The sequence below is a fragment of the uncultured Chloroflexus sp. genome (assembly GCF_938091255.1).
In the GTDB taxonomy this organism is placed as follows: Bacteria; Chloroflexota; Chloroflexia; order Chloroflexales; family Chloroflexaceae; genus Chloroflexus.
Genome location: NZ_CALLJH010000008.1, coordinates 1 through 56792, shown reverse-complemented (window position 1 = coordinate 56792; position 56792 = coordinate 1). Strand labels below are relative to the sequence as shown.

Annotated in this window: 54 protein-coding genes, 3 tRNA genes and 1 pseudogene (1 of these 58 running past the window's edge); 19 read left to right on the top strand and 39 right to left on the bottom strand. The window is 59.3% G+C overall.

Features of this window, described 5'->3' with window-relative positions; genetic code table 11:
* The 3 genes from Q1A00_RS04310 to Q1A00_RS04300 all read right to left on the bottom strand — a co-directional run.
* Positions 1-682, bottom strand: the 5' portion of a protein-coding gene (locus tag Q1A00_RS04310) for a helix-hairpin-helix domain-containing protein (protein ID WP_298402222.1). 101 nt of this gene lie to the left of the window's left edge; the window shows 682 of its 783 coding nt (coding positions 1-682); it begins with the start codon at positions 680-682; its stop codon lies off the left edge, out of view.
* A gap of 125 nt (positions 683-807) precedes the next feature.
* On the bottom strand, positions 808-1668 hold the full coding sequence (locus Q1A00_RS04305; protein WP_298402220.1) for a deoxyribonuclease IV: 861 nt from the start codon (positions 1666-1668) through the stop codon (positions 808-810).
* Positions 1669-1826: 158 nt separating this feature from the next.
* On the bottom strand, positions 1827-2024 hold the full coding sequence (locus tag Q1A00_RS04300; protein WP_298402218.1) for a DUF2256 domain-containing protein: 198 nt from the start codon (positions 2022-2024) through the stop codon (positions 1827-1829).
* Positions 2025-2162: 138 nt separating this feature from the next.
* Here Q1A00_RS04300 and Q1A00_RS04295 point away from each other — a divergent pair, with 138 nt between their 5' ends.
* Both Q1A00_RS04295 and Q1A00_RS04290 read left to right on the top strand, forming a co-directional pair.
* Positions 2163-2798 (top strand): ComF family protein, encoded by a 636-nt coding sequence (locus Q1A00_RS04295; RefSeq protein WP_298402216.1) that lies wholly within the window; start codon positions 2163-2165, stop codon positions 2796-2798.
* Between the two features lie 126 nt (positions 2799-2924).
* The gene (locus Q1A00_RS04290) at positions 2925-4619 is read left to right on the top strand and encodes a methylmalonyl-CoA mutase family protein (protein ID WP_298402214.1); all 1695 of its coding nucleotides are present in this window, start codon (positions 2925-2927) and stop codon (positions 4617-4619) included.
* A 72-nt stretch (positions 4620-4691) separates the two neighbouring features.
* Here Q1A00_RS04290 and Q1A00_RS04285 read toward each other — a convergent pair whose 3' ends face one another.
* The 8 genes from Q1A00_RS04285 to Q1A00_RS04250 all read right to left on the bottom strand — a co-directional run bounded on the left by Q1A00_RS04285 (position 4692) and on the right by Q1A00_RS04250 (position 14617).
* Positions 4692-5432, bottom strand: coding sequence for a heme exporter protein CcmB (locus tag Q1A00_RS04285; protein ID WP_298402212.1), 741 nt, complete (start codon positions 5430-5432; stop codon positions 4692-4694).
* Positions 5433-5441: 9 nt separating this feature from the next.
* Positions 5442-6089 (bottom strand): ABC transporter ATP-binding protein, encoded by a 648-nt coding sequence (locus Q1A00_RS04280; RefSeq protein WP_298402210.1) that lies wholly within the window; start codon positions 6087-6089, stop codon positions 5442-5444.
* Positions 6090-6431: 342 nt separating this feature from the next.
* On the bottom strand, positions 6432-7388 hold the full coding sequence (locus Q1A00_RS04275; protein WP_299643322.1) for an alpha/beta hydrolase: 957 nt from the start codon (positions 7386-7388) through the stop codon (positions 6432-6434).
* On the bottom strand, positions 7385-8032 hold the full coding sequence (locus Q1A00_RS04270) for a hypothetical protein (RefSeq protein WP_298402206.1): 648 nt from the start codon (positions 8030-8032) through the stop codon (positions 7385-7387). The genes Q1A00_RS04275 and Q1A00_RS04270 overlap by 4 nt, the downstream gene beginning before the upstream one ends.
* Positions 8033-8089: 57 nt before the next feature.
* On the bottom strand, positions 8090-8953 hold the full coding sequence (gene prmC, locus Q1A00_RS04265; protein WP_299755416.1) for a peptide chain release factor N(5)-glutamine methyltransferase: 864 nt from the start codon (positions 8951-8953) through the stop codon (positions 8090-8092).
* Complete coding sequence (locus Q1A00_RS04260) at positions 8950-11283, bottom strand: SpoVR family protein (RefSeq protein WP_298402202.1); 2334 nt, start codon at positions 11281-11283, stop codon at positions 8950-8952. The genes prmC and Q1A00_RS04260 overlap by 4 nt, the downstream gene beginning before the upstream one ends.
* Before the next feature lie 24 nt (positions 11284-11307).
* Positions 11308-12417, bottom strand: a complete 1110-nt coding sequence (locus tag Q1A00_RS04255) for a DUF444 family protein (RefSeq protein WP_366144846.1) — start codon at positions 12415-12417, stop codon at positions 11308-11310.
* A gap of 115 nt (positions 12418-12532) precedes the next feature.
* Positions 12533-14617: a serine protein kinase gene (locus tag Q1A00_RS04250; RefSeq protein WP_366144843.1), complete on the bottom strand. Its 2085-nt coding sequence runs from the start codon at positions 14615-14617 to the stop codon at positions 12533-12535.
* A 301-nt stretch (positions 14618-14918) separates the two neighbouring features.
* Here Q1A00_RS04250 and Q1A00_RS04245 point away from each other — a divergent pair, with 301 nt between their 5' ends.
* Positions 14919-15434: a CvpA family protein gene (locus tag Q1A00_RS04245; RefSeq protein WP_298402198.1), complete on the top strand. Its 516-nt coding sequence runs from the start codon at positions 14919-14921 to the stop codon at positions 15432-15434.
* Between the two features lie 156 nt (positions 15435-15590).
* On the opposite strand, the gene Q1A00_RS04240 is transcribed toward Q1A00_RS04245, so the two are convergent.
* The 5 genes from Q1A00_RS04240 to Q1A00_RS04220 form a co-directional block, all read right to left on the bottom strand.
* A complete protein-coding gene (locus Q1A00_RS04240; protein WP_298482628.1) occupies positions 15591-16883 on the bottom strand; it encodes a glycosyltransferase family 4 protein in 1293 nt (430 codons plus the stop codon).
* Between the two features lie 178 nt (positions 16884-17061).
* Positions 17062-18828 (bottom strand): dynamin family protein, encoded by a 1767-nt coding sequence (locus tag Q1A00_RS04235; RefSeq protein WP_298402194.1) that lies wholly within the window; start codon positions 18826-18828, stop codon positions 17062-17064.
* A gap of 34 nt (positions 18829-18862) precedes the next feature.
* Positions 18863-19210: a hypothetical protein gene (locus Q1A00_RS04230; RefSeq protein WP_298402192.1), complete on the bottom strand. Its 348-nt coding sequence runs from the start codon at positions 19208-19210 to the stop codon at positions 18863-18865.
* Between the two features lie 75 nt (positions 19211-19285).
* Positions 19286-19663 carry a response regulator gene (locus Q1A00_RS04225; protein WP_066783877.1) on the bottom strand — a complete coding sequence of 126 codons (378 nt, stop codon included), beginning with the start codon at positions 19661-19663 and terminating at the stop codon, positions 19286-19288.
* Positions 19664-19951: 288 nt separating this feature from the next.
* Positions 19952-21367 (bottom strand): ATP-binding protein, encoded by a 1416-nt coding sequence (locus Q1A00_RS04220; protein ID WP_298402189.1) that lies wholly within the window; start codon positions 21365-21367, stop codon positions 19952-19954.
* 123 nt (positions 21368-21490) lie between these two features.
* Between Q1A00_RS04220 and Q1A00_RS04215 the strand changes: the two genes are divergently transcribed.
* The 7 genes from Q1A00_RS04215 (at position 21491) to Q1A00_RS04185 (ending at position 26136) form a co-directional block, all read left to right on the top strand.
* Positions 21491-22318 (top strand): response regulator transcription factor, encoded by an 828-nt coding sequence (locus Q1A00_RS04215; RefSeq protein ID WP_298402187.1) that lies wholly within the window; start codon positions 21491-21493, stop codon positions 22316-22318.
* A 144-nt stretch (positions 22319-22462) separates the two neighbouring features.
* Positions 22463-23017: a hypothetical protein gene (locus tag Q1A00_RS04210; protein WP_298482630.1), complete on the top strand. Its 555-nt coding sequence runs from the start codon at positions 22463-22465 to the stop codon at positions 23015-23017.
* Positions 22924-23286, top strand: a complete 363-nt coding sequence (locus Q1A00_RS04205; protein ID WP_299755407.1) for a hypothetical protein — start codon at positions 22924-22926, stop codon at positions 23284-23286. The genes Q1A00_RS04210 and Q1A00_RS04205 overlap by 94 nt, the downstream gene beginning before the upstream one ends.
* A 105-nt stretch (positions 23287-23391) precedes the next feature.
* Positions 23392-24396, top strand: coding sequence for a hypothetical protein (locus tag Q1A00_RS04200; RefSeq protein WP_299755404.1), 1005 nt, complete (start codon positions 23392-23394; stop codon positions 24394-24396).
* Between the two features lie 16 nt (positions 24397-24412).
* Positions 24413-25219 (top strand): hypothetical protein, encoded by an 807-nt coding sequence (locus Q1A00_RS04195; protein WP_299755401.1) that lies wholly within the window; start codon positions 24413-24415, stop codon positions 25217-25219.
* 83 nt (positions 25220-25302) lie between these two features.
* Positions 25303-25527 (top strand): hypothetical protein, encoded by a 225-nt coding sequence (locus Q1A00_RS04190; protein ID WP_298402177.1) that lies wholly within the window; start codon positions 25303-25305, stop codon positions 25525-25527.
* A 153-nt stretch (positions 25528-25680) separates the two neighbouring features.
* Entirely contained in the window at positions 25681-26136 is a 456-nt protein-coding gene (locus tag Q1A00_RS04185; RefSeq protein WP_298402175.1) for a SufE family protein, read from the top strand.
* On the opposite strand, the gene Q1A00_RS04180 is transcribed toward Q1A00_RS04185, so the two are convergent.
* A complete protein-coding gene (locus tag Q1A00_RS04180; RefSeq protein ID WP_299755397.1) occupies positions 26133-26333 on the bottom strand; it encodes a hypothetical protein in 201 nt (66 codons plus the stop codon). The genes Q1A00_RS04185 and Q1A00_RS04180 overlap by 4 nt on opposite strands.
* A gap of 244 nt (positions 26334-26577) precedes the next feature.
* Here Q1A00_RS04180 and Q1A00_RS04175 point away from each other — a divergent pair, with 244 nt between their 5' ends.
* Positions 26578-28047 carry an aldehyde dehydrogenase family protein gene (locus Q1A00_RS04175; protein ID WP_298402171.1) on the top strand — a complete coding sequence of 490 codons (1470 nt, stop codon included), beginning with the start codon at positions 26578-26580 and terminating at the stop codon, positions 28045-28047.
* A gap of 401 nt (positions 28048-28448) precedes the next feature.
* Positions 28449-29366 carry an MBL fold metallo-hydrolase gene (locus Q1A00_RS04170; protein WP_298402169.1) on the top strand — a complete coding sequence of 306 codons (918 nt, stop codon included), beginning with the start codon at positions 28449-28451 and terminating at the stop codon, positions 29364-29366.
* A 104-nt stretch (positions 29367-29470) separates the two neighbouring features.
* Here Q1A00_RS04170 and Q1A00_RS04165 read toward each other — a convergent pair whose 3' ends face one another.
* From Q1A00_RS04165 to Q1A00_RS04140, 6 genes are all read right to left on the bottom strand, one after another.
* Positions 29471-30661 (bottom strand): M20 family metallopeptidase, encoded by a 1191-nt coding sequence (locus Q1A00_RS04165; RefSeq protein ID WP_298402167.1) that lies wholly within the window; start codon positions 30659-30661, stop codon positions 29471-29473.
* 107 nt (positions 30662-30768) lie between these two features.
* On the bottom strand, positions 30769-32298 hold the full coding sequence (locus tag Q1A00_RS04160) for a PAS domain S-box protein (RefSeq protein ID WP_298402166.1): 1530 nt from the start codon (positions 32296-32298) through the stop codon (positions 30769-30771).
* Positions 32299-32577: 279 nt separating this feature from the next.
* A complete protein-coding gene (locus tag Q1A00_RS04155; protein ID WP_298402165.1) occupies positions 32578-33330 on the bottom strand; it encodes an anti-sigma factor in 753 nt (250 codons plus the stop codon).
* 29 nt (positions 33331-33359) lie between these two features.
* Positions 33360-33971: a sigma-70 family RNA polymerase sigma factor gene (locus Q1A00_RS04150; protein ID WP_298402163.1), complete on the bottom strand. Its 612-nt coding sequence runs from the start codon at positions 33969-33971 to the stop codon at positions 33360-33362.
* Between the two features lie 35 nt (positions 33972-34006).
* Positions 34007-34855, bottom strand: coding sequence for a dihydrofolate reductase family protein (locus Q1A00_RS04145; protein WP_298402161.1), 849 nt, complete (start codon positions 34853-34855; stop codon positions 34007-34009).
* Between the two features lie 10 nt (positions 34856-34865).
* Complete coding sequence (locus tag Q1A00_RS04140) at positions 34866-35534, bottom strand: phosphatidylserine decarboxylase (RefSeq protein WP_298402159.1); 669 nt, start codon at positions 35532-35534, stop codon at positions 34866-34868.
* A 212-nt stretch (positions 35535-35746) separates the two neighbouring features.
* Here Q1A00_RS04140 and Q1A00_RS04135 point away from each other — a divergent pair, with 212 nt between their 5' ends.
* Positions 35747-36148 (top strand): CBS domain-containing protein, encoded by a 402-nt coding sequence (locus tag Q1A00_RS04135; RefSeq protein WP_298402158.1) that lies wholly within the window; start codon positions 35747-35749, stop codon positions 36146-36148.
* A 299-nt stretch (positions 36149-36447) separates the two neighbouring features.
* Here Q1A00_RS04135 and Q1A00_RS04130 read toward each other — a convergent pair whose 3' ends face one another.
* The 5 genes from Q1A00_RS04130 to Q1A00_RS04110 all read right to left on the bottom strand — a co-directional run bounded on the left by Q1A00_RS04130 (position 36448) and on the right by Q1A00_RS04110 (position 41616).
* On the bottom strand, positions 36448-38433 hold the full coding sequence (locus tag Q1A00_RS04130) for a hypothetical protein (protein ID WP_299755389.1): 1986 nt from the start codon (positions 38431-38433) through the stop codon (positions 36448-36450).
* On the bottom strand, positions 38430-38810 hold the full coding sequence (locus Q1A00_RS04125; RefSeq protein ID WP_298402156.1) for an EamA family transporter: 381 nt from the start codon (positions 38808-38810) through the stop codon (positions 38430-38432). Before Q1A00_RS04125 ends, Q1A00_RS04130 begins: the two co-directional genes overlap by 4 nt.
* A gap of 41 nt (positions 38811-38851) precedes the next feature.
* The gene (locus tag Q1A00_RS04120; RefSeq protein WP_298402154.1) at positions 38852-39466 is read right to left on the bottom strand and encodes a class I SAM-dependent methyltransferase; all 615 of its coding nucleotides are present in this window, start codon (positions 39464-39466) and stop codon (positions 38852-38854) included.
* Positions 39467-39650: 184 nt separating this feature from the next.
* Positions 39651-40364 (bottom strand): class I SAM-dependent methyltransferase, encoded by a 714-nt coding sequence (locus tag Q1A00_RS04115; RefSeq protein ID WP_298402152.1) that lies wholly within the window; start codon positions 40362-40364, stop codon positions 39651-39653.
* A 247-nt stretch (positions 40365-40611) separates the two neighbouring features.
* Positions 40612-41616 (bottom strand): fumarylacetoacetate hydrolase family protein, encoded by a 1005-nt coding sequence (locus Q1A00_RS04110; protein WP_298402150.1) that lies wholly within the window; start codon positions 41614-41616, stop codon positions 40612-40614.
* 604 nt (positions 41617-42220) lie between these two features.
* On the opposite strand from Q1A00_RS04110, the gene Q1A00_RS04105 reads away from it, so the two are divergent.
* Positions 42221-42874 (top strand): hypothetical protein, encoded by a 654-nt coding sequence (locus Q1A00_RS04105; RefSeq protein ID WP_298402148.1) that lies wholly within the window; start codon positions 42221-42223, stop codon positions 42872-42874.
* Between the two features lie 102 nt (positions 42875-42976).
* Here Q1A00_RS04105 and Q1A00_RS04100 read toward each other — a convergent pair whose 3' ends face one another.
* The 3 genes from Q1A00_RS04100 to Q1A00_RS04090 form a co-directional block, all read right to left on the bottom strand.
* Entirely contained in the window at positions 42977-43741 is a 765-nt protein-coding gene (locus Q1A00_RS04100; protein WP_299755383.1) for an FHA domain-containing protein, read from the bottom strand.
* Between the two features lie 104 nt (positions 43742-43845).
* Positions 43846-44871 carry an STAS domain-containing protein gene (locus Q1A00_RS04095; protein ID WP_366917412.1) on the bottom strand — a complete coding sequence of 342 codons (1026 nt, stop codon included), beginning with the start codon at positions 44869-44871 and terminating at the stop codon, positions 43846-43848.
* Positions 44872-45072: 201 nt separating this feature from the next.
* Entirely contained in the window at positions 45073-45996 is a 924-nt protein-coding gene (locus tag Q1A00_RS04090; RefSeq protein ID WP_298406496.1) for a formyltransferase family protein, read from the bottom strand.
* Between the two features lie 65 nt (positions 45997-46061).
* On the opposite strand from Q1A00_RS04090, the gene Q1A00_RS04085 reads away from it, so the two are divergent.
* The gene (locus Q1A00_RS04085) at positions 46062-46364 is read left to right on the top strand and encodes an oxidative damage protection protein (protein ID WP_298406494.1); all 303 of its coding nucleotides are present in this window, start codon (positions 46062-46064) and stop codon (positions 46362-46364) included.
* A gap of 36 nt (positions 46365-46400) precedes the next feature.
* On the opposite strand, the gene Q1A00_RS04080 is transcribed toward Q1A00_RS04085, so the two are convergent.
* The 4 genes from Q1A00_RS04080 to Q1A00_RS04065 all read right to left on the bottom strand — a co-directional run bounded on the left by Q1A00_RS04080 (position 46401) and on the right by Q1A00_RS04065 (position 50481).
* Positions 46401-47639, bottom strand: a complete 1239-nt coding sequence (locus Q1A00_RS04080) for an ATP-grasp domain-containing protein (RefSeq protein WP_298406492.1) — start codon at positions 47637-47639, stop codon at positions 46401-46403.
* Between the two features lie 11 nt (positions 47640-47650).
* On the bottom strand, positions 47651-49036 hold the full coding sequence (locus Q1A00_RS04075) for a CUAEP/CCAEP-tail radical SAM (seleno)protein (RefSeq protein WP_298406490.1): 1386 nt from the start codon (positions 49034-49036) through the stop codon (positions 47651-47653).
* A gap of 97 nt (positions 49037-49133) precedes the next feature.
* Positions 49134-49358, bottom strand: a complete 225-nt coding sequence (locus tag Q1A00_RS04070) for a hypothetical protein (protein ID WP_298490234.1) — start codon at positions 49356-49358, stop codon at positions 49134-49136.
* Positions 49359-49596: 238 nt separating this feature from the next.
* Positions 49597-50481, bottom strand: coding sequence for an acyl-CoA desaturase (locus Q1A00_RS04065; RefSeq protein ID WP_299645324.1), 885 nt, complete (start codon positions 50479-50481; stop codon positions 49597-49599).
* A 241-nt stretch (positions 50482-50722) separates the two neighbouring features.
* On the opposite strand from Q1A00_RS04065, the gene Q1A00_RS04060 reads away from it, so the two are divergent.
* Both Q1A00_RS04060 and Q1A00_RS04055 read left to right on the top strand, forming a co-directional pair.
* Positions 50723-50799 (top strand) — tRNA-Glu (locus tag Q1A00_RS04060).
* A gap of 2 nt (positions 50800-50801) precedes the next feature.
* A tRNA-Asp gene (locus tag Q1A00_RS04055) sits at positions 50802-50877 on the top strand.
* 385 nt (positions 50878-51262) lie between these two features.
* Here the strand turns inward: Q1A00_RS04055 and Q1A00_RS04050 are convergent.
* From Q1A00_RS04050 to Q1A00_RS04040, 3 genes are read right to left on the bottom strand one after another with little or no spacing between them, the layout of a single operon-like run.
* Complete coding sequence (locus Q1A00_RS04050; protein WP_298404754.1) at positions 51263-52528, bottom strand: S41 family peptidase; 1266 nt, start codon at positions 52526-52528, stop codon at positions 51263-51265.
* Between the two features lie 6 nt (positions 52529-52534).
* Positions 52535-53611: a M42 family metallopeptidase gene (locus tag Q1A00_RS04045; RefSeq protein WP_366917411.1), complete on the bottom strand. Its 1077-nt coding sequence runs from the start codon at positions 53609-53611 to the stop codon at positions 52535-52537.
* A gap of 15 nt (positions 53612-53626) precedes the next feature.
* Positions 53627-54895: a CCA tRNA nucleotidyltransferase gene (locus Q1A00_RS04040; RefSeq protein WP_299755376.1), complete on the bottom strand. Its 1269-nt coding sequence runs from the start codon at positions 54893-54895 to the stop codon at positions 53627-53629.
* Between the two features lie 364 nt (positions 54896-55259).
* Here Q1A00_RS04040 and Q1A00_RS04035 point away from each other — a divergent pair.
* Positions 55260-55336: transfer RNA gene (locus tag Q1A00_RS04035), tRNA-Val, on the top strand.
* Between the two features lie 20 nt (positions 55337-55356).
* Complete coding sequence (locus tag Q1A00_RS04030) at positions 55357-56364, top strand: lamin tail domain-containing protein (RefSeq protein ID WP_298404759.1); 1008 nt, start codon at positions 55357-55359, stop codon at positions 56362-56364.
* Positions 56365-56558: 194 nt separating this feature from the next.
* Here the strand turns inward: Q1A00_RS04030 and Q1A00_RS04025 are convergent.
* A pseudogene (locus Q1A00_RS04025) lies at positions 56559-56792 on the bottom strand (hypothetical protein); the annotation flags it as partial.

Here is a 56792-nt window from a genome sequence, read left to right as displayed (position 1 = left end):
GCGCTTCGCGGTAGGCAATGATCCGGTCGGCCAGTACCGACCCAATGCCGGGCAGCGCGATCAACGCCTCGCGGTCGGCGCGATTGATATCGATCGGCTCGATGCCGGTTGTCTCGGTGGTTGCCAGCGCAGCAGCAACCGACTCTTCCTCGTGGCTCGGCTCTGGCGCGGTGGCGACCGGTGTTTCGGGTGTAGCCGGCGCCGGCTCTGGGGCAGTCACCGCCGGAGTCGTCACGTCTTGAGTGATGGCAAGCGTGGCGTCCGTTGCCGCGACTGGTTCGGATGATGCTGCCTCAACCGGCTGGGGTGCGACCGTCTCACTTGCACCATTACGTGCAGTAGCCGTGAGTTCAACGGCTGCGGGACTGCGTCGCTCTGGCGGCGCTCCCCGATGGACGCGGGTAGCAACCGGGCGTGGCGCACTAGGCGTATCGCCGCTCGCAGGTGCGCTGGCCGGCGCAGTTTTGGGCGGCGCTCCCCGATGCACACGGGTAGCAACTGGGCGTGGCCCTGCACTAGGCGCCGGAGACGCGGCTGATGGGGGCATTACCGGCGCAGGCGGCGGGCTCGCTGGAGGGGTAAGCGGTAACGTGATTACCGTCTCGCTGCTGCTCTGCATCCGTCGCCAAATGAGGTACCCGATCCCGACAAGGAGAACGACCAACAGCAACTTACGCCACATAGCAGTCTGCCCCCCGTTTCGTATGCGCGGATCCAATCATTCTGTGTCGCAATGCTTGCGTGTGAGCTAGTGAAGTGCTCATTATGACAGGGCGCAAATAGCTTTCTTTAGAGTTGTGTCTATGACTATGCTGTGCTGATCTGTACGAGCGACCGCAGCAGGGCGAGATTCATCCGATCTTCGGCCATATCTTCGCCCTTGGGCGTCTCAATGATCATCGGTAGACCAGCGAAGCGTCGGTCGTTTACCAGCATACGAAAGGCTTCGACGCCGATGCAGCCTTGGCCGATATGCGCATGGCGATCGACTCGGCTGCCCACGTCCTTCTGCGAGTCGTTAAGATGAAAACACTTGACCCGTTCCAACCCAACCAGCCGGTCAAGTTCAGCAAAGGTGGCTTGATAGCTCGCTTCGTCGCGAATGTCGTACCCAGCGGCGAAGATGTGGCAGGTATCAACGCATACCCCTAACCGGTCGTGGTAAGGGATCAACTCAAACAGGCGGGCCAAATGCTCGAAGCGATAGCCGAGCGCCGTGCCCTGCCCGGCGGTCGTCTCAAGCAAGATCATCGTTGTGCCGCCGATCCCTTCCGTCAACAGACGATTAATCGCATCGGCGACGCGGGCCAAGCCGGCCTCTTCGCCAATCCCGGTATGCGCGCCGGGGTGGGTGACGAGGTAAGGGATGTTGAGCTGCGCGCAGCGTTCCAACTCGTCGGCAAAAGCGGCGATCGACTTTTCGCGCAGTTCGTCGGCGGGGGCGGCGAGGTTGATGAGGTACGAGTCATGAACGACGACCGGGTGAATGCCGGTGCGCTCCTGTTCAGCCCGAAATGCTGCCGCTTCTTCCGCTGGGATGGGTTTGGCTGTCCACTGCCGTTCGTTTTTGGCGAAGATTTGCATCGCTTCCAACCCCACTGATTCCCCGCGAGCAAATGATTTCGAGACGCCACCCGAAATAGACATGTGTGCGCCGAATCGCGGCATGGGTATCATCCTCATACATTTCCGCCGGCGAGTACCGGATATTGCAATTATATCACGGCTTGCCGGCAGTGTTTTTGCCTACCGTAGGAACCATTGTGGACACTGGTTTCGGCATGTTTATTTGGCATACCGCAGCGCCTGCGGAGGTCGCGGGGACTTTACCCTCTGCGGTGTATAAGGTTGCGTCGCCCGCTCTGCCGGCAGCGATCCGAGCAGTAGCGCACCTCTTCCCAGCAGCGCGCCCACTTTTTGCGCCATTCAAACGGTCTCCCGCACGCGGCGCAGATCTTGGCCGGCAGTTGGCCTTTGCGTTTGGGAGTGTTGGCTGTCGCGTTGGTGAGTTTGGCGCGGGCCATAGCGAATCCTTTGCCGATCTGTAACGGTTTCATATATAGAGCATGTATAGTGCGGGCCGTCCAGCGCTGCGCACTGTGAGCACGTGTATATGTGTGCCTCTGTTCATCGTCGTACAGATTTATCGCGGTGTCAACCCTATGCTTGAACGAATCCTCAACTGGCTCTTTCCCGACCGTTGCGCTGGTTGCCGGCGGCTGACCGGTGACCTCTTCTGCGCGGTATGCCGGGCGCAGTTACGGCCCTATCCGCCCTTCCCGCCGCCAGTCGGCCTTGACGCGGCGTGGGTGGCGTTTCGCTATGAGGGCGGCTTAGTTTCAGCTATTCACCAGCTCAAGTACGGTCGTCGCCGGCGGGTTGCGCACGTGCTCGGTGATCTGCTGGCCGCTGTCGCCGGCCCGCTCGCTGCCGATGCCCTGATTGCGGTGCCGCTGCACTCCGATCGGCTGCGCGAACGCGGCTTTAATCAGGCCGCCGAGCTGGCTGCGCGCTTGCAACGGCCCGGCAACCCGCCGCTGATCGACGGCTTAGTTCGGGTGCGCGCAACCAACCGGCAGGCCCGGCTCGCCGCCCATGACCGCACAGCTAATGTCAACGGCGCGTTTGTCTGGGTTGGCCACGCGCCGCCGCCGCCCCGTCTCATCCTAATCGATGATGTGCTGACCACTGGCGCGACCCTCGCCGCCGGCGCTGCCGCCTTGCGCGCCGCCGGCGCGCAATCGGTGACGGCGCTTGCCCTCGCCCGCTCGGTGATTGCCAAAACCGGTGTACAATAGAGGTGTCCGCGCATAATCTGCTGTCGTTTGCGAGCTGGCCTCGCCGGGCCGGCTCGATCAGGTGTACAATAGGTATTGTTGTGCATCTAGTTGCGGCTATCCACCATTCGTCTGTCAGGAGGGACGATGATGTCTGACATCGAGCAGCTTTCTGCCGCCCACCAACAATGGGAACAGCACTGTCTCTGGCCGGCCCTCAAGCGCGCCCCTGAACGCACTGGCCCGTTCATGACCACCAGCAGCGCGCCGATCGAACGGCTTTACACCCCGCTCGATCTGGCCCGCAATGGTATGACACCCACCGAACATTTTCTGCGCAACGTCAGCTACCCCGGCCAGTATCCCTTCACCCGCGGTATTCATCCCACCGGCTACCGCGGCAAATTGTGGACGATGCGCATGTTTGCTGGGTTTGGCAGTGCCGAAGAGACCAATGCCCGCTTTAAGTTTTTGCTCGAACAAGGCCAGACTGGGTTGTCGATCGCGTTTGATATGCCCACCCTGTACGGGCGCGATACCGATCACCCGCTGGTCGAGGGTGAGTTCGGTAAGTGTGGCGTGGCGGTCTCGTCGCTGGCCGATATGGAGATTCTGCTCGATGGGTTGCCGCTCGATCAGGTAAGCACCTCAATGACGATCAATTCGCCGGCGGCGATGATTTGGGCGATGTATCTGGTGGTGGCCGAGAAGCGCGGCATTCCGTGGACGCAGTTGCGCGGCACAATCCAGAACGACATCCTCAAAGAGTATATTGCCCAGAACGAGTATATCTTCCCGCCTGAGCCGAGCATGCGCTTGGTGGTCGATACCATTGAGTTCGCTTCGCGCCACGTGCCACAGTGGAACCCGATCAGCGTTAGCGGCTACCACATCCGTGAAGCTGGCAGCACCGCCGTGCAAGAGCTGGCCTTTACCTTGGCCGATGGCTTTGCTTACGTCGAAGCAGCTCTTGAGCGCGGCCTAGACATTGATGAGTTTGCGCCACGGATCAGCTTCTTCTTTAACGCCCACAACGACTTCTTCGAGGAGATTGCCAAATACCGGGCGGCGCGCCGGATTTGGGCGCGGGCGATGCGCGAACGGTACGGCGCAAAGAACGAGCGCTCGTGGTGGCTGCGCTTCCATACTCAAACTGCCGGTTGTTCGCTCACTGCGCAGCAACCCGAAATCAACATAGTCCGCACCGCGATTCAAGCGCTGGCTGCGGTGCTCGGCGGCACGCAGAGCTTGCACACCAATTCAATGGACGAGGCGCTGGCGTTGCCGTCGGAAAAGGCGGTCACGATAGCGCTGCGCACGCAGCAGATTATTGCTTACGAGAGCGGTGTAGCCAACACCGTCGATCCACTGGGCGGCAGCTATTTCGTCGAGGCGTTGACTGACCGTATGGAGCGCGAGGCGCAGGCGATCTTCGACGCGATCAATGCCCAAGGCGGGGTGATTGCCGCCATCCGCAACGGCTACTTCCACCGCGAGATTGCCGATGCCGCCTACCGGTATCAGCAAGAGATCGACCACGGCGAGCGGATTATCGTTGGCGTCAACGCTTTCCAAGATGACGAGCCGTTGGAGATTCCGATCTTGCAGATGGATCCCGAAGGCGAAAAGCGGCATCTCGAACGGCTTAACCGCGTCCGTCGTGAGCGCGATCAAGAGTTGGTCGCTCGTCGGTTGGCCGAACTCCGCGCCGCCGCGCAGGGCAACGAGAACATGATGCCAGCCATTCTCAATTGCGTGCGAGCATATTGCACTCTCGGCGAGATGTGCGATGTGCTGCGTGAGGTATTCGGCGTCTACCAGCAAGATACTGTGATTGTGTAAGCCAGTGATGGCCGAGCGGTCTGTGGAGAGCGTGCAGCAAGATAACTGTTGCACGCTCTGTTTCTCCTCACCTTATGAGTCCCAGACAAACGGAAACAACATCAACGATGCAGTGAACGTCACTACTACATACGCTAGCAAAAAGCGGATCGGCCCAACCACCACATCAACCGCCACATTTTCAAGCGCCTGCGCCGTACCTTGAATGGCAATAATCAGCGGCGCTACCAGCAACGGGAAGGCCAGCACGGCAAAGAGTGCGCCTTTGAAGCTGGCGCGGGCAATGATTGCGGCAATAATCGTGGTGGCTGAAGTGAGGGCCAACCCGCCGGCGGCCAGCATCACACTAAACGCGAGTGGGCTGCCGACCTTCACCCGTAGCAAGACGATAAAGAGCAGGGTAGTGATGGCGCTCAGCACCATCACCAGCGTCAGGTTGAACCAAAACTTGCCCAGAAACACCGCCGTGGGTGAAGCCGATAAGCGTAAGGCTGCCATCGTCCGCGCCTCTTCTTCGTAGACAAAGCTGCGCGAGAGGCCGTTGAGTGCAGCGAACAGCAACGCAATCCACAGCAGCGCCGATTGAATCAGCAGCGCCTCTTCAGTGCGTCGCATGCCAAGGAAGCCAACGCCAAGGCTGACCGCAGTGGCGGCGCTGACCGCAAAGAGCAGCAGGGTGTTGATGGCGTAGCGCGTGCGTAGTTCGCAGGCGATGTCTTTACGGAAGATCGCCCACGCGGCGCGGAGCGTCGCGCTGATCCCGCTCGGCGGCGGCGCAGGGATGTCGGTAAGAGTGGTTTCTTGTTCGATCACGGTTATGTCTCAATCGGGGTGCCGTATGCCTCGCTCGCCCTGACTACCCCCTAGTCGTAGGATGAGATCAGCGTAGCGCAGCTCGCGCGGGTCGTTGGTCGCGATTACCGTGAGGCCATGCCGACGTTGATCGGCGATGATCTGATCAACCACCGCCGCCCCCTGCTCATCGAGCGTCACCGTCGGCTCGTCAAGCAAGAGCACCGGCGGGCGGTGGAGCAGGGCAAAGGCATAGCGTAGGCGTTGCGCCATCCCTGACGAATACGCCGCCAACCGGTCATCGCCGCGTTTGCCCAAGCCAACCCGTGTGAGCAGCTCGTACAGCGCAGCGTCAGAAATGGCCAATCCGCGCACGCGGGCAAAAAAGCGCAGATTCTCGATCCCGCTCAATTCACGGTAGAGCGCCAAATCAGGTGCGACCCACCCGATCAAATGGCGCGCGTCACGCGGATCGAACCGGGTGCCGCCGGCTTCGTAGTAGGCTACACCAGACGTTGGCGCCTGCAAACCGGCCAATATCCGTAACACGGTGCTTTTGCCGCTGCCGTTGGGTCCGCTAACCACCAACACCTCGCCCCGGTGAAGGGTAAAGCTAATATCGCGCACAATCGTGCGCGCGCCATACCCTGCGCTGAGTTGCGAAACATGAAGCTGCATACAGTGTCCGGTCGTGTTGCGTGGCTGCTCGGCCCGCGCCGTATGCAGATTATACCAATTCTTGGCCGGTTGCTGTGTGTAAGGTGGGGGGGATGCATACCACACTGTCATTGCGAGCCGCGCTATGTGCGGGGCATAGCACTGTGTGTCATTGCAAGCTGCTGGAGGCGGCGAAGCCATCTCCTGCTCTTGCGAGATAATCCCCCACAGCAGGAGGTGATGGCTGCGGGGGCTGTGCCCCTTCGCGATGACAACATAGCGGGCGGCGCGGCCCCCGCAGCACATCGAACAAGCCGGCATTCCCGCGTGAGAGATGCCGGCCTGAGAGCGAGCTGTGCGCTGCTACATTCTTCCCGGTGGCAGGGCAGAATGTGGCGCTGGTGGCGTCGGTCGCGGTGGTGGCGGTGCTTCGCTACCGTCGATGGAGTTGCTGCGTTCAGTCACTGGCGGCGCCGGTGGTTCGACCCGTGGCAGCGTAGCGCTGGTTGATTGCTTTGGATCTAGTTTGGGCGCGGTGGTGATCAGATCAGGCTGTTGCAAGAACCTCAACAAAATCTCATGGAAGCGATCGGCTTCATCTACAAACGGGAAGTGGCGGCTCTGCTCCATGCGCACCACCTGCGCCATTGGCACATAGGTAAAGAGTTGGAGTTGGTTGGGGTTGACAATATCGTCGCGCGCGCCATGCACTACCAGCGCCGGCACGCGCAACTTGTCGAGCATCGGGGTCAAATCGGTTCGCCACATCGAATGGATCGCGCCGCGGATGGTGTCGGCAGTGGATTTGGTGCTGTCTTCGAGCACCTCATCCACTTCGGGGTCGAGCGAGTCGCCGAAGAAGAAGCGAAAGAGGGAGCGGCGCAGCCATGGTCGGCGGGCGAAGAACTCGGCGAAGAATGGCCGGTCAACGAGCTTCAGCATCCACGAGAGTGCGTCGCCGTTGATCGGCGCGCCAACGGTGACTACGCGAGTGATTCGTTCGGGGTGTTCGATCGCTGTCTTCATCGCAACCATGCCGCCCATGGAGTGACCAACTAGCGCCGCCCGCTCGATTCCCATTGCATCGAGGAAGCGGATGACCTGATTGGAATAGCCTTGGATCGTCGGCATTTCGTTGGTGCGCGACTCGCCGAAACCCCAAAAGTCAAATGAGTAGGTGCGGAAATGGTGCGAAATAACCTCCATTGAGGTGTACCAATAGCGCCAACTGCCAAGCCAGCCATGGAGGAAGACGACTGGCCTCCCGCGTCCGAACACTTCATAATGCACCCGCTGATTGTCAATGACGATGATGCTCATGCTGGCCTCGCCGTTGAGGAAGAATTCACTGCGCGGGCGCGCAACTGGGCGACGCTCGTTTCGCGTTCGTGCAGCGACCGGCGCAGCCGCCATTGCAAGGTGGCAATATCTTCAGAGATGCTACGCAGGTGCGCCATCTCTTGCTCGAGCTCTTCCAATAACGCACGTGCTTGCAAGCCGGCGGAAACCGCCGTGCGTTCGGTTGAAAGGTGAGCGATTCGCTCTTGAATGGCAGCCAAGAGGCTGAGCAAGTTGGCCCACGCTTCGTTATCATTGACTTCGTGCTGGCGTTGCTGCTGGCCACGCGCTTCAATCCAGCGTTGAATTTGCTGTTGCAGCGCCGTGATCCGCTCTTCCAACTGGCGCACCGCCGTCATATCTATCTCGCCGCCGGCCCGTTGTGGCGGGGTTGCCGTGAGTTGGGTGAGTTGTTGTTGCAAATTGGTCATCGCCGCGCTGAGCTGTGATTGTCGTTGCATTACTGCTTCCTGCTCGTTGAGCATATCGAGCAGCATGAGGCGCAGTTGCGACGATTCTTGTTCGCTCCGCGCCGCCTGTTGCTGCAGCAGATGCGGCACATACCAGAGTAGGATAAAAAGCAGCGTGATGATGGCAATACCGAGCGCGACAAAGAGTGCAGTCATAGCAATCCTCCTGATCTCCGCTCGTAGTATACCGTTATCTGGCAATGATGAGCTAGATCAGCGGATGACATCTCGATTACGCGCCCATACCACTCGCTCTCGTCCGGCAAGATCACGCTGAATGCCGATCTCGGCCTGCGGCATGGCTTGATGAAGTAAGTGTACCACAGCTTCAGACTGCCATGCGCCGATCTCTAATAGTATAGCTCCCTGCGGTTTGAGGTATGCCGGCGCGGCAGCGATTAACCGGCGGTAGCAGTCAAGCCCATCTGGGCCGCCATCGAGGGCGAGGTGCGGTTCGTAGCGGTAGACGCCTTCTTCGATCTCGTTGAGAATCGTGTAGGGGGGATTGCTGACGATCAGATCAACCGGGCCGGGTAGCGGTTCCAGCAGATCACCTTCGAGCAGCGTCAGGCGATCTTGCAGGTGGTAGCGCGCGATATTGGCGGCAGCGACCTCTAGTGCGCTAGCGCTCAGATCGACCCCATAGAGGATCGCATGCGGCAGATGCATGGCTAGCGCAATCGCGATCGCGCCGCTGCCGACGCCAACATCGGCGATTGTCAGCGGTGCATTGCCGTACCGTCGCGCCTCAGCAAGCACCATCTCAACCAACACTTCAGTTTCAGGACGGGGAATGAGCACGCGCCGGTCAACCAGCAGGTCAATGCCAAAGAATTCGCGGTGGCCGGTCAGATAGGCTACCGGTTCGTGCGCGGCGCGACGGGCTACTAACGCGGCAAAGATCGCCTGCTGTTCAGGGGTAAGCGCGTAGTCGCGCTCGGCGACCACTTTCGCTCGCGACCATCCCAACGTATGAGCAAGGAGCAGCTCAGCATCGAGGCGGGCCGTCGTGCTGACGGCCCGCAACTGTTCAGCGGCAGTGCGTAGCGCGTGTTGGATCGTGACTGTGTCGCTCAATCTAATCGCCGTTCGCTAAAATCACGCCCGTCGAACGACAGCAAGCGACGTTTCTCGTCAATGACCGTCTCAAGATGAACGGGGCGCGTCCAAATCTTGAAGAGGTTGCGCATCGTCTCGCGGGCGTAATCTATCTTCAGATCAACGCCTTCGTGGCGGTGGCGCAAGTACAGTTCGCCGCGATTGCCGTAGTTGCCGTCTTCGACGAGGATTACCGGCTGGCCGAAGTTGGTGAGCCGGAAGAGCAGCTTCTCTTTGACCTCTTTAAACTCGCGGGAAGCGATTTCGTAGAGGTCAGTGTCTCGATTATAGCGGAAGGTGAAGAGCTTCTGTTCCATCACGAATTCCGGCGTGAGGAATTCGTCGATAAAGGTGACATCGTTATAGAGCCGGCGCACCTCGAAGATCTTTTGGCGGCCAAGGCCGAGCTGCTTATCCCACGAGCGTTTGAGCCGGATATCGTCACACTCTTCGTACTCTTTCCCAAACTTGCCCTTATTCCAGCGATCTTCGATATCACGCAGCAATTCCAAGCCTAATTTGTACGGATTGAGTCGCCCACCGCTGGTCGCCACCACTCCCGAATGGAGATCGGCGAACGAGATGATTTCAGCCGCCGACGCGACGCGCTGGGTCATGATTGTGCTGTGCCAGTAGCTATTGTGGTTGATGAACCCTTGGGCAACGTAGCGATGGGTTTCGGTAACTGAGATGTCGTAGACATCGGCGGTGCCGTGCTCGATAGCGACGACCTCATCGGCCCATGCCGTTGGCGCAGCGGGGGTGGTGAAAGCTTGTTCCAGCGCAGCAGCGTCCGCAATGTGCAGGATCGCGCCGTTGCGTTGCGCCATCACGCCAAGGTTTAGCAGCAGCAACTGCCCGGTTGCGGCTTGTTCAGCATCGGCGCAGGTTATCAGCAATTGCTTGCCATCTAATTGGCCGGCGTTAGCGCAGAAGGCGCGCAGGAAGGCAACCACCTGCGGGCGCGGCGAGCGGCAGATTGCAGCGAGCGCGCGCCGGTCGGGGCGAGTGGCGCAATGCGCGCCAAGCTGGGCAGCCAACGGCTCATCAACCACGGTCGCTGGTGCGCACCGGTAGCCGTGGCGACGGGCTGGGTAGGCATCGGTGTGCGCCATTGCCGGTACACGCGCCATTGCGGCAACCCGCTTGAGCAGCGAGCGGCGGCGGAGGGTGGCCGGCGCGGTAGCCCACAGCTCGGTACCGCCAGCGATCCGCACCTGATCGCCAATGTGCAGCGCATCGAGCCGCCGCCATTCGCCATTGGCGAGCAGAATGCGATGGTTGTGCGAACCAGAAAGCGTCAAGCCGGCGCGGGTGCGGATAGTGACCGTTGGGTAGGCGGTAAAGACATTCCAGTCGTAGATCGTCTGCGCGCTTTCGCCATCGCTGATGCGGGCGCGGTGGCGCTGCTCCACTACGTCACGTATCGGGATCAGGCCGCGGTCAGTAATGATCAAACTCTCGCCGGTCAGGCAGGCCCAACCCTCATTGAGAATCTTGGTCATGCCCTGTGGCGCGAAGTAATAGGCCTCATCACGGATAATCTCCAGCACCGTATGCTGCCAGCTCTCGAGCGGAGCAAAATTCATCAAGAACAGCAGCACATCGCGCTGCGGATTTTCGGGGAAGCGGCGCTGGCGGGCGCGCTCCTCTTCGAGTTTGCGCCGCTGCCGTTCCAGAAACTCTGGCGGGTTAATGTAATCGCGCATATACTCGCGCTCGACCGGCAAGCCCTCGACCACCGGCGGCTCTTCGTCGTTAACGATCGGGCGCGGCGTGACGGCTTCGGGGCGGCGGATGTAGGGCGCATGGTAGTCGATCAGATTTTCCAGCGATAAGCAGGTATCAATAAACTCTTCCACCTGATCGTAGCCGATCCGGTCAATGATACGCTGGATGCGGGCGGCGTGGTTTGCCATGGTATCAAGCATCTTACGATTGGTGTGGGCAAACCACATATTGTTCTTGAAGAAATCGACGTGGCCGGTCACGTGAGCCATCACCATCTTCTGGGTCACATCTTCGTTGCCTTCGAGCAGATAGGCATACGCAGGATTATTGTTAATGACCATTTCATAAATGGTGCTACCGGCCCAGATATGGCCCTTCAGCAACTGATCGTACTCCATGCCGAAGCGCCAATGCGGATAGCGGGTCGGGAAGCCGCCGAACGCCGCCGTCTCATAGAGCGTGCGGTAATCGAGCACTTCGTAAATGATGGGGAAGAAATCGAGGCCGTATTCACGGGCAATCTGCTCGATCTCTTGGCGCGCCTGTTCGAGATGAGCGGGAAGGCGGGTACTCTTCATACGCACACCAGAGCAATAGAGCGATCAGCGGCCTTTGCCGAGGAAGGCGCGGATCGCGTCGTAGATATCGTCACGATCGGCAATTTCAGCGATAACCACTCGGTCGTCGCCGCGCAAATACTCTTCAAGATCGTGGGCAAAGCGACCTGAACCGTAGAGCGAGCGGACCTGACCGTAGCAGAACAGATTCACCTTGGGCAATAGCTCGCGCTTAAGCAGCTCAACGCACTCACGGGTATCACCGCCGCCCCAGTTATCGCCATCAGAAAAATGGAACGGATAGATATTCCATTCAGTAGCCGGGTATCGCTCGTCGATCAAGCGATTACAGAGCTTATAGGCCGACGAAATCTTGGTGCCGCCGCCTTCACGAATATGGTAGAAGGTTTGCTGATCGACCTCCTTAGCAGCGGCATCATGCACAATATAGCGAATCTCGATCGACTTATACTGCGAGCGCAGCCACGTCTCGATCCAAAACGCCGTCATGCGCACCAACTCTTTTTGTTCGGCCCCCATCGACCCCGACACGTCCATCATATAAATAATGACGGCGTTGCTTTCGGGCATCAAAGTCTCTTTCCACGAGCGATAGCGCATATCCTCGGGAATAGGCACCACGACCGGATCGTCGAGGTTATACTCACCGGCAGCAATTTGGCGGCGGAGCGCCTCGCGATAGGTGCGTTTAAAGTGACGCAGCGAGTTGGGGCCGGTGCGGCGAATGCCGCTGTATTTATCCTTCTCGCTGATCAGATTCTTCTTGCCTTTAGGCTGAATATTGGGCAGTTGCAGCTCTTCGCCGAGTATCTGGGCCAGCTCCTCGATGGTGATATCAACTTCGAGGATATGCTGGCCGGGTTCAGCGCCGGCCTGCCCCGTGCCTTGTTGACCATCACCTTGCGCGATCGGATCGCCGACGTCGCCATCACCCTGCCCGACGCCGCCACTCTGTTTCGCGCCATAGCGGAATTGGGGGATGTCGATCTGCGGTATGGGAATGCTGACGTAGCGTTTGCCCTGCCGCCCGATCAACTCTCCCTGCGACATATACTTGCGCAGGTCTTTTTTGATGCGACCGCGCACAATCTCGCGAAAGCGGCTCAGGTCGCGTTCAGCGCGTTTCATTGACATCGACATAGACGGCACCCTGCGATGAGTTGAGAGCACTACATCCTACGTAGCAACGATAGGTCGCTGCGAGGAACAAGGCATGCCTTGCCCCTAGCAGCGTGGTATAGCCTTGCCCTTACCGGCGTGTATCGCCGCGGGCGAAGATCGAGGCCACGTAGTTGAGCACATCGGTCGCCGACTGCTCGTTGTAGCCGAAGTCGCGGATCAGGCGCGCCTTGACCACATCGATCTTCTCTTGGGTATCTTTATCAATCACCCGCGAGACGAGTGAGGTGAGCTTGATGCTGTCCTTCTGATCCTCGAACAGCTTCAGCTCGAGCGCTTTGTGCAGCCGCTCGTTGGTGCGGTAATCGAAGGTCTTGCCTTCGATTGCCAGCGCGCCGATGTAATTCATGATCTCGCGGCGGAAGTCATCTTTGCGCGACTCGGGAATATCGATCTTCTCTTCGATGCTGCGCATCAAGCGCTCATCGGGTTCTTCGTACTGGCCGGTGTAGCGATTACGCACCTTCTCGCGTTGGGTGTAGGCTTTGATGTTGTCGATGTAGTTGGCGCACAGGCGCTTAATCGCTTCTTCGTCAGCCGAAATTGCGCGTTGCACTTCGTTTTTCACAATCTCGGTATACTCCTCGCGCACGACGGCTAGCAGGTCGCGGTAGCGTTTGCGCTGCTCTTCGTCGGTGATAAGTGCATGGTTCTTGAGACCGCTCTCTAGCTCATTCAGCACCATAAAGGGATTGATATAACCCTCTTCCTGATTGCTGACCAGCGCATTCGAGATCTTGTCTTGGATGTAGCGCGGCGAGATGCCCTCCATCCCCTCGCGCACCGCCTCTTTACGCAGCTCCTTGATGTTATCCTCGGTGAAGCCGGGCAACGTCTTGCCGTTGTAGAGCTTCAGTTTCTGCAACAGGGTCAGATTGGGCTTCTTCGGCTCTTCGAGACGGGTGAGCACAGCCCACATCGCCGCCATCTCGAGCGTATGCGGTGCAATATGGACGCGCACCTTCTTGCGATTGAAGTCGCGCTCGTAGATGCGCACCTCGTCGCGCAAGCGAGTGACGTAAGGAATGTCGATCCGCACGGTGCGGTCTTTCAACGCCTCCATGAACTCGTTATTCTCGAGGCGGCGGTATTCCGGCTCGTTAGTATGGCCGATGATCACCTCATCAATGTCGGTTTGCGCAAACTTCTTCGACTTGATACGATGCTCTTGCGACGCGCCGAGCAAGTCGTAGAGGAAGGCGACATCGAGCTTGAGCATCTCGACAAACTCGATGATGCCGCGGTTGGCGATATTAAACTCGCCGTCGAAGTTAAAGGCGCGCGGGTCAGAGTCCGAGCCGTAAATCGCGATCTTGCGATAATTAATATCGCCGGTCAACTCGGTGCTATCTTGGTTCTTCTCGTCTTTGGGCTGGAAGGTGCCGATCCCGACCCGATCCTGCTCGCTAAAGACCAGCCGGCGGACGCGCACATGGTTCATGACCTTGAGCCAATCGCCGTCGTAGCGCTGCATCAGCTCGCGGAAGTGGAAGCGGCAGACCGGGCAAAGGTCGCCTTCGATCCGGATCTGGCGATCAGGGTCGAGATTCTCGTTCAGCCGCTCGATAAAGCTGGCGCGTAGATCGCGCGGGATCAGGTGTAGCGGCTCTTCGTGCATCGGGCACTTTTCCCATTCCGATTCGGGTACCTGTCGCCAATCGAACGTGTCATGGTTTTCGATCACGCCGGGGTACCAGTCGTAGGTGTATAATGCGCCATCTTCGGTGCGTGAATAGTGCTCAAGACCACGCTTAAGCCGGCGCACGATGGTTGACTTCGATGAGCCAACTGGGCCGTGCAAGAGCAAGACGCGCTTTTCGGTGCCGTAGCCGCGGGCAGCGCCTTTGAAGAAGTTAACCAACCGCATGAGCGGAATCTCAAGCCCGAAAACGGCATCATCGCCGTCAAACGACTCGTCAGAGAAGAATTTGTAGCGGATGAGCCGCTTCTTGGCGTCAATAAACTCTTCGGTGCCATACGACATAATCATGTCGTAGACCCGTTGAAAGGCGTTGCGAGCAACTTGCGGCTTGCGGGCGACAATGTCGAGATACTCGGCAAAGGTACCGCGCCAGTTGAGCTGCTGAAATTGGCGGCGATCCTGCTGCTCGCCAATCATCTTCATCAGCTCGAAACCGGATAGGGTCATGTTCATACGTCCTCCTGCTGAGGAATGTCCCCGCCGGCGTTCCGGCGGAGCGTTTGATGGGTCGCGGACAACCATCATCTGCGTGGTGATGCAAGGCCACAACCGGGATGCCAACGTGCAGGGTGCGAACTGGCAGAAACGCGGCGGTGATGCCGCATGCCAGTGAGCTCGCGCGCCGTATGTGACAGCTTTGCGTGCTCTGGGAAGCGGAACGAGGAATCTTTCAGGTGAAGGTATTATAGCAAGGTGTCTATTGTCCGTCAAGGACTTTATGTCGTGTTGATCATTTGTTCAAGGAGGCGCATCAATGACGAATGTTGATATTGCGATTTTTGTGGCGCTAGGATTATTTACGATTCTAGGTCTGTATTGGGGTCTGATCCGGCAGGTGCTGGCCGTGGTGGGGGTCGTGGTCGGGTTTATGCTGGCCGGCCAATATGGGACGGAGGTGGCGGTGTGGCTGGGCTCGGTCATTACCGATCCGAATCTGGCGCAGGCGTTAGGCTTTATTGCGGTGTTGTTGCTGGTCAGCAACGTTGCCAGCCTGATTGCGTCGCTCTTGCATTCGATGGCCGGTTTGATGTTTCTCGGCTGGCTCGACCATTTGTTGGGGGCGGTGCTGGGGTTGGTGCAGGGGGTGATCACGGTAACGGCAGTGTTAATCGTGTTGGTGGTGTTTCCGGTTGATCCGTGGAGCGGGTGGTTGCGCAGTTCACTGCTAGCAGGTTGGCTGTTGCGGCTAGGGGAGCCGCTGACGCTGTTGCTGCCGGAGCTGTTTGCGGCGGCGGTGCGTACCTTCAACGAGTTTGGCATCTTGCCCTAAAGAAGGGCAACATGACGAACGTCAAGACGCAGAGGAGATAAAGACGCAAAGGAGATCCCCGCAAAGGCGCAAAGAGATGTTGTGTACGTAGAGTGCAGCGGGCCATGAGTCATTCTTATCAGGCCGCTCACGCTATGTCTACATATTCTCACATCTTCATCGCTTTGTATCGACTCCGCTGCGTCTTTGCGCGAGCTTAGCGTACAACGCCTCGTAGCGCGGCAGCAGGCGATCGGCAGCGAATCGTTCGCGGGCGGCGGCGCGGGCGGCAGCGCCGATCCGCTGGCGGGTGACGGGGTCGTTGAGCAAGCGGACGATCCATTCCACCATTGCCGGCAGGGTCGGAGCGAGGATGCCGGTTTCGCCATGCGTGATGATATCTGGCGTGCCACCGGTCGGCATCGCCACAATCGGCGCGCCCAGCGCCGCCGCTTCGATCAATGCCCGCGCCAACGGCTCGCCCCAGTTCGAGGGGAAGATCAGCAGATCACAACGGGCCGTGAGCCGGAGCAGTTCGTCGTGTTCAACCCATGCCAGCACCCGTCCGGGCAGGCCGCTGGCTTTCAGCGCCGCATCAATCGCTGGACGCAGCGCGCCATCCCCGGCGATCAACAGGGTCAGCGGCGGCAACTCGGCCCGGCGGGCGGTCAGCGCCGCAATCAGCTCGATCAGCAAGCCAGCGCCTTTGTTGGCTTCCAACTTGCCGGCAAACAGCACCAGCGCCCCCTCCCACGTGATCTGGGGCGCAGGAGCGGCGATTGCATCACTGGCGGTGATGTCAACCATGTTGGGCAGCACGTGGATGTGGGCTGGGTCAACCATGCTGGCCAGCCGGCGGGCGATGTAATGGCTCGGCGCGATCACTGCATCTGCCTGTGCAAGCAGGGCTGTGCGCGCCGCGACATGCGATTGCATATAAGGTATGGCGAGCATGGCCAGCGTACCGCGCAGCGGGCCGAGGCGGGCGACCAGATCGGTGGCGAGCGCCGTCCACGAGCCACCCGGATGCGGAATGCGGTTGCCGTGCAATCCGGTGGCGAAATAGTCCCACGGCCAATGATCGCGCACCGTTACCACCACCGGCGCCTTGAGCGTGGTGCGGGCGAGGACAGCGGCGGCGGCGGCTTGGGTGTGCTGGGCATGGATGACCTCAACCCCACCGATCTCGTGGCCAGTGGCGATGATGGCTTGCGCCAGCCGCGGCCAGAACCGTTCGTGGCGAAAGTAGTTTTGTACAAAGGGCAGCGACGGCGCGTAGTATGGCACGCGCCGGACGGGCAAGCCATCAACCCAATCGACCAATGGCCGCCGGCAAGGGTGGCGGCAGGGCACGATGAGCTGCACTTGATGACCACGAGCGTGCAATCCGGTGGCAAGGGCGTGCGTGCTCCACGCCGCGCCGCCGCGCCCGTCGGGCGGGAAGACATCGGATGGCATGAGAATGCGCATTCTAGTACACTTCAGCATCTATTCGTGAGCGACTGCTTCCCGCACTCGTTGGGGTTGTTTCGCACCGCACCCGATGACAACGATCTAGGGGTTCGCCAGAGGCCCGCGCTCTCTGGCAGTCCATCGCTCGTCGCGAACAGGAAAGCTTATCGGGGGTACGAGCGCAACACGGCTCCACCTAGCCCGCCTGCTTGCTCAACTTCTCAACTGCGACGGCAAGATCGGAAAACGCGCGTTGCAGCTCGATCAACTGCTCTTGCTGAGCGCGCACAAAGCGGATAAACGGCGCATTGCGCTCGCGAATCTGCAAGATAGTGCGCTCGCTCTCGCGCTCGATCTGCTCGCGCAGCTCGGTGCGCAACTGGTTGCGCACCTCGTCGATCTTCTTGCGGATCGTCTCTTTGGCTTGGCGACGTTTGGCCGGCAAGATCGCCAACCCCAGTCCGGCAACGGTCAGCGCCGCCAGAATGCCGGTCATATCGAGCAAGACGGTATGGAAGAGGGCGACAAGGGTTGCGCCCAACCCCAACGCACCTACACCGGTGATCGCAGTCGCCGCGACCGAAGACTGCACTTCAGTGGCAAGTTGGTGCGCTTCGGCCTGCCGGTTATAGCCGGCCATCGCCGTCTGCGCCGCTTGGCCGATGCTCTCAAGCAGGGCTTGCCGGTTGTAGGCAAAACTGCCGCCGACGCTGCCGAGCATCCGATCGCGATGAGCCTGCGCGCGCTGTTGGATAAACTCATCAACGCTCTGTTGCAAGCGCAGATTCTTTTCCATCAACCAGTCGATCAGTTGTTGGATGCGCTGGTCGAGTTGTTGGTAGGCATCGCCGATCACTTCTTGCTCGAACGCGGTGCGCAACCGGTTGCCGTCGATGAGTTCGCGGATGCGGCTGAGCCGGATCGTCTCGTCGCAGAAACGATCGCCACGCTCTTGAATTGTGGTCAGCACGCGATCGATCTCGGTGAGATGATACTCGGCGTCTTGTTTCAATTCATCGCCAAAGAGAGCTAGTTGGCGGTCGATCTGGTCAATTGCCTGAATATCATCACGCAGGGTGACGAGGCGCGCTTCGGTGGCTTCGAGATACTTGGTCGTAATCCGACGGGCTACGCCGAGTGGCGAGAGCACCTTGAGGCGAAAGCGGGTCTCTTCATCGAGCGTATCAACCACGAAATGTTCGATGGCCGCCATCCCGCTGGCTTGCCACTGCTCGACCGCGGTTTCGCCAGCTTGTTGGCGGGCCTGCAAAGCGCGGCGAGCCGAGACCATAAACAACTCGGGTGATTGTTCGAGCACCCGGTTGACATGCTCACGGACAAACTGGGCCACTTGGTCTTGTTCGGCGGGAGTGAGGATGTCGGCTTTGTTGATCACCACGACCACCTTCTTCCCCCACTCTTTGATCAACTCAAGAAACGCGCGTTCGCTCTCGGTAAACGGGCGATCAGCCGATGTCAGAAAAATGACCAGATCGGCGCGCGGGATATATTCACGGGTCAACCGCTCGTGTTGGCGGATGACGGCATTGGTGCCGGGGGTGTCAACCACGGTCAATTGGCGCAGCATCTCGGCGGGATAATGGTGCAGACGCAAACCGGGTTCGATCAGTTCATCGAACGGTTCATCGCCATACTTGAGTAACGTAATCGCATCGGTAGTAGGGGTAACGCCTTCGGGCAGCACCTGCGCACCGAGCAGCGCGTTGAGAAAGGTCGATTTACCGGAATTAAACTCGCCAGCGACCACAATCAGAAACAGCTCGCGCAAGCTGGCGCGACTGCCGGCAAGCGCATTACGGTCAGAGGTCTCAACATCAGAGCCGAACCGGTCGAGCGCCTCCTCGATCCGTTGCAAGAGCGCATCGAGTTCATTCAGCAGCGCATCTTGCTGTTCGGTCGTCAAGCGGCGGCGGCGAAAGAGACCGAAGGGCAGAGTAATCACGTTGCTCCTCACAAGGGTATTTAACCGGCGCGCCTTAGACGCCGAGGTTGCGGGCCACAACTGCCAGCGCCGCTAGCGCCAAGGCAAGCCCGACGACGCCGTACAACAAGCCGGGCGCAAGATTAGCCCGATCCCAGAGTGCATTGCGGCGAGGTGGGCCGCTAGTCTCGATCCGGCGGCCACGCCAATAGGTCACACGGGTGGGTGTCCGACCGCCGGGCAATGAGATGCCAAGCGTCCGCGCTGCCTGATAGAGCAGCCAGCCAGCGGGCAAAGCTAACGCCAGCGCCGTAAGCGGCCACGGCAGGCTGCGGGTATTAGCAAGCACAATGATAATAGCAAACAATGCGATCCAGCGCCAATCGAAGCGGAGGGCAGGCATAAGCTTCTCCTTTCCCGATATGGCGCATGATAACACATGTAGAGACGCACCCGCGAAGAGCGTTGTGACTGAGGATCACACGACCTGATGTAGCGCCTGTGAAACTAACGGCGCTAGCTCGCGCAGCTCAATAGGTTTGGCTGCGTACAGCTCAACACCGAGCGCCTGCATTCGCGCGCGCAAGCCGGGAGTGTCATAGGCAGTGAGCGCAAGGATTGGCAGGTAGGGCCGATAGGTACGCACTGCCCGGATCAAGGCGGCGGCTGCGCCATACGGGCTAGGATCGACAATCAGCAGATCAACGTTGCCGTTGGCGCATGCGAGCCATGCTTCGTTGGCGTTGGTTGTCGCCTGCACAATCACCTCATCGCCAAGCAATGCCTGCAAGCCACGCTGGGTGACGAGTGCTGCGGTTGGATCGTCGTCGTATATCTGAATGCGATAAGCCGCCATGGTACCAGCTTCCAGATTGTGGAGTGTATTGGTAGTAGCAGAAGGCCATACTCTGACCTTAATGCTACTCGGTTGCTGCGCGATCGGCGAGACCTGAGGCAACAACGTGCAGTAGTGAAGCGATAACAAAGGCGGTTATCACTTTGTGATATTTTTCATTAACCCTAGATAAGCAGAATAAGCCTCTGAGATTGGATCGGCCATCGCTAGTAGGGGCAGTTGATTGACCGGTGCCGGCCTCGGTACGTTGGCATGCAGCTCTGCCGCATGCCAACTGAGCCTATCCGATCAGCTTGCCGTGAGTGGCGGTTCCAACGGCAGCAGAATGGTAAAGGTTGTGCCCACGCCGGGCTGGCTGTCAACCGTAATCCGTCCGCCGTGTTGGGTAACGATGTGGGCGCTGATCGCGAGACCAAGGCCAGTGCCGTGCGGTTTGGTGGTATAGAACGGCTCGAACAAATGGGGAATATGTTCTGGGGCAATACCCACGCCGGTATCGGTAATCGAAATAGCGAGCGTGGCGGGTGCGCCGGCACGGGCAGCAATTAGCTCGCTGCTAACGGTCAATTCACCGCCGCTCGGCATCGCATCGCAAGCGTTCAAGATCACGTTCAGAAAGACTTGGCGCAGTTGATCGGCGTGGGCCACAATCGGAGGCAGGTCGTTGGCCAAGCGTGTATGCACAGTGACGTGATTATGGCGCAGATGGGTCGTCACCAATTCGAGCGTCTCGCGCAGCAGGGCATTGATATTAGCACTGGTCAACTCGCCACGTGATGGGCGATAGAAATCGCGCATGCGGGTGATGATGCGCGCAATCCGGCCTAACTCTTGTTGGGCAATGGCGAGAAAGGTGCGTTGCGGTGCGTCGGGGGGCAGGTCTTGTTCCACCAGATACAGACTATTCCGCGCGGCATAGAGCGGGTTGTTAATCTCGTGGGCGACCGAGGCTGACAATTCGCCGACGGCGGCGAGCTTAGCGCTTTGCAAAAGTTGCGCTTGGGCGGCGTTGAGACGGGCTTCGGCTTCGGCGCGCAGCGATTGGGTATGCACCAGATCGCGCTGTAAGGCAGCGGCGCGTTGGCGCTGTTGCACCTCGTCGATCGCGATCACGGTCAGATCAGCCAATGCCTGTACGAAGGGCAGATCGCGCGGGTGATACAGATGCGAGAGCTGCTCGCCGCAGATGACAAGGGCGCCGAGCCGCTGTTGCTCGATGCGCAATGGCGCCAGCAAGACGCTTTGCGGCCAGAGGCAATCCTCGATCGATAGCGGATGCGCAGTATTCTGTTGGTGGATGATATATTCAAGCTCTGGCCCGCTCAGTAAGAGCGCGCGCGGCGCTTTGGCCGCCATTTCAGCCAAGACCGAGAATGCTGGCGCTGGCGCACGTTCAGGCGCAGAGGCGCGTAAACGTAAGCGGCTGTCTTGATCATTGTCTATCAAGTAGATATGAGCGGTCGCAGTGCCCGGGAAGAGCTCGACGGCCTGTTGGACGACGAGCTTGATGATGGCTTCAATGTCGTGGCTAATCAAAAGCGCCGCCGAAACTGATAACAAGGCTGCTAGTCGTCGGTCAAGGTCGCGGGTGTAGCGTGCGTGCAACTCCGCTTCTCGTTCCAATGCGGCAATCCGGCTCTGCGCCGCCTGCAAGTCTCGTTCCAATTTGGCAATGTATGCGACCGCATCATCGCGCTCGATCATACCTGTCCGCTCCCCTCTAAGGAATACTCTTCTGCATACCGTTGACCATGCTACCAGCTCATGCTATGATAAGCCAATAATAATCCCAACTATAGTCGTAATCGAGACGGAGCGCAAATTCTTATGACGAACCAGCCCCGGGTGTTGGTAGTTGATGATGAGCAAAATATCCGCTTGACTCTGAATGCCTTGCTCAGCCGGGCCGGTTATTCAGTGACCACGGCGGCCTCCGGTGAAGAGGCGGTGGCGCTATTTGAGCGGGAGTCGTTTGATCTCATGCTGGTCGATTTGCAGATGCCCGGCATGAAGGGAATGGAAGTCGTGGCCAAAGTGCGCGAAGCCGGTCATGATGCGATTATTATCGTCTTGACCGGGCACGGTTCGCTTGATTCGGCTATCGAAGGCATCCGGTTCGGAATTTTCGATTATCTGTTGAAAACAAGTGATCCTAATCAAATCTTGGCGCGCGTGGCTGCTGGTCTCGAAGAGCGGGCTGCCCGTCGCCGCCAGAGCGATCTGCTTGATACGATCGGCGCGGCAGTGCAAGAGCTGACTGGCGGCAAGGTGGCGGTTACAGCGCCGCCAGCGGCACCAGCCCAGCCGGCAGCGACCCCGCCGCTGCCAGCGCAAGCCGAACCGGCTGGACGCACGCTGACAATTGGCCCGCTGACGCTCGATACATGGCATCAGACGGCGACGCTCAATGGGCGTTCCCTCAACCTGACGCCGACCGAGTTTCGCCTGTTGCTCTGCCTTGCCGAGCATGCCGGGCAGATGCTGTCGTATACCCAGTTGGTGCGCTGCGCGCAGGGTTACGATACGACCGATCTTGAGGCGGGTGAGCTGATTAAGCCGCATATTCACCATCTGCGCCAAAAGATCGAACCTGAACCGAGTGCGCCGCGGTATTTGTTGAATGTGCGTGGCAAGGGGTATATTTTGCAGATTTAAGTGTCAGCCCGTTGCAGTTGGATGCATCCCCAATAGCCAACGACTGGCACCCTTCGCTACAGCTAAGGTGAGCGCCGGTGCATTGCAACGGCACTGCCGGTTAGGAACAGCAGCATAGCCAATGGGAGGATCTAGTTCAATGGCGTGAATGCGAGCCGCGGCGAGTACGCCCACGAGCCACTCGCAATCGCCGAGTTTGCTCGCCTGATCCTCGGTGAACGGCCATCGCCCGATCAGATCGACCCCGACCCTGAACAGCGCGCCGCGTTGCGCGAATGGCATCTTGCCGATGCAAGCGGCACGTTTCGTGCGAAGGAAGGGGTTGATCCCACCGATCTGGCCGCAGCCGGTTGGGGCGTGATCTTTCCGGCTACGATTGACGCGGCGCCGTTGCGCGAGGCGTTGCAGTGGCGACAGGTGCAAGCTGGCCCGCGCTACCGCGAGTGTTTCGGTCCGCAAGGCTATCGGCCCGGCGAGGGCAAAGCTGCGTTTTTACGCTGGCAGGGTGGGGCGAGCGGGCCGGTCGATCCCGATCGGTTTCCCTATTATCTGTTGTTGGTCGTTCGCCTGAAGCAATTCCTTTCCGTTTTCAGTACTAGCTCGATGTGCAGTATGCGGTCGGGCGTATTCACTTCGATACGCTCGAGGAATACGCCGCCTATGCCCGCAGCGTGGTACAGGCCGAACGCGACGGCGTAGCTCTGCCGCGGCGCATGGTGTTCGCCGGCGTGCAGTATCCTGACGATATGGCGACTAGCCGCAGTTTGCATGGTTTGGTGCAACCGCTGGTCGCCGAATTGGCCAACCATCCACTATGCGGCGATTGGTTGTTTGAGTTGATTGCCGGCGCCGAGGCCACCAAAGACCGGCTGCTCCACTTGTTGTACGCCGAACCGCCTACCTTGCTCTTCACCGCTAGCTACGGCGTCGAGTTTGAAGCGGTTGACCCGCGCCAGTTACCTCATTAAGGCGCGATCTTGTGCGCCGATTGGCCCGGCCCGTAGGCATGGCGCAACCGCGCGATCCCGCTGCAGTTTTACCTCGCCGGTGACGACATCGCTAGCGATGCCTCGTTGCAAGGCGCGTTCGGGTTTCAGTTTGCCTGTTTTGGAGCCGGATGCCCACGCGACGACGATTTTCCCCATCTGCGCGGCGTTCGCTCAGCCATGGCGCCGCATGCGTTTGTCGCTAGTTTGCCCCGCCGTTTGCTCGGGTTGCCGCGCGGCGGCGCGCTCGCCTTTATCGGCCACGTCGAACGAGCGTGGCCATTCTCGTTCAGCGATGCGCGCGGTGGCAAGCAGATCGAGACCTTTAGCAGTGCCTTGCGCCGGTTGCTCGTTGCCGAGACGCCGATCGGCTATGCGCTGGAGTTTTTTAACGACCGGTACGCCGAATTGGCGACAGTGCTGACCGAAGAGGTTGAGAATGCGCGCTGGGGCCAAGCTTCTAATCCGGTTGAGTTGGCGACGCGCTGGACTGAACATAACGATGCTCGGAGTTATATCATTGTTGGTGATCCAGCGGCGCGGCTGTGCCCGCGGGCGGAGACTGCGCCGGTAGTCGAGGCGCCACGTTTGGCGAGTACGCCGGTTGGGGCCGAGCCGCCGGTCATACCGCCGCCAGATGTACGGGCAGCAGCGCCGGTGCCCGCTGGCAGCCTGCCGCCGGAGACACCGGTCATTCCGATGGCGCTGCCCGATGCCGCAGCCAGCTTTGGCTTATTCGGCAACAAACTAGCCGAAGCTATGCAGAAACTGATTGAGTCGTTGCAGCAATTCGGCGAGCGGTTGGCGGCACCCTTGCAGCAGGTGATTACCGATGCGGCTCATCTGGAGGTTGAGACCTACGTCGCTGAAGCGCCGGAGACGATCAACTACCGGCAAGGAGATTTCCGCGGCGCAACGCTGCGTGCCGTCACTCACATGAGCCTTGACGGCGACACACAGGTGCCGGTGCCGCTCGGCGATGAGGGGGTTGATGAGCACTTGTGGTCGATTCACGTCAGCATGGTGCAACAGGCACAAGCCAACCGGGCCGAGATGGGCGGGCGATTGCGGCGGCAGCGGCAGGTCTGTTAAGCTCATTGCAAGGCAAATGGATGCGGTCTTTACCGTTATCGAGCCGTTGCCAGCAGCCATTGCGCCGCCGGGGCCGTGGCAAGCGCAGGCTGTTGGCAGCTCTTTTTCACGTGGCGAGCAACCCGATATGATCTGGCAGGCGCGCTTGCCGGACGAGCCGGCGGTGGCGCAGGCGGCCTTGCGCGCGGCGCTGGCCCAGCTTGGTGCGCACGAGGTGGCGCTGGCTACGGTCGAGCAACGCTTGCAGCGAGTAGCGAGCGGGGCCATCAGTTTTAGTACGGCGCTGCCGCCTGCCGAACAAGCTTTGCTGAACGGGTTGTGGGCAGCGCAGTCGGAGGGGGTAAGTTTTGGCTTGAGCGATGCGCTGCAAGCGCAGTGGCAAGCGGCGCAAGAGCAGATTGCGGCCCTGAGCGTGCAGTCCCGTGAGGCGCTCGACGGGTACGCAACGGTCGAAACAGTGCAGAGCGAGCGATTGATTGGGTGCATGCGGATCAACCGGCACGGCGATTCACGTTCGCTGCTGATAGCCGATATCGATACCACCCAAGCGGCGCTCCACCATCAAACACTGGCGTTGGCCCTCCGCTCGCGCGCTGGGCTGTTGCGCTTGATTCGGGTTGGTTGGGCGCGGCGCAGCGATCGTCGCAACCATGGTTGCGTCACCGGCTGGCGCAGTCATGGCGCTGCCGGCAGTCTGGCAATTTGTGCAAGAAGTATTGGCCGAAGTGCGCCAATCGATGGTATGATGCCTGTAGAGACGCTGCACCGCAACGTCTCGCCACTCCCGCACCGCATAAGGAGCATTGTGATGCCAGCGAACTAGAAAATTCGATCCGCAGCGCAGCGGCAAAAGTGGCTGCTTACGTGGCTGATGCGGCTGTAATGGAGGTCACGACGTCGTAAGTCGTGGTGGGGCCATTCGTCAGTGCTGAAACGCCGCTCCCGGCGGCCAAGACCATCATCCGGCTCGATGGCGATTGCGAAGCGACTGTGCCGATGCGGGAAGGGCCGGGTGGCATCCTAGAGGTTGACAGCAGGCTATTCGAGATTCATCAGGCCAATGTCGCCACTGCAACTGAATATCGCGCGCGGGTGTTGGGCGCGTTGATCGGCCTGTTGCAACGGCGCTGAAACGGTGGGAATGGGGAATAGGAACGTAGGGAGTTGAAGCCGAATCCACGCATACCTGTCACCGTATCATCGTGGCGTTAGATGTTGGTATGCCTTACCTTGCGGTATGATGCAGGACGCTATTTTGTTGTTCATTGACACGGAATCAGCAGTATGAACGATCACACATTCATCCCGCCGCGGCTAGCTGAGATCGCGGCTGATTTCAGTGCAGCCAGTCGTGAAGAGAAACTAGAACTTCTGCTGGAATTTTCTGATCAACTGCCACCGTTGCCGCCCGAATTGCGTGATCACCGCGGGATGGAACAGGTGCATGAGTGCATGTCGCCGGTGTTTGTAATCGCGCAGCGTGACGGTGAGCGGATCGTCTACCATATCGATGTGCCGCCGGAAGCACCGACGATCCGTGGCTTTGCCGCCATCTTGCGCGAGGGGATGAACGGCCTAACCCCCGCGCAGGCGTTAGCCGTGTCGAGCGATTTCATCCAGCAGATGGGATTGCATCAGGTGTTAAGCCCGCAGCGGTTGAACGGGATTGGTGCGCTGCTGGTCTATATGAAGCGGCAGGCCTTGCGCCTGCTAGAGCAAGAATCGGCAGGGACGGCTTAAACGCGGGCGTTGCGCAGGGCTTGGGCAATGGTGTTGAAGACCACCGCCGGCCGGCGACCATCGGCAATGCCAAGCCGGTAGATCAATGCGCGGCGGTAGACGTGCGGTGAGTCATGCACGAGCCGGCAGCGCCGCCGGCGCCCTTGGCAGGTTGGGGGAGCAGTAGTCGGTTCAGAACCAAACAGCCGGATAATCATTTGAGGTCTCCACCATTTGTGCTATTGCTCACAATCCTACTATAGAGGTTGTACTCCGTTCCGTCAAGCTGACAAACGATGGCATTTCCTTTACAAAAGCTGTGATCATGCTGAACAATTAATAAGAGCCGCTCCTGTTGTTGCAGCGGATGCAAACATTTCATACTGGCCCACTCTGTGTTCCGTTGCACCCGCTGGAGTGCAGGATACATCCACCTTTATTCAAGCGAAACAAGGAGGTTTCATGCCAGCAATGCTCATTAACGGTCAATGGCAGGCAGCAGCACAAGGCGAAGTCTTTCCGGTGCATAACCCGGCCACCGAAGAGGTGATCGAGTACGTACCGCGGGCAACGGTTGCTGATGCCGAACAGGCGATGATTGCCGCTGAACGGGCGTTTCGTGAGTGGCGGCGCGCGACGGCGCATGACAAGGCCCATGCCCTGCACGAGATTGCTCACAAGATGCGGGTGCATGCCGAAGAGCTGGCGACGTTGTTGACACTGGAGGGTGGCAAGCCGCTGGTCGAAAACCGCGATGAGATTGGCTGGTGCGCAGCCTGTTTTGACTATTACGCCGAGTTGCAGCGCAACACGCGCGGGCGGGTGATTCCGTCGGTTGAGCCGACCCAACTGGCGATGGTGTTGAAGGAGCCGTATGGGGTGGTGGCGGCGATTGTGCCGTGGAACTATCCATTGTTGCTGATGTCGTGGAAGGTGGCGCCAGCGCTGGCTGCCGGCAATACGGTCGTGCTCAAGCCAAGTGAGATGACGCCGCTGGCGACGTTGCGCTTCGCCGAATTATGCTGCGATCACCTGCCTCCCGGCGTGCTCAACATTCTGACCGGTTTTGGTGATGTGGGCCGCGAGCTGGTGGTCAGCCCGCGTACCCAGATGATCGCGTTCACCGGCAGTTTTGCCACCGGGCGCGAGATCGCCCGGCTGGCCGCCGAGCGGGTCAAGAAGACGCACCTCGAATTGGGCGGCAAAGATGCGTTTATCGTCGCCGAAGACGCCGATCTCGACGTGGCGGTGCCCGGGGTGGCATGGGCGGCGCTGCTTAATGCCGGCCAAGTCTGCACCAGCACCGAGCGGGTCTATGTGCATGAGTCGATAGCTCGCCCCTTCACCGAGCGGCTGGTGGAGTTTGTACGCTCGTTGCGGTTGGGACCGGGGATGGATCCTGACACCGACATCGGCCCGCTGATCGGCGAGAAATACCGCGCCAAGGTTGAGGATCACGTCGAAGAGGCACGGGCGCGCGGCGCGACCATCTTGACCGGCGGAAGACGGCCGCCGCAATTCAGTCGTGGCTTCTTCTACGAACCGACCGTGCTCACCAACGTTGATCACAGCTTCCGCATTATGCGTGAAGAGACCTTTGGCCCGACGATTCCCATCATGACCTATCGCACCTTTGACGAGGCGATTGAGCTGGTCAATGATTGCGATTACGGGTTAGGGGCCAATCTCTATACCAACGATCCGCGCAAGGTCAAGCAGTATTACGAAGAGGTCAAGGCCGGCACCTGCTGGGTCAACGATCCCCTGACCGACAACGATGCCGGGCCGTTTGGCGGGATGAAGTTTAGCGGCGGTGCACGCGAGTTGGGTGAAGAGGGGTTGGAAGAATTTCTGGAGACCAAGCACGTCCATTGGGATTTCACCATGGCGCGCAAGCCGTGGTGGTATCCGTATGGCCGCCAATCATCGTAAATCGCCAACCATACTCGTAGAGTCGCACGGCTGTGCGACTCCAACTATGTCATCACAGTACATGATGTATCGTACCGCTAGGCGGTTCGCACCAAACCGTGCCGGCAGGGTCTTTAGGCCGGCTGTGCGGTTCCCACCATGCCACAACAACGCATAATGTAGGTAGTGCCGTGGGGCTTGCATCATACCGTGCCTCGGCAGGGAGTCGCACGGTCGTGCGGCTCCCACCGTGCTATAACAACGCATAATGTAGGTGTTGCCGTGCGGCTCCGGCCATGCCGTGCTGCATGAAGGTAACGCCACAAATCAGTGTGGCGCTGACCATGGTTTTGCGTTCGCCGTTGCTGTGCATATAATACAAAAAATCCAATTTTGTACCAGAAAGGTGTTGTCCAAACCGTATGGATGTCTACCCCACCCCACCCGATGTTGCTCTGATCGATATCTACCATCTTGGTCGTCCACACGTGATCGGTACCTTCCTACTGCTCGGTGATGAGCCAGCGCTGGTCGATCCGGGGCCGGCCAGCACGTTGCCGGCGCTGAAGGCTGGTCTTGATGCGCAGGGTCTCACTGTAGCCGATTTGCGGGCCGTGGTGTTGTCGCACATTCATCTCGACCATGCGGGGGCGACCGGGCTATTGGTGGCTGAAAATCCGCATCTGGTCGTACACGTTCACGAGCGTGGCGCGCCGCATCTGATCGATCCGTCACGTCTGCTCAATAGCGCGGGCCAACTGTACGGTGATCGGATGGGGGCATTGTGGGGCGATGTGCGGCCGGTTGCGCCGGAACGCATCCGGGTCTATACCGGCGGCGAGACGTTGCGGCTCAATGGTCATACCTTGCGCGCCTTTGACGCTCCCGGCCATGCCAAGCACCATCTGGTGTGGTTTGATGAGTCAAATGGGGTAGCGTTTGTGGGTGATAATACCGGCGTGCGCTTGCCCGGCGTGCGCATGACCCGTCCGGCAACGCCGCCGCCCGATGTCGATCTAGAAGCGTGGGGACGTACCCACGATCTGATCGAGCGGCTGCACCCGCAATGGTTGTGCCTGACCCACTTCGGCGCGTATGACGATGTGGCGTTTCATTTGGCCGATGCCCGCTTGCGGTTGCGGCAGTGGGCCGAGATCGTGCGGCAGAGCCTGCTGGCCGGGCATGACGAAGCGACTGGTGTTGCGGTGCTTGAGGCGGCACTGGCTAACGAAGCAGCCACCCTCTCGCCGGCTGAACAGGCGGCAATCGTGCAGCAGACCGGCCCGCTCACCCTGAGTTGGCGCGGCCTAGCGCGTTACTGGCAGAAGCTAGGGGGATGAGAGGCGGGATAAGAATAATAATAGGACACGAATTTGCACGGATCCGAACAACCGTCAGAATCCGTCTGATTCGGTATTAATCCGTGTCCTATTTCCACCACTCTCTACAACGTCACCTTGCCGCGCAAGAAGCGCAGGGCCGTTTCAGCCAAGATCGCCGTGCCCACCGGCAGCGCGCGCTCGTCAATGTCGAAGATGGGCGTATGGTGGGCGCGCATAATACCATCATCAATGGCAGCGCCGAGCATCAGCATCGCGCCGGGAGCCTTCTTGGTCATATAGGCAAAATCCTCGGCTCCCATACCGGTGCGCGAACGGTCAATGGCGTCAGGGCCGAGCAACTCACCGGCCACATCGCTCATCCATTCCGCCACCCGTTCGTCATTCCAGCCGGCGGGGTAGCCACGAGTAATCTTGACCTCGGCGCTGCCGCCAAAGGCTTCCGCCACGGCAAAGGCCCGCTCGACCTCGCGGGCGAGTTTGGCCCGTACCTCCTCGCTGAAGCTGCGCAACGTGCCTTGAACAAAGATCTCGCTGGGGATGACGTTGGAGGCATGACCGCCGCGCACCGTGCCTACACTCAGGATCGCCGGTTCCATCGGATTGATCAGACGGGCGCGGATGCCGAAGAGTGCATTAAGCACATGCGACAACATAAAGACCGGGTCGGTGCCAAGATGTGGGTAGGCGCCGTGGCCGCCGGTGCCGCGGATGTAGCCCTTGAAATCGTCCACCGCGGCTGATGTCCAGCCGCCGCGGATCGTGACCTGCCCCAGCGGCAGGGTCGAATCGACGTGGAGGGCGATCACGGCATCAACCCCATCGAGCGCACCCTCTTCGACCATGCGCAGACCGCCACTCTTGGCCTCGTCATCCCACCCCTCTTCGGAAGGCTGGAAGAGGAAACGCACCTTCCCGCGCAGGTTCTCGGCGGCGAACCGCTCGCGCAAGAGGTGGGCGGCGCCGAGCAGCATCGCGGTATGGGCATCGTGACCGCAGGCATGCATGACGCCGGGGTTGGTCGAGGCATATTCGACCTGATTTTCTTCGAGAATGGGCAACGCATCCATATCGGCCCGGATCGCGATCACTGGCCCGTCGCCATCGCCAAGCTCACCGACCACGCCAGTCTTGGCTACGCCGGTTGTCACCTTGATGCCGCCGATCTCGTGCAAGGTGTCAGCAACGAGCGCCGCAGTGCGGTGCTCTTGAAAACCGAGTTCGGGGTGAGCGTGAATGTCGCGGCGAATACGGACAATTTCAGCGGCCAGCGCGCGAGCGCGTTCGAGCATCATAGCTCTCTCCTTAGTTTATTACTCAACACGAGCGATCCTCGTGCATCCTCCCGAATCCATAGCAACAGCGGTGACAACGCGCGTCCCGCCGGTCGTCCAAACAATGGTCACCCGATGCGCTGTGTGCGCGGACGGGCTTTTTCTGGCCGGCTCAGTGCGTAGACGATACCGTCTTGCAGGGATGCCATGGTGCGGATATGGCTGAGATCTAACCCCAAACCGACGATGGTCTGCGCGACTTCAGGGCGGATCCCGGTAAGCAACACTTCTGCGCCAAGCAAACGCACCGCTTGCGCCGAGCGCAGGAGGACATTGGCGACTTGGGTATCAACCACTGGCACGCCGGTGACATCGAGAATAACAATGTGGGCACCGGTTGTATTTACCCCTTCAAGGAGTGTCTCAATGATTTGCTGAGCGCGCATACTGTCGATACTGCCGATCAGCGGCATCGCAATCACCCCCTGACTGATCGGCACGATCGGCGTGCTCAATTCGCGCAGGGCGGCTTGTTGGGCGGCAATGATCCGCTCGTTCAGCACTTGCCGCTCTTCGGCGGCCTGCTGCTCAGCAGTCACATCACTGATAAACCCCTCTATAGCTAACAACCGGCCCTGATCGTCGAATACTCCAGAGCCACGCTCCCACAACCAGCGAATGTCCCCATTGGCGTCACGAATACGGTACGTTACTTCATACTGCCGTTGCTGCGCCAAAGCAGAATGGATACTTTCACGAACTGCCTCGCGATCGTCGGCAACTATCAAGTCAGGAAAGCGACGCCGAGGTCGTTGCTGATCGGTCTCAATGAAATCGTTTGCCGGATAGCCGGTGACGTTGATTGTCCCTTCACTGAGAAACTCAGCAATCCAGCGCTGCTCTGCTTTTTTCACTCGATAGGCAATGCCGGGCAAATTGCGGATCAAGCTATCGAGCCGGCGCTGGCTTTCGCGCAATGCCTCTTCAGCACGGATCTGATCGGTAATGTCTTCGGTTTGCGACAACCAACCGGCGACCCGGCCATCAGGATGGTAGAGGACGGCGTTGTACCACTGGCAGATGATAATCCGGCCATCTTTGGTGATATTGGCGTTCCGGCTATTAGCGGCTTGCCCGCTCAGCAGCGCGTTCACAATTCCTTCAACATGCTCACGGGCAAGGTTGGGCACGAGTAGTTCAATCGCATTCTTGCCAATCGCCTCGGCGGCGCTCCAGCCAAAAATACGCTCGGCAGCCGGGTTCCAGCGGGTAATGATGCCATATTCGTTGGCTTCGAGCGTCGCTAATGGCGAGGTACGAAAGCTCTGCTCAAGGCGCTGGTTGAGCATGTGTTCGCGCCGTAGTAATGCTTCCTCTTCGGCGATCAAAATTTGCTGTGCGGCTGCAATCATATCAGCGATGGGACTAGCAGCGGCGGGTTGATCGCTCAGTAGTTTAGTTGCTTGCCGACGGGTGGCGTCGAGCCGCTGAAAACCGGTTGCAATTGAGCCTTCACTTCTAATCACGGCGAGCAAATGCGAGGGGTCGTTCGTGCTGAGCGCGTCAGCTAACGCGACAAGGAGGGGGCGGTCAGGCGAAGGCACGTGGGGGCACCAAGCGCGCAGTGCGTCGGCTATAGCAAGATGGTCAGCAATCATACCAGCGGTTCCTAATACCCAAAGAGGCAAGGGTGGCTAGTTTTGCTAAGTATAACACATGATAGCTATATAGATGATTGAGCAAATACTGATCGAAACATTGCGAGTTGATGGCAGATCGAGGCAATTATGATGGGTATGGCAAAGAGATCCCGCCTAGTTTGTTGAGCTTGATGAGGGCAGGATATGCTACGTTACAGGCTGCAGTAAATAATGATAGAGTGCGACAGCTAGATTGCCGCACTCGGTGAACCCAAGGTCTTGTTGCCAGACAAGCGGTTACTCAGCCTTGCGGCGCACGAACCAGACTCCGGCGGCAATGAGGATCAGAATAGCCAAGACCATCACGACCGGCAGCGATGGTGGGCTGGGCGGTTGGGTTGGGGGCGGTGCTTGGCGTTGCGCATCTGGCGGCGGGCCAGCGTTACCTCCCGCTCCCGGCGCAATCCCGTCTGCGCCGCCTCCCTGCAAGGACTGTTGCATCACCGTCGATTCTTTTTCGGTAGTGGGCTCGCTAGCTAGGATGGCAGCCGTCTCTTCAGTAGCTTGCCCGTTGCGTTCATTCATAGCGCTAGCCGCTGCGGGCGCTGCCGCCGCTTCGGTTTGGTCGATCCTTGCGGAATCCATTGCAGCCGGTGCCGTTTCCGGAGCCATCATCACCTGTGGTTGGTCGGGAGGGGAGGCGCCACTGTTGAGGCGCAGCACTTGCCAACCAATGAGCATGACCAGCGCCAGCGCGGCCAACCCGCTGAGCGGTTGCAACCAGCTCGGCCAAGCAAACCGGCGCGGTCGCATGCCGGCCATGTCTGGGGTGAGCGTAAATGACCGAGGTGGCGTGACCCATGGCTGTTCACGCAAGAGATCGCGGGTCGCGCGTAGTTCAGCCAGTTCGCGGCGTAGCCGCGGCTCACTCGCCAGACGTTGCTCAAGCGCAGTGCGGTCGGCGGGGGCTAATTCGTTATCTAGATAAGCCGAGAGCAATTCAAGATCGCGCTCTGGCAATTCTGATTGAGGGGCTGGCGACGTTGTCATCGATTTCTCATTCGGCTATCAGCCGGGTGTCACTTTGGTGTATTTGACTCATCATCTAGACGAAATTTTGCTGGCAAGAGTTCCCCTGCGCGCAAGATATCGCGCAGTTTGGCTCGTGCCCGGCTCAACCGCGATTTCACCGTGCCCAATTGCACCCCGGTAATCTGCGCAATCTCCTCATAGGCTAACCCCTGAATATCGCTCAGGATAATGACAATGCGCTGGTCTTCTGGGAGTTCGGCTAACCCTTGTTGGATGGCAGCGCTCAATTCTTGCCGTACCACCATATCATCGAGGCTCTCACCCGGATCGGGCGCCTCGGTGCGGGTGTTGTCATCTTCGTTATTTGTGCTATCAAGCGAAACTGCTGGTCGCCGTTTGCGCGCGCGCAGTGCGTCGTAGCAGGCGTTCGTGGCAATCCGCAATAGCCATGCTTTGAACACGCCGCCGCGAAAGCTGCGCACATTGCGAAAAGCGGCAATAAAAGCGTCTTGGGTGGCATCGGCGGCTGCATCGGCATCACCCAACATGCGATAGCAGAGGTTGTAGATGCGCGTCTCGTACAGCCGCACAATCTGGTTAAATGCATCGAGGTCGCCCGCTTGCGCCGCGCTGATTAGGCGTTGTTCTTCGTTTGCCATGCAATCGCTCGTCTCCCGTGCCAGCCTGCGCTCTATTATACCGTTTCGGTAACCGTTGCAAAGTGCAATTGCGCGCGTTGGAAGAGCATATCGCCGGTGCGTCGGAGACTGATCAGACGTAGCCGCGGCGGATGTTGCGGGGCAAACCCAACGCCTTCGACCAAGCCGGGCCGGGGTGGCGCTGGTGGGGATGGATTGCCTACGATGATGGGGCTAAGCGTCAGAAAGACTTCGTCAATGAGTTGGGTGAAGAGCAGGGTGCCGTAGGTGCGCCCGCCGCCTTCGCTGAGGAGGGTGCGAATGCCGTAGCGTTGGCGCAGCGTTGCGAATGCAGCGGGCAGATCGATGTGGTTGTCAGCGCCAACCAGACACGTGAGTTGGGGGTGGGTGGCGAGCGCGCGTTCGGCGCCGTGGGAAGTGGTGATGAGAAAGAGTGATCGTGGCAAGGCAAGTGCAGCCGCCGCCGGCAACACACCGGTTGCCGAGAGGATCACCAGCGCCGGTAGCAGTGGCCGCTCTTCGCTGGCGCGCAAGGCGGCAAAAGCCGGCCAATCAACCAATTCCCCCGCTTCCCAACGATGGCGGCGAGCAGCGCGCAGGGTGGCGGCCCCGACGAGGATCGCATCGGCGCGAGCGCGCACCAATTCCATCAACCAGTGGTCGTGACGGCTATTGCGGCTGATCGCATTGCCGCTATTCCAACCCGGCTGGTTGAACGCGATCCGGCCATCGTGCGAGATGACGAAGTTGGTCCATACGGCGGGACGGTGCGCAGGAATTGTGGGCAGTCGCCAATCGCCGCTGTAGATGGCACGCAGCTCTGGCGGCAAACCGGGGCCGTGGTTGGGTTCCTCTTCAAACAAGAGGGTAAAAGGACTGATCATGCAAATGCGCTCAGGCTACCACCGCCCCGAGCCGGCTCCGCCCGGCGAGTGTCCGATCACCCGGCGTCACCTGCGGTTCGAGCATATCACGCTGGATGTAGAGATCAACTTGCCCGCCAAACCGGACACTGGCGATGCGGGTGCCGGCGGCGAGGGTTGCGCCTTGGGTTGTCTCGCAGCGCAACCAACGCCCCAGTGGCGCGGCAATAATTGAGAGTAACACTGGCCCCCAAGCGGTCTCGATACCGATGTAGAGGCGTTGGTTGCGTTCAGGAGCTTGCGGATCGCGCAACGGGCGGTAATCACCCCTGACCTGCTCGATGTACGCGACCCTCCCGGCGATCGGAGCACGGCAGATCGGTACATCTAGCGGGCCGATCACTGTGGTAAGGCGGAGACAATCGCTATGAACGAAGCGATGTTCATAGACTTCGCGCACACCTTGGATACGGCCATCGGCAATCGCAAAGACGGTGCGCGATTCGTCGGGCGGAATGCGGCGCGGATTACGGAAGAGTGCCGCTGCCAAGGCCGTGAGCGCCAAGGTTGCTGGCACCAACCGTGGTCGTAGCCCAAGGGCAAGACCGGTCAAGCCCAAGCCGATGCCGACCACGGCCGTCGCTTCGGCATCAAGGCCGGGTAGGGAAGGTTGGCGCTGATTGGTCATTGACTCTGGCATACATTTACCCGACGACTTATGAAAGCATAACTCACGATGGTGTGATTCTAGCACGAAGGGGCAGCCTGCGCAAATGCTTTTCAGTTGTGACTATGGTTGATATGATGCAAATTACACTGACCACTTTCCATATTGACGCGGTGTGTCAGATTGATTAAACTATAGCAATCATGATTGGTTGCGGAATCTTTGTGTCGTGAAAGGAAGGTCCCATGGAGCGGACGGTTGGCGAGGTGATGCATGTTGGTGTGTTGACCTGCCGGCGCGAGACCCCGATCCAAGATGTCGCCCGTCAGATGTCAGAGCAGGACATTAGTGCTTTGGTCGTCGTTGATGATGAGGGATACATGGTTGGTCTGGTTTCGCGGACCGATCTGGTCAATGCACGTTTGTATGAACAGTATTGGAAGCATTGGCGTGGTTTGACAGCCGGCCATATTATGATTACCGATGTAGTTTCGGTTACACCGCAAGACACGCTAGAGCATGCCAGTCGCCTGATGATGGAACGCCGGATTCATCGGGTGGTGGTGGTCGAACCCGGTGAAAAGGGGATGCGCCCGATTGGTGTGTTGTCGGTGACCGATGTGGTGCGCGATATTGCCAACGAGTAACAGCGGGTTGCTCTATCGCTGCAACGCGCGTAAGGGCGGGTTTCAAACCCGCCCTTACGTGCTAGACGCGGGGTGCTAGCAGCCTTTAGCAACGTCCCTTCGCGGGCCAGCGGCCCGCGCTCCGAGAGAAGAGGGCGGGCGGCCCGCCTGCCTGTGACCCGTTCCAAGGGTAGTAAGGGGAGCGCAAGCAGCCTTTAGCAACGTCCCTTCGCGGGCCAGCGGCCCGCGCTCCGTGGGATAGGGAAGCACGGACGGCTTGATCGCCGGTCGCGGCTCGTAAGCAGCACCAAACCCGCAATTCAATGCAGATAATCCCTGATCTGACTAACCCACAGGAGTGCTCCCTGCCCGATAATTGCCATCAGCCACACGGCGACAGCAACACGCCCCCATGCGGCGCGCGCAGCCAGCCGGTCAAGTGCAATGCCAGCCGGGATGCACAGTGCCGGGTAGAGGAAGAGCATCCAGCGCAACCCTTGATCGGCGAAGAGGAGCAGGACAAGGCCGCTGAGCGCGCCGCCCCACCACGCGCCGAGCAGCCAGCGAAGTGCGGTCGTCGTTGGTTGCTGGGTGCGCCAGATAATCCAAAGACCGATCAGATTGGCCAGCGCCAACCCCAACGGCACCGGTAATCCACGCCGTTGCGGCGGTTGCAAGCCGGCAAGGGCAAGGAGGGTTTCGGTGGTGATCTGCACCGGCGTTTGCCCGCCGATCGCCCCTTGCCCCCTCCGCCCGCTGATCAGTTCGAGGTATACTGGTGTGGTGTACATTATGATCAGGGCCAACGCTACCCCCCCAGCAGCGGCGATGAAGAGGCGGGCCGGCGTGACGATTGCCGCTGACTGCCGCCACGCCAACAACCATGCCCAGCCGATCAGGAAGCCAAAGCCGAGCGTCACGCCGGAGTGGGCCATTAAACCGGCGGCAATCGCGAGCGCCAAGCCGCTTAGCGCCAGCCAGTGGCTTCTGTTCGCTGCTGTGCCAAGACTAAGCCCGAGCAACGCCGGCACGATCAGGGCTTGCCCGCCCACGTTGGCCAGCTCGCCAATCGCCAATGCTTCGAGCGCTTGGGTGGCAAACAGGTAGCAAGCGGCGCTCAAGAGTGCGGCCCGCTGCCCGAATTCGGCTTGCCGTACCCACCACCAGATTGCTACACAAAAGAGACTATCAAGGGCAGCGGCCACGATCGTCACTAATAGCCGGCGAGTGGCAAAATCGTCGCCAAACAGGATCTGGAAGGGGAGGGCTATGAGGTAAAAACCGGCTGGATACGGCGCTAAGCCCCCGCCGGCTTCGGCGGGCAGGCCGGCCGTGAGAAAGACGTGACCGAGACCGAACCGCAAGAGGTTATTCGCGTGAAATCCAGCGTCGCTGCTGATCGCATGCGGGTGGAGCAAGCCGGCCAAGCGCACAATGAGGGCGAGCAGCGCCAGCCCAATCGCTGGCCGCCATGCCACTTGCTGCGGCCAGCGCAGAGCGAGGCTCACGCTGACAGCGGTTGCGCCGGCGCTTAGCGCCGCCAGAATCGGTGTCAACAGCGCAAATGCTGGTCGCGCCAGCGCAATCGCCATGATCGTCGCCAAGCCGCCGATGCCGATGACGCTCAACCCCCACCGGGGCGAGAGCGCAGACATTTGTCCCCACACCCATGCTGCCGCGAGGGTCAGCCCAATCCAGCCGAGTTGGCCCCAATCTGGTGCGCGCCAGCCGCCGATCGTCTGCACGCGCACCTCGCGCAGCAAGAAACCCAGTACGCGCGGATCGCCGGCTGCTTGGAACGAATCGCTGCGCATGACCAGCCGTACTGTGCCGTCTGCCGGCAAGAGCATCATATAGCGCCGAATCTGCCCTACTGGCAGCTCAAAGGCCACTGGCGGCGCAGTGCCGGCCTGCCATTCGGTAGCAGTTGGCGCACCGTCAGGCCTCCCGCCTTGCGCGCGTACCTTCACCAGCCAGTATCCACCGCCAAGGCCGGGCAGGCTGATCACACTCGCCGGTTGCGTCCAGCGGTAGGGGTCAGCAGCGCCGGGCAATTCCCACCATGCTGCCACCGACGGCAGTGCTGGTTCGGAAGCATGCACCATCTGCAAGAAGGGAGCATCGTCCTCGCGCCGGCGGGTAAGCGGATCGCCGCCAACGGCAAGGTGGACGCTGAGCGGGGTTTGGTAGGCTGCGCCACACCCTAGCAGTATCAGCGCCACTAAGAACAAGGCAGCCTGCCAATTCCGGCGCACCTGCGCTACTAGCGAAACAGGCGGTTCTGCGATGACTTGCGCCGGAGTCACGACTTGCCGCTCCCCCACGTAATCACGATCACGCCGATCACAATGATCATGGCTCCCACGAGACGCATTATCGTGATTGGCTCGTTGAGCAAGACTCGTGAGGGGATCAGGATAATGACATAATTAAGCGCCAAGAGCGGATAGGCGAACGAGAGATCAACCCGTGAAATGACCCCCAGCCAAAAGATGGCTCCGCCAAAGACGAGAGCAAAGCCGAGAATGACGCGCCAGTCAGTGAATGTCGCCCAAAGCACCCGCGGTTCGAGCGAGAACGCGCCAACGTGAGTTGTAACGTGGTTCATGCCGATCTTGAGCAACACCTCACCCGTTACAGTGAGGGCGCTGGCCGTAATTAATAGCGCGAGCACCAGCAGCATAGTACGCACTTTGGTTGAGACAGCGAATAAAGGTTTCATCATCATGGTCGCCGGCGGAGAACATACACGGCGTAATCGCAAATTCCAGATCGGAGGTGATAGTTGCGCGCGATGTCAAAGCCATCGCCGAACATCGCCTGATAATCGGCATCGTGCCGGATATAGCCGCCGCGATCGAGCGCATGCATGAGGTGGCCGAACGGATTTTGGCCGGGTGGCGGCGGCGTATCTTCCATCACCAGCACTGTGGCCCCCGGCCGCATCACCCGGTAGACTTCGCGCATCACAGTGTGGGCAGTGGCGTCGGGCAGATGGTGTAATACGCCAAGAATGAGACCGGCGTCAAACGTCTGATCGGCGAACGGCAGCGCGTCGCCGCTGGCGGCAAGGTACGTTCCTGGCCGGCGTTGGATCGCAAAACGGAGATAGGTGAGCGATGGATCAATGCCGACATAGCGATGCGGTGGAAAATCGGCTGCAAACTCGCCGGTACCGCAGCCGAGATCAAGAAACCGGCGGTGGTCGCCGCGCCACGGGCGCAGCTCGCGGGCAATGGCTAGATGTTCGCCGGTAAAGCCGGCTTCGGCCAGCCAGCGCAGTCGGTTCCACAGTTCAGGAGTGGCGCTTAAGCGGTTGAGGACAGGATTAAGCATCATAGTTAACCAGTCTTCAATTGAGGCACCGGCAATGGTAGCCTGTGCTAGGCCGTTGCTGGCGAAATGTCGATGTGCATACGACGATCATCACATCCGTAGCGAGGGAGGCAGCCCCTATAGCAACCTTTGTCGCAGCCGGAGTGATGATACCGGTTGCGATGACGCAGCAGTGAGCGTGATTACGTTATACCCGCGCCAGCGCAACGATAGACAACCCAAATGGCCATTTCCCGCCACGCCCAATGTACGCCGCTTCGAGCATCATTGGCAGGCGTAACGCAGCATTGACCGGGCGCGAGGGCAACTCCATCGCCGACGCAGTCTGCGGTTCCGGCAACACCCGCTCAAGTAGGCGCACCGCTGCCGAGATCGGGAAGAGCAGAGTTAGCGCGTAGGTAAGCTGTTCGACGGTAAAGCCGTTCTCACGCAGCAACCGCGCTACTTCGCCAGCAGTGTAGCGGTGGCGGGTATGGACTTGGCGATCATGGCGCGAGCGCAGCCATTCGTAGGCCGGCAACCGGATGAGCAGCCGGCCATCACGGCGCAAGACCCGCCGCATTTCGGCTAGCGCCTGCCGCTCGTCGATCACAGCGCGATGATACAACACATCGAACGATGTGACGAGATCAAAGCTGTGATCGGCAAATGGTAGTTGCAGTACCGACCCGCGCGCCAGCCAGCCCGGAATGCGTCCGCGCGCGAGCGCGAGCGCTGCGGTGGCGAGATCAAGCCCAACCACGGTGCCGTAACGGCGCAAGAACAGTGCGTCGCCACCCGTGCCGCAGCCAGCATCGAGGATGCGCAGATCGCGTCGTCCGCCAAATACACGGTCAAGCATCGCGGCATTGATAGCCCGCATGCCGCCGTACCACCAGTGTTGCAGCTCGACCGCTGCCATTGTTGTGTACTCGTTCTTTTCCATAACCGGGGCGGACTATACCAGATGGCGGGCAAGCTGGCAAGTGGCGCTATGTCTAGCCGCCCGTTTCTGGGTTGCAGTGCGCCGCTATGCCGTGTGCAGTGCAGCGCATTCTGCTGTCGGTTACGGTGACGCTATTCCCCGCAATCGCGAGAACGATACCAATCGCGAATTGAAAAAACAGCCTGCTCTCCGCTCGTAGTCGTGCATGGGGGTTACTCCAACTCTACCCCAACCCAACCGGCGAGCGCAACTGCCCCAGTTCAGTGCATTCGATCACGACCTCGTCGCCGGCGCGCAACCATGGGCCGTCGTCGCCAAACAGATCAAGCAGACAGCCGCCAGTGGCTACGCCACTAACGATCACCTCACCGGGGTAGAGCATCGTATTACGGCTGGCAAATGCGATCAGCTCGGCGAACGACCACCGCATGAGCGCCGTATTGGCGCGGCTCAGCTCACGACCGTTCAGCAGCAGCCGCAATTCCAGCAGCAACCGGCCATCGTCATCGCGGTAATATTCTAGTTCGTCGGGCGTCACCAGCCACGGGCCAAGCGAAGTGGCGCGATCGCGCGGGCGGAGTGATGCTACCAGTGGATCGCGGATCGTCCACGCATTGACCAACAGATAGCCGGCGATGTACGCATCGGCATCTTCCGGCGCAATATCGCGCCCGGCCCGTCCGATGACGCATCCAAGCGCCATACCGCAATCGAGCGGTTCGGTCATTGGCAGCTCGATCGGTTCGTCGGGGCCAAGGATGGCGGTATGGCTGGCGAAGCGAAATGCGGGCCAGTTGCGGTCGCCAATCCAATACCCAGCCGCTTGGCGTATCATCGCAGTGCGATCATCGGTGAGCGCATCAAACTCGCGCAACGAAACCACTTGCGGCAAAGGGGCGACAAAGCGTACTTGGGTGGTCGGGATTACCAGTGCCGTATCGCCGATGGTCAATCCCTCGTGCCAATTGAACTCGCCGAGCGGCGCTTCTGACGGATCGGCGCCTCCCATCACATTGATCACCGCTTGTACGATATCGGCGGCGGTAGCGATGGTGACATCGGGGTGATCGCCACGCAACAGTGAGAGCATATCCCACTGCGCTGCGGCAGCCTCTTCGCTGACCAAAGCCGCCCCTGCGGCTACATCGATAATCGCGTCGCCGATCATTACCCCAGCCTGCGCGGTTGTGCCAGCAGGCGGAATGAAACTGACCAATCGCACTGTCATCTCCTTACATCGAGTAGATACGGCCTACTTGTCCGCAGACCATCGCCGTTGTTGCGCGAGAGCGGTTGGTGCTTAGCTCTGCGCTGCGCTCTGCTATCGCAGCAAGCTCTGTCGAAGGCGTGCGCGATCCACCAAACAAATGTCGCTGCCAAACTCTTGTCCTTCCACCCTCACGCTCGACGTGCCAAGTGCATCAACGGTTGCAATAGCGATTAGCAAACCTCAAGCGCATGCGCTTGCTTGCTGACGGAGATGGCCTCGCCAACTGCGGCGGTGCGCAATGCAAAGGGAACGATCATCGAACATGTTACTGATAGCTTTCACCCGTGATTTGCAACCATGCTCACCGTGCAATGAATGATGGAAGCAATTGCCAATGTTGGTGTAAGGGCTGCAATGCTCAGCGCCACAATGATAGCACCATATCGGCAAATAATTTCGTCCGGCTTCAATGGCCTAGCGACAGCGAATGAAGTAAAGATGCACACATCTATGCCCCAATTTGTTCACTTTTCCTCTAGGCAAGCGTTCTTGGATGTGGTAATATATTTCATATAAACAATACTTGTACATGGTGATCAAAAGCACATGGAGCACGAACATCATGGAGTACGAGCTGACCGAACAAAGCGCCCTCAGTCATTTAGATCAGTACATCTTGCTCTACTGGCTCATCTCGTTAGTCATAGGCATCCCCTTGTTGGGTGATTGGCTGAAGAGTTGGCATGTGCCTGTGACCTTGGCGAACCCGTGGTTTGTGGTGTTCTTGCTGGCTAGTTTTGCCTTTAGTCAAGTCTTGTATGTGCTGGTCGCTCGCCATGATGGTCGCCCATTCCTGTGGGGGCCAACCGTGATATTCAGCATTGGCAACGGTGTGATCGAGACGTTTGCCTTTGCAGTGGTATATCGGATTGGCGCGTGGATCGGCGACGGAATTGCGATGCAGTTCTGGCCGGGGATGGTGGGGCCGCTCGGTTTTGCGATTGGGTTTACTGCCTTCGTCATTTACGGCGGTGTGATTCATGGTATGTTTTGGCTGCAATACCTGCCGCCCCATCTCGACGATTCGCCGCAATCGATGCGGATTCGCAAGTTGCGCCCACTCGCCGAGATGGCGCTCGTTTTGGGTTGGAGCCTCTGTTTTTATCTGTATCAAGATATCTGGACGGTGATCTTCATTCATATTTTGGTCGATCTTGGTTTGATGCTGCGCGTCCGCCCGCCAGTCTTTCTCGGCGCCAGTCGGTGGATGGCGTAAGCGCGGGTTGGTAGCCCATCTTGCACTCGATGGATGGAGTGCGGCAGTCTGACTGCCACACATTGCTGGCTTTTTGCTTTATTCCCCTCTGTTGATTGCGGATCAGATTTTGACCAGCCGTAAGCGCACTGTGGCGCCAAGCCAGATATCCTCATCACCAACCAGTGTTGGCGTGTGCGGGCGTAGCCGACGCCGGACGGGGCCGCAAAAGATGCCGGAGGGACTGGCGAGATCAACAATGTGGGCCTGTTCCTCGGTCAGCATGAGGTGCGCATGGCGCAGGGCAATATCTGATCCCAAGACGATCATATGGCAGGCGGGATCGCTACCGGCTGTGAGCATGCCGGTAGGCAACGTCAAGATTCGATCGCCCTGCTCATCGGTAATGTGGGCTTGCCATACAGGAGTAGTCGGCGATAGGGTTGGTCGTGTCACAACGCGATGCGGACGCCGGATAAGCCGCACGCCGAGGAGCGCGGCAGCAACCACGCCAAGACCAAACAAGCTATTCAGCCACAGAGGCGTGGTTGTACTAGCAACGACTAGTGCGGCGCGCTGACCGCAGCCGTACACTATCGCTGATGATGGCAATGCGCCGTCGAATTGCGCGCGCCAGCGCCCCGGCGCGAGTGCAGTGATGGTTTGTGGGAGCTGCGGCGGCGCTTCTTCCGCCCATACGCGCAGATCGTGCGGGGGTGAGGAGCAGCCTACCAGCAGCGCCCATGCTGTGGCCGAGATCTGTTCGACGCCGAGAATGAGGCGAGGTGGGGGTGCGGGCGGAGTTGGGGGGATGATGTGAGCGGCTGTCAATACTGGCCAAACGATGAGCAGTATGAGCAGAACCAAGAGCGGAGTTCGGCGGCGCATAATAATCTCCTCGCACAGCAATACTCTCATCATGGAAACCGCGCGAGGAGGGCAAAAGTTGCGCGCTTGGCAAAAAATTCAGAAAAATATCCTATTGGCGCTGGTTACACCGCTGTGCGCACAAGCACCTCTTGCGGCGAGCGGGCAGTAGTAATAGTGTTCATATCAATGCCTAGCGCCGTGATCGTTTGGGCCATTGTAGGGGAAATACCGGTGATGACAGCCTCGCACCCGATCAATCGCAAGGCTTGCACCGTCTGAATCAAACTCTGTGCAGCCATCGTGTCAAAGGCCGACACACCGGCGACATCGATCACAACCATGCGCACCCGGCGAGCGCTGACCACATCGAGTAGCCGCTTCAACAGCAGTTCGGCGCGTTGGCTATCAATCTGGCCGACAATCGGTGCGAGCAAGACGTCGCGCGCGATCTCGACGGTAGGTGTTTCGAGTGATTGTACCAGATTGCGCAGCATCTGTTCGGTTGCCTGTAACTGCGTCGTTTGCTGTTCGAGCTGTGTGGCATACGTCTCAACCTGTTGCGCTTGCATCCGAGCGCGCGCCGCTTCAGCAGTGGTTTGATGAGCAAGTCGTTCCATCCGTTGCAAGAGATACAGAAATGGTGTGAGGACGAGGGCTGCGGCAGCGAGATAGAGTCCGATGGAACCGATCCATTCGGCGAGAGTGTCTTGGACGGCGAGGTTTTCTGCCTGTACAAACGTAGCATTGCCGGAAAGGTACACTGTGGCGGTGATGATCATTGTCACAAGTGACAGGACGAGCGTAATGATTCCACCCCAACTGCCAAAGTAAACTATTGCCAGTACAATTACCCCGATCCAGATAACCCGCCCGCTGCCTACCAACCCAAAGAAAATTATCAGAAAGGTTGATATGCTGCTCAAAATTGTTAGCAAGATGAATGCTCGGATTGTAACGCTAAGCTGGCGTAATATGGTAGCAGCTACAATGCATAAGTAAGCGATAGTATAAATAGTGATGAATGGGATTGCACGCTCGCCCATAGTGGTGTAGTCTGACCATGAGCCTAATATGAGGGCTACACCACTCAGTATAGTGAGTACCAACAACAGGTTATTGAGAAGCTGTAAACGCCATTGAGCAATCATTGTGCTAGCGTGTTCGGTTGGAGGTAAAGGAGGTGATTGAGGGTTAAACATTCCAGTAACTCTGTAGTTGCGGTCGCCAATCGTTTGGCAAACTAATGGTAATCAATTTACATTTGCGAGTGATTGTATCCTGTTTGTGTAAGTTGGAACTGTCTGAAGGCCTTGATGATTGTATCATCATTGGTACAATGTTGGCAAATCTTAAAAATTCGTTGAAGTCAACATTGGTAACGTGAATAATAACGGTCTTGCGATTAACGTGCCATCATGCAGTTGTAAGGCCAGATTCATACCATGAGGAACGATTGGCGCCGCCAATTGTACTCCGAGGTGGTAACCGATCACATCGGCGATCATGGTGGTTTGACCATTAGGAGCGAAGAAGGTGAACGGCTGGCCCCAGTTGGCAATAGCGCGCACGAAAGCATAGGCGCGCTGTACCGGCCAATCGGCGGTGAAGGTGAAGTCAGCGGCTTGTGGCGCAGGGTAGTAACTGCCGCCGGCAGGTTGCGACTGGGGTTGCCATCCCGGTGTAGCGAGATCGGCCAGCGCCGCCGGCAGCATCTGCGCAGCAACCCGACCGGCAAGTGTTTCGATTGCACTGAGCCGCTCGCCGAGCGGCAGCTCAAACCATTCCTGCCGCACAATCGGCCCGTGATCCAGCGCTTCGTCCATCAGGTGCAGCGTCATTGCCGTGCGCGTCCAGCCTAACCGCACGGCCCAAAAGAGCGGTTCCGGACCGCGCAGTTCTGGTAATGGCGAGGGGTGCAAGTTCAGGAAACCGCGCTGCGGTAGGTGCAGCAGGTCAGTGGGAATGTGCCACGGCCAGCAGGCGACAAGCACTAGATCGATCTGTTGCGCAGCGAGCTGTGCGGCCAGTGCTGGCATGCCTGTCCGCCCAACTGCCCAGCGCGAGATGCCGGCCCGGCCAGCGAGGGTAGCCAGATTCGCCGGCGTTACTACCTCTTGGCGGGGGGGTGGCGTGGCCGGTGGCAGGAGGGTCAGCGCCGGCATACCCGGTGGCGCCGGATGAACCAATCCCACCACATTCACCGGCAATTCCAGCAAGCGTTGCAAAACAGGCAAGGCCATTGGCCCCGGCATGGCAAAGAGCACGATTCGCATGGCCGTCCTTTTCTTTCGGGTATAATGAAAGTGGTATCACGCTGGTTTGAAAGAAAGAAAAACCTATGCCGCGCATGGTGAATTGTGTCAAGTTTGGTCGTGAACTGCCCGGCCTCGATAAGCCGCCGTTCCCCGGCCCGCTCGGCCAGCGCATCTACGAGCAGGTCTCGGCGCAGGCGTGGCGGCTGTGGCCGCAGCAGGCGACGCTGATTATCAACCATTATGGCCTAAGTCTCGGTGACCCCAACGCGCAACAAATCCTGATGAAGGCGATGGAGGAGTTCTTTTTCGGCGAGAACGCGCGTATGCCCGAAGGGTGGACGCCGCCTGCCGCTGCGCCGGCCAAAGGTGGCCCCCGCCGCAAGTAGCAGCACACCGCAGTGTGTCGCTACGGCAGTGTGCGGTTATGCCATCAACGTAATCGCCGGCACGATGGTGAACCGCAACTGGGCATGGGCGGCGCGCAACGCCGCTTCGACCGTTGCCGGATCGGGGCCACGGGCAAAGATGAAGCCGAGATAGCTATCGCCTTCGGGCAAGGGGGTTAACGGGTAGTTGAGCGGAGCAGTGATGTCAACCGACTCGATGCCGGGAATCGCTTGCGCCGCTTCCACCCCGGCGACCCCGCGCAAGATGCCGGCCTGCGGGATGGGGATCATCATCACACCGCCAGCCTGCCCAGCCCGGCTGAGCGACTCGATCGGTAAACCAGCAGCTTGGCGTAGGATCAATTCTTCGAGCGGCGCATCGGCACCGAAGCGCAACGTGCGCGAACACAGACCGCCGATGCTGCGATTGGCCAGCTCGATCATCCACGGCCCGTGGTCGTTGATGCGAAGCTCGGCGTGCAGCGGCCCTTGTTCGAGGCCAACCGCGCGCGCCGCTGCCGCCGTTACCTCACAGATCGCAGCTTGCGTCGCTGCCGGCAAGCGTGATGGCGTGACATAGATCGTCTCTTCAAAGAACGGCCCGTCGAGCGGATCGGGCTTGTCAAACAGTGCCAGCACCTGCACTTGTCCGCGGTCGATCAAGCCCTCCAGCGCTACTTCAAACCCCGGCACAAACTCCTCGACCAGAAACTCGTGCGTTCCCGACCCCTCCACCCGGTCAAGCAGCACTGCCAATCGTTGCGCCGCAGCGACGAATTGGTCAGGATTGTCAGCCCGGATCACGCCGCGGCTGCCGTTGAGGCGCAGCGGTTTGACCACGCATGGGAAGGGAACGGTCTGGGCCAGCGCGACGAGGTCATCGGCAGTGGTGCAGAGGCGAAACGCGGGCGAGGGCACACCAGCGCGGGCAAAGAGCTGGCGCATCAGATGCTTGTCGCGCGCGGCGACAGCCGCTTCAGGACGATTGAACGGCAGACCGAGTTCGGCGCAGGCCAGCGCCGCTAACTCAACTCCACTATCATCAACCGGCAGAATCGCGGTTAGCGGTTGGCTAGCGTGCAACACACGGATGGCGCGCAACGCGGCTGCATGATCGCTGAAATCAATCAGCAAGCGTCCCGGCAATGGGCGTGCCAAGGTTGGAGGCGTGTCTTCAGCGACCGTCGCTTGCGCGCCGATCCGCTCGGCGGCGGCCAGAAAAGCCGGTAACCGGTAAGATGATGGTGTGGTGAGAAAAAGTAGGTGCGGGTGCATATTGGCCCTACCTACAGATACCGTATTGTCAACTGCTGATTGGTTGGTTCGGCGCAACAGTACCATTGCTCGCTCAGGCGAGGGATGGGTGCGGTAGGCGAGAACGAGAGCGGACGCGGTCCCAGCCCAATCATCTGATCGCATAGATCGAGTAGACGCTGGTAGAACATACTGCGCGACATACCACATTGATCGCTGGATTGCACTAGCTCAAGCACGGCTGAATGCAATGCCTCCATCGCTGGATCGGGATGTTGCCACGGGTAGACCAATCCGGTCGGATCGAATGGCCCCACCAACGCACGTACCTCAGGCAATTCGAGCAAGCGCGAACCGGCGGTGATCAAGAGGCGCAGACCGTACTGTACCGGCGCAACGCTTTCAATTAAGCCTAACTCAGCAATGCCGATCAGCAGATCGCGATAGATTTGCCGTGTCGTCCACGGGGTAAAAGCCACAAATGTTGCATTAAGTGCAATATCATGCGCACGCAGCAATGCCACGGCCCGAGCGACATCGGCACGGGTATGGCGCTTGTCGAAGCGAGCGAGAATCTCGTCATCGAGCGCCTCAACGGCGCTGACCGCCATGATGCAGCCGGTGGCGCGCAGTTCTGGCAGCAGATGGGCGTAGCGCAGGATGTGCTCGATCTTGATCGTCACATCGTAGGTGAGGTCAGGAAACTCGGCGTGCATGGCGCGCACGATCGGCAAGACGTGGCCGGGGCCATTGAGAAAATCGGGGTCGCCGAAGGTGATATGGCGCGCGCCAGCGGCCACTTGAGCGCGGATGTCGGCCAGCACCGTTTCGCGGGGCACGACGCGGAAGCGGCCATTGTAGACCGGCACGACCGGGCAATGGCGGCAGAGGTGTTTGCAGCCGCGGGTGGTTTCGGTATAACCGGCGAGGAGCGTTTCAGAGCCATTGATCAGGGTAGCATACCGGTTGAGCGGTGGTAAGCCGCTGCGATCGGGCGGGATGAGGTCGAGTCGGTTGAGCGCGATGGCGTCAATGGCGGGCGGACGTTCACCGGCGGCCAAACGTTGCCAGATCGTGGTGAGCAGCTCTTCGATCTCGCCGCCAAGGCAGCAATCGGCGCCAGCGGCGCGCAGCATGGCGGCGTTGAGTGGCGCGTAGAGGCCGTAGCAGACGATAAATGCGTTGGGGGCAGCGGCACGCAGGCGCGGTAACAGTTCAAGCGCCAGCCGGGTGGCGGTATGCATGGGCACTGAAATGGCGATCAGGCCGGCCTCAGCCGCCATAGCTGCCGTCAACGGCGATACACTGGTATCAACGCAGGTCACAGCAGCGCCGGCTCGCCGCAGCCATGCCGCCGGTGAGGCGAGGCTCAGCGGTTGGTGACCAAGTTCGTAGGTGGAGATGAGCAGGACGTTCATACTGTCTATTGTACCGCAAGACGGTGTTTATGTGGCAGGGCACACCACAGTGTGCCGTTACGGAGTGGGCGCGGGGGGCACGGGGAGTAGTGCGCCGCTACTGTTGTTGCAATTCGGCTTGGACGGAGGCGGTGGTGATTCCGGATTCGTTGCCGTAGACCGTAAACGTAATCCCCTGATTGAGGAAGGTCAGATCGGCATAGCGTTGTCGTTGCTGCAACTCTTCCGGGCTGAGCGCGCTGAGGCAGCGGGCCAATTCAGCATAGGCCGGGCGCACGCTACCATCGGGCGCAAACATCTCGTCGTAAGCGCCGGTTAACATGTACTGTTCAAATGGCGGTTAACCAACAAGTGGAAAGGTGGCGTCGGGCATACTCGTCGCATATAGCTTCAACAGAGTGATTGCGCCCGGCCAGCCGTGGGCGACGTTGCCCAATCGTCTTCATTTGCCGGCGTGAAATAATCCTGAATATGGCAACGTCGATGTCGCCCTTCGTCAACTAGGAATGAGAGTAGGGTGCAAACCCTACTCTCCATCACTCTACTCTCTATCTCCCCGATTAATCGCCCATCACTTCGTGTAGAGCCGGCGTCGCTTGGCGCTTGTGCTGATCTTCCGGCTTCACACGGTACACGTTCCACACCAATCCCACCTTTTCAAGGGCGCGGATGATGTAAGCCGAAATATCGATCTGCCACCAGCGCAGACCGTGGAAGGCCGAGCGGGGGAAGGCGTGATGGTTGTTGTGCCAGCCTTCGCCGAAGGCGAGCAGGCCAACGATGAAGTTGTTGCGGCTAGCATCGCGAGTGTTGTAGTCGCGGCGGCCAAAGGTATGGCAGATTGAATTCACGCTCCACGTGATGTGGTGGGTGAGGAAGATGCGCACCAAACCGCCCCAGATCAATCCACTCCACCCGGCGATCAGAGTTGGGATCAGAATGCCGAGCGCCGCCCACAGGTACCACGTCTTGCTCACCCAAACAATGGTTGGATCCTTCAACAGCCACTTGCCGTACATTTCGATGTTGTTTTTGTGGGTAAACAGCCAGCCCACATGCGAATGCCACAAGCCTTCGAGCGGGCTATGCGGATCCTCTTCGTCGTCGGAGTGGGCATGGTGCTGGATGTGGGTCGAAGCCCACGAAATCGGGTCTCCTTCCAGTGCCATACACCCCATAATCAGAAAGAGCGCCTTAAGCGGGCGCGAGGTTTCAAAGCTCTTGTGAGTGAGCATGCGGTGAAAGCCGATGGTGATGCCGAGGCCGGAAATAACGTACAACACGAGCATCAAGGTGACATCGAGCCAGTCAACGTACTGTTGCCAAAGCATGACCATCGCGTAGATGGTGCCAAGAAAGGGCAAAAGCACGATGAGCAAAACCACAAATTTTTCGATCGGTGATTTTTCCAGTTTTGGTTCGGTGGCGGGAACGGTGCGAGCCATAGCAGAACACTCCTTGCCGGTAACGAAATTTGTTCGACTTATCACAATAATAGATGTTGAGCGGGACGAGCAGAAGTAGCTGTCGGCTAATCTTCGGTCACGAGTTGGCCGGCAACGGGGATGACTAGAGTAATGGGTCAGAGCCGTTAGGAAACGCATGCGTTATCCTGCTAACCCGCCTTTTGCACCGATTTGCATTATTGCCAAACCTATGGTATACTCCCACCGTGTTGAGCGGGTTGGCCCCATCGTCTAGCGGCCTAGGACGCCACCCTCTCAAGGTGGAGATCGCGGGTTCGAATCCCGCTGGGGTCACCAATGGGCCCGTCGTCTAGCGGTTAGGATGCCACCCTGTCAAGGTGGAGGTCGCGGGTTCGAATCCCGTCGGGCCCGCCAAAAGGCGGAAGCAACATCAGCCGGCAATTGCCGGCTGATGTTTTTTGGTTTTGTATTGGTGAGCGGTGTACCGCCGAGGATGCGGAGTTGATACTCATCCTCGGCGGCCTTTGCGTCTTGAGGATGGGTCCTCACCCCTCGGCCCCCTCTCCCCCTGATGGTGGGAGAGGGGGAGCCACTTGGATGGGCGGGAGAGCGGTTGCGGGCGTGGAGGGGATTAGGGCAAAGGGTGAGGATGGGTCCTCTCTCCTTCACCCCCTCCTCCAGCGGGGGAGGGAGGTGTAGTGTACCGCCGAGAGCGCCGAGGATGCGGAGTTGACCTCCATTCCCTGCGCCCTTTACGCCGTTGGGGGCCAGACATCCGTCAGGCTCTCCAGCGCGTTGTCTACTCACGTTGCAATGCGGCTATTGCCGCCAACAGTTGCACATCGCCACTGGCAGCTAAATCGGCAGCACTCAGGTTGCGCACTTCGGCTGGCAGCAAGATCGGTGCGTCAATTGGTTGCGCCACCACTTGATCCGGCTCAATACCTTTGCCGCGAATTTGCCGACCCGCCGGCGTTCGCCACTCTTGCGTGCCGAGCAGGAGTTGCGCCCCGCCGCTCAGTCGAAACGGGGTGAGGACGGTACCGGTACCAACGGTTGTTTCCCCCACCAACACCGCCCGACCCGCATCTTGCAAGGCGCCGGCTAGAATCTCGGCGGCGCTAGCCGAACCACCGTTGATCAGCACAACCATTGGCATGTCTTGGGCCATGCCCGCCGCACGGGTGGTGGTCACCCGCTGCGAGCCATCACGGTTGCGTTCAATCAGCACCGGCGTTTCTGCCGGTAAAAACTCGCCGGCTATCGCCAGCAACGTGCTGAGCAACCCACCCGGATTGTTGCGCAGATCGAGAATAATCCGCTGCGCGTTCGCAGCCTTAGCTTCGGTCAGCGCTTTGCGCAACCCGCTGGCCGCCTGTTCATCGAACGAGGTAATGCGGATCAGCGCAATTTGATCGGGCAACATTGCCCAACTGACGCTCGGCGCAGTGATCTTGGCCCGCGTGATAGTAAACCGCAACGGCTCGGTATCACGCCGGCTCACTTCAAGCGTGACCGGTGTGCCGGCTGGCCCCCGCACCCGCGCTACTAATTGATCGATTGTCCAGCCTTCCACAGCGGTGCCATCAACGGACAATATGCGGTCGCCGGCGCGGAGGCCGGAAGTAGCGGCTGGTGATCCCTCGATCAAAGCCAGAATCAACAGCGTGCCATTGCGTTCGCCGACGTAGATACCAATGCCTTCAAACTCGCCGCTGAGCGACTCTTGCCATTGGGCAGCCTCGGCGGCAGTCAGAAAGCGGGTATGGCCTTCATCGCCGAGCGTCGCCAACATGCCATCGACAGCGCCTTCGAGCATCCGGGCCGGGTCAGCGGCAGCCGGATCGACGTACCGTTCGCGAGCCAAGCGCCACACGTCCCAAAAGACGGCAAAGTCAGTGCAGATGGTTTCGGTTTCGGGGCAGGCGCTGGCGGTTTGGGGCCGGCTGAGCCAGATACCGAGCCATACTCCGCCGCTGAGGCCGCCGAGCAGGGTCACGAAGACGAACAAACTCGCTAACCAGAGTGGCAGGCGAACCTGAAGAATGCGTATGAAGGCAAGCATAGGTGCTTACATCCCTGTTTGTAGTCGCTGCACCGTTTCGTCATCGAGCCGGCGGATCAGTGCCAAGAGCAATTGTACGGTTTGCTCGATGTCACGGCGGTGGACGATAGCTGACGCCGAGTGGATATAGCGTACCGGCGGCCCAATGACCACGGTAGGCACGCCGTTGCCAAAGATGTGCATTCTTCCGCCGTCGGTGCCGCCGCCGGGCATCAGATCGAATTGGAGCGGAATACCTTCTTCGGCAGCGACATCGATCACGAGATGACGCAGACCGACGTGCGCGATCATGGAACCGTCAATCAAGAGGATGGCAGGCCCTTGACCAAGCCGGCTCATAGCATCATCGGCCCCCACGCCGGGCATGTCGCCGGCGATGGCAGTGTCGATCGCGAAGCCGATGTCAGGTTTGGTGATGTAGGTCGTGGTGGCTGCTCCACGCAAGCCAACCTCTTCTTGAGCATTGCCGATGCCGAAGACACTGTTGGGGTGGCGTTCGTTGACCAAGCGGCGCAACGTCTCGATCACGATCGCGCAGCCAACTCGGTTATCCCACGCTTTGGCCAACAACAGATCGGGGTTGCGCATCGGAGTGAACGGCCCTACCGGCACCACCGGATCGCCGGGACGCACTCCCCACGCCACCGCCTCATCACGCGAAGCGGCGCCGATGTCAATAAACATCGCTTTCTTATCAACCAGCCGGTTCCGTTCGTCATTGCTGTGAATGTGCGGCGGCTTAGCACCGATCACGCCGATGATTGGGCCAGAGCGAGTATGCACTTCGACGCGCAACCCCAACAGCACGTGATCCCACCAGCCTCCCAGTGGTTGAAACTTGAGGAAGCCGTCATCAGTGATGCGTGTGACCATCAAACCGATTTCGTCAAGATGGGCGGCCAGCGCGATGCGCGGGCTAGTGGCGAGGCCGGTGCGGCGGGCAATAATGCTACCCAAATGGTCAATCTCAATCTCGCTGATCGGCTCAAGATAGCGGCGCATCACGTCACGCACCGGCCTTTCGTAGCCGGAAGCGCCGGGAGCTTCGGTTAAGTCTTGCAACAGTTGCAGCATCGCATCCACAGATGTTTCCTTTGTTCACCTCGATAAAGCGGCCAATTGTTGTCGCACCCATTGTTCGGCGGCAGCGCGATCAGTAACCAAACCGTCTAGCGTTGCAGCGCGCAGCTCACGCAACAACTGGCCCAATTGCGGCCCCGGCGCTACCCCCAATGCACGCAGATCATCGCCGTTGAGCGGCGGACGTAGGAGGCGCCATTCGTGCAGGTAGCGAGCCGTTGCTAGCTGGATTGGGCTATTTGCCGCGTAGTGTAGCACAGCGATAGCGGCGGCGCTATAGGGATGCAACAGGGCATCAAGGGCGCTTGGGCTAGTTGTGGCGGCAATAGCAGTGGTTTGGTGACGCAGTGATATGAGGTCATTGACCAGTTGGCGAATAGTGACCGGGAGATGGTAGCGTTGCAGAACCATTGCCAGCTCAGCGTCGCTAAGGTCATAGAGCAGCAAGCCGGCGATCACCGTCTCAGCCGGCGCAAGCGAAGCGATACCGTACTCATCGCGGTGATAGCGCGCCAATCGCACAGCCAGCGCCGGCGTCCAACGCAAACCGGGGATGATTTGTTGGGTCATACCCCAGCGGTCGGCCAGCGCCACCACCGCTGCCGGATCGGGTTCAGTGAGGGTCAGGCACAACTCGGTTTGGATCCGTTCCGGCGTCAATAGCGCCAAGTATCCGGCGGCCAGCGCATCGGCGATCTGGGTCGCGGTCGCTGCGTCGGGGGTGAGATTGAGACGGGAAGCGAGGCGCACGCCGCGCAGCAGACGGGTCGGGTCATCGCGCAGACTTTGGTTATGCAAGAGGCGCAGCCGGCGTGCGGCGAGATCGGCGACACCGCCGAGTGGGTCGAACAGCGGCATTGGCAAAAGCCGGCCATGTTCGGCTGCCAATCTGATGGCCATCGCATTAATGCTATAGTCGCGGCGATGGAGATCGAGGGCGATTGGCGCCGGTTGCACTTCTGGCAAGACTGCCGGACGCGGATAGCGTTCGGTACGGGTCTGCGCAAGGTCGATGACCCATTGATCGACCACTATCGTCGCCGTGCCAAACGGTAGATGGCGGGCAGCGATCTGGCCTCCCCACGCTTCAGCTAGGATGGGCGTTAGTCGGTTGACATCGCCTTCAACGGCCAAATCAATATCGCGCCCGATGGGTAGTTCGAGCAATAGATCGCGCACGACACCGCCAACTAGCCAAACGGTGGCATCAATCGCTGGCGCGAGGTCGGCGGCGCGGGCCAGAAGGTGCTGCAAGGCTGGCTCAAGCCGGAAGAGCAAGTCATTCATAAGGCGTGGTTGAAAATAGCCACGAACAACACACAACGTTCAGGATGATCGTTGATGGTGATATAACGGCTTCTGGACATATCCATTCCATATGATAAGATCAATGACATTATAATGCTCTTTGCCAAACGTTGACACAATGTGCTGATTTTTTTGATTTGAGGGGCGCTTGCCGCCGACGCTATTCGTGTGTTCTAAACGGCGGCGGGTTGTACTGCTCGCTCGTTGTCATTGCGAGCCGGCGGCGGCGACGCAATCTCCTGCGCGCACGCGATCAGGCTGCTCAGGCATTGCAGGTCGCGGAAGCGATGACAGACGGCCCGCTTGACAGGCCCAGCATTCAATGGTAGGATAAAGCACGCATGGGCGATTAGCTCAGTTGGTTAGAGCGCCACGTTGACATCGTGGAGGTCAGTGGTTCGAATCCACTATCGCCCACCACATCAATTGTATCACGCCCCATGCCACATCAGCATCACCAATTTTGGAAGGTCTTCTTGATAACACTGGCTTTAGCCAGTGTTGTTGTGTTGGCAGCGCAACAGGTTTACGCGCAACCTACTCCCATTGCCTGCCCGCGCAACCAAACCGTCATCTTACGTGGAGCGAATGCGCCGCCGTTGCAAGGGTTGCTCGTGCTCTTTACCGGCCAACCGGTTGGCGGCGGGTTTAGCGATGCGGCGGGCAATTGGCAGATCCCGTTACGCACCAACGAGCCACCCGGCATCTACCCGGTTGAGGTGCAGGTACGGGCTAGCCGACAGGTGATTGCCAGCCTGCTGTGCTACGTTGATGTACCGTTACCAGCGGTAGCAACGCTTGCGCCAACCGACACCCCGGTCTCTAGCCAGCCGGTTTCGCAACCCACTCCAACCGCCACTGCAACGAGCATTGCCACGGTACCGCGCCCGACCCAAACACCCACGCCGGCCACGCGGGTTCCCAGCACACCCACGCCGGCCACGCAGGTTCCCAGCACACCCACGCCGGCCACGCGGGTTCCTAGCACACCTACGTCGGCGGCAGGTAGTACAGGAACACCGGTGCGGGTTACCAATACGCCCCTCCCTACCGCCACGACTGGCTCGACTAGTGTGGTGCCGGGTCGCACACCGACCCCTATGCCGGCTGGATTGGCGGTGACGCTTGAAATTATTCCCTACGACCCAAATTCATCAGCCTCGTTAAATGAGGAACAAGTGACGATCCGAAGTGAAGAAGAGAACGACCTGACGATTGCTGGTTGGCGGATTGTGAATATTTCCCGCCCTGAAATCCCAGCCTTTGTCTTTCCAGCATTCATTCTCCAACCTGAAACTGACGTCTATCTCTATACTGGGAATGGTACAGATAACCTCGCCACCGGTGATTTTTACTGGAAGCTGAACGCACCGGTGTGGCGCCGTGGTGATGTAGCGCATCTAATTGATGCTCAAGGCCGATTAGTGAGTTCTTACGAGGTAAGGTAGGTAACAACGGCGCGGAGGAGGCAGAGGCACAGAGAGGTAAACGCAAAGGCACGCAGCATGTAAAGGTATCTAAAGATACGCGAAAGTGATAAGGGTAATTTGCATTACTCTTGGTGTATGACTTGAAGTCTCATGTGAGGGGCATGAGTGTCAGCGAGTGCCAATATAAATCGCGCCTTTCAGTACTTACACCTTTACGTTAGTGGCTGCCAAATCCCCAAGGCCGTCACTTCACAATCAATGGTTTGTTTGGTCATGCTTCCGGGAACAAAGCAAAGGCCACTGAATTCCACGTGTTGGCCGGCGTAAGCACGTTGTTGATTATCTGAACGCCACTCGCGGCCTACCAGTGGTTCGACATCGCCGGCAATAGCAATATCTTTAACTTGGGTGTGGGCCAGCAAGCGTCCATTTTGGGGTATGGAAAT

Coding starts and splice junctions, on each gene's coding strand:
- Q1A00_RS04095 (WP_366917412.1), bottom strand. CDS start 44,871: ATGATTGCTCAATGGCGTTTACAGCTTCTCAATAACCTGTTGTTGGTA.
- Q1A00_RS04295 (WP_298402216.1), top strand. CDS start 2,163: ATGCTTGAACGAATCCTCAACTGGCTCTTTCCCGACCGTTGCGCTGGT.
- Q1A00_RS04305 (WP_298402220.1), bottom strand. CDS start 1,668: ATGCCGCGATTCGGCGCACACATGTCTATTTCGGGTGGCGTCTCGAAA.
- Q1A00_RS04030 (WP_298404759.1), top strand. CDS start 55,357: ATGCCACATCAGCATCACCAATTTTGGAAGGTCTTCTTGATAACACTG.
- Q1A00_RS04085 (WP_298406494.1), top strand. CDS start 46,062: ATGCCGCGCATGGTGAATTGTGTCAAGTTTGGTCGTGAACTGCCCGGC.
- Q1A00_RS04270 (WP_298402206.1), bottom strand. CDS start 8,032: ATGACTGCACTCTTTGTCGCGCTCGGTATTGCCATCATCACGCTGCTT.
- Q1A00_RS04100 (WP_299755383.1), bottom strand. CDS start 43,741: ATGCGCCGCCGAACTCCGCTCTTGGTTCTGCTCATACTGCTCATCGTT.
- Q1A00_RS04120 (WP_298402154.1), bottom strand. CDS start 39,466: ATGATGCTTAATCCTGTCCTCAACCGCTTAAGCGCCACTCCTGAACTG.
- Q1A00_RS04260 (WP_298402202.1), bottom strand. CDS start 11,283: ATGAAGAGTACCCGCCTTCCCGCTCATCTCGAACAGGCGCGCCAAGAG.
- Q1A00_RS04125 (WP_298402156.1), bottom strand. CDS start 38,810: ATGCTGCTGGTGCTCGCGCTATTAATTACGGCCAGCGCCCTCACTGTA.
- Q1A00_RS04155 (WP_298402165.1), bottom strand. CDS start 33,330: ATGACAACGTCGCCAGCCCCTCAATCAGAATTGCCAGAGCGCGATCTT.
- Q1A00_RS04080 (WP_298406492.1), bottom strand. CDS start 47,639: ATGCACCCGCACCTACTTTTTCTCACCACACCATCATCTTACCGGTTA.
- Q1A00_RS04115 (WP_298402152.1), bottom strand. CDS start 40,364: ATGGCAGCGGTCGAGCTGCAACACTGGTGGTACGGCGGCATGCGGGCT.
- Q1A00_RS04300 (WP_298402218.1), bottom strand. CDS start 2,024: ATGGCCCGCGCCAAACTCACCAACGCGACAGCCAACACTCCCAAACGC.
- Q1A00_RS04220 (WP_298402189.1), bottom strand. CDS start 21,367: ATGATCGAGCGCGATGATGCGGTCGCATACATTGCCAAATTGGAACGA.
- Q1A00_RS04225 (WP_066783877.1), bottom strand. CDS start 19,663: ATGGCGGCTTATCGCATTCAGATATACGACGACGATCCAACCGCAGCA.
- Q1A00_RS04290 (WP_298402214.1), top strand. CDS start 2,925: ATGATGTCTGACATCGAGCAGCTTTCTGCCGCCCACCAACAATGGGAA.
- Q1A00_RS04105 (WP_298402148.1), top strand. CDS start 42,221: ATGGAGTACGAGCTGACCGAACAAAGCGCCCTCAGTCATTTAGATCAG.
- Q1A00_RS04255 (WP_366144846.1), bottom strand. CDS start 12,417: ATGTCAATGAAACGCGCTGAACGCGACCTGAGCCGCTTTCGCGAGATT.
- Q1A00_RS04240 (WP_298482628.1), bottom strand. CDS start 16,883: ATGCGCATTCTCATGCCATCCGATGTCTTCCCGCCCGACGGGCGCGGC.
- Q1A00_RS04135 (WP_298402158.1), top strand. CDS start 35,747: ATGGAGCGGACGGTTGGCGAGGTGATGCATGTTGGTGTGTTGACCTGC.
- Q1A00_RS04065 (WP_299645324.1), bottom strand. CDS start 50,481: ATGGCTCGCACCGTTCCCGCCACCGAACCAAAACTGGAAAAATCACCG.
- Q1A00_RS04185 (WP_298402175.1), top strand. CDS start 25,681: ATGAACGATCACACATTCATCCCGCCGCGGCTAGCTGAGATCGCGGCT.
- Q1A00_RS04215 (WP_298402187.1), top strand. CDS start 21,491: ATGACGAACCAGCCCCGGGTGTTGGTAGTTGATGATGAGCAAAATATC.
- Q1A00_RS04250 (WP_366144843.1), bottom strand. CDS start 14,617: ATGAACATGACCCTATCCGGTTTCGAGCTGATGAAGATGATTGGCGAG.
- Q1A00_RS04145 (WP_298402161.1), bottom strand. CDS start 34,855: ATGATCAGTCCTTTTACCCTCTTGTTTGAAGAGGAACCCAACCACGGC.
- Q1A00_RS04165 (WP_298402167.1), bottom strand. CDS start 30,661: ATGATGCTCGAACGCGCTCGCGCGCTGGCCGCTGAAATTGTCCGTATT.
- Q1A00_RS04280 (WP_298402210.1), bottom strand. CDS start 6,089: ATGCAGCTTCATGTTTCGCAACTCAGCGCAGGGTATGGCGCGCGCACG.
- Q1A00_RS04070 (WP_298490234.1), bottom strand. CDS start 49,358: ATGTTAACCGGCGCTTACGACGAGATGTTTGCGCCCGATGGTAGCGTG.
- Q1A00_RS04170 (WP_298402169.1), top strand. CDS start 28,449: ATGGATGTCTACCCCACCCCACCCGATGTTGCTCTGATCGATATCTAC.
- Q1A00_RS04195 (WP_299755401.1), top strand. CDS start 24,413: ATGGATGCGGTCTTTACCGTTATCGAGCCGTTGCCAGCAGCCATTGCG.
- Q1A00_RS04175 (WP_298402171.1), top strand. CDS start 26,578: ATGCCAGCAATGCTCATTAACGGTCAATGGCAGGCAGCAGCACAAGGC.
- Q1A00_RS04180 (WP_299755397.1), bottom strand. CDS start 26,333: ATGATTATCCGGCTGTTTGGTTCTGAACCGACTACTGCTCCCCCAACC.
- Q1A00_RS04140 (WP_298402159.1), bottom strand. CDS start 35,534: ATGCCAGAGTCAATGACCAATCAGCGCCAACCTTCCCTACCCGGCCTT.
- Q1A00_RS04110 (WP_298402150.1), bottom strand. CDS start 41,616: ATGACAGTGCGATTGGTCAGTTTCATTCCGCCTGCTGGCACAACCGCG.
- Q1A00_RS04050 (WP_298404754.1), bottom strand. CDS start 52,528: ATGCTTGCCTTCATACGCATTCTTCAGGTTCGCCTGCCACTCTGGTTA.
- Q1A00_RS04275 (WP_299643322.1), bottom strand. CDS start 7,388: ATGAGCATCATCGTCATTGACAATCAGCGGGTGCATTATGAAGTGTTC.
- Q1A00_RS04245 (WP_298402198.1), top strand. CDS start 14,919: ATGACGAATGTTGATATTGCGATTTTTGTGGCGCTAGGATTATTTACG.
- Q1A00_RS04150 (WP_298402163.1), bottom strand. CDS start 33,971: ATGGCAAACGAAGAACAACGCCTAATCAGCGCGGCGCAAGCGGGCGAC.
- Q1A00_RS04230 (WP_298402192.1), bottom strand. CDS start 19,210: ATGCCTGCCCTCCGCTTCGATTGGCGCTGGATCGCATTGTTTGCTATT.
- Q1A00_RS04160 (WP_298402166.1), bottom strand. CDS start 32,298: ATGATTGCTGACCATCTTGCTATAGCCGACGCACTGCGCGCTTGGTGC.
- Q1A00_RS04040 (WP_299755376.1), bottom strand. CDS start 54,895: ATGAATGACTTGCTCTTCCGGCTTGAGCCAGCCTTGCAGCACCTTCTG.
- Q1A00_RS04075 (WP_298406490.1), bottom strand. CDS start 49,036: ATGAACGTCCTGCTCATCTCCACCTACGAACTTGGTCACCAACCGCTG.
- Q1A00_RS04090 (WP_298406496.1), bottom strand. CDS start 45,996: ATGCGAATCGTGCTCTTTGCCATGCCGGGGCCAATGGCCTTGCCTGTT.